Genomic DNA, 53,651 nt, shown 5'->3' with positions numbered 1-53,651 from the left:
GGAGCGGCGGATCACCAGGGCCGACGGGAACTGTTTCAGGCGCTCGCGGCGGGAGCCGGCCACGCGCAGGGCGTCGTCCAGGACGAGGTCCACCGCCGCTCGGGCCATCGCCGGGCGGTCCGAGGCGATCGTGGTCAGCGGCGGGTCCGTGAGGGCCGCCTCCTTCACGTCGTCGAAGCCCGCGACGGCCAGCTCCCCCGGCACGTCGATCCGCAGCTCGCGGGCCGCGCGGAGCACACCGATGGCCTGGTCGTCCGTGGCGCAGAAGATCGCCGGCGGCCGGTCGGGGCCGGACAGCACCTCCAGGGCCACCCGGTAGGCGTCGTACCGGTTGTAGGGCGCCTCGAAGAGCCGGCCCTCCACCGAGCGGCCGGACTCCAGCATGGCCCGGCGCCAGCCCTCGACGTGGTCGGCCACCGGGTCGCCGACCGACGGGGTGTTCTCGACCCCGCCGATGCAGGCGACGTACGCGTGACCGTGCTCCAGCAGGTGCCGGGTCGCCATCTGGGCGCCGCCGATGTCGTCCGTGATGACCGCGACGTCGTCGATCGCCTCCGGACGCTCGTGCAGCAGGACCACCCGCGCGTCCCACGCCTCGATCTCGGACGCAGCCCGTTCGCTCATGCCCTGGCTGACCAGGATCAGGCCCGAGACCCGCATGCCGAGGAACGCCCGCAGGTAGTGGACCTCGCGCTCGTCGCGGTAGTCGGAATTGCCGACGAGCACCATCTTCCCGCGCTCGGCGGCGGCCTGCTCGACCGCGTGCGCCATTTCCGCGAAGAACGGCTGCCGGGCATCGGGGACGATCATGCCTATGAGGTCGGTGCGCCGCGAGGCCATCGCCTGGGCGACCCGGTCCGGGCGGTAGCCCAGCTCCTTGATCGCGGCGAGTACACGCTCGCGCGTGGCCGGGGCGACCGGCCGGGGTCCGTTGTTGATGACGTAGCTCACGACGGCGGTAGAGGTACCCGCAAGTCGCGCCACGTCATCCCGCGTCACCTTGGCCACGCGCGGCAGTCTACGCGGGGTGACCTGCCTGTGGGCAGGGCGTCTGCGGAGTGGATGCTCACAGATCCTTCCGCCGACCGGGTGACGCCCGCACGGACCGGTGCCCAGCCCCGCGCGGCGGCCGCCCGGGCAGCCTGAACCGCGCCCCGTGAAGCTTGCGCCGCACCCCCGTGCACCCCGCGGCGCAGGCCCGTGGAACCCGCGGCGCAGCCTAGGCGGTGGCCGTCGCGGCGGCCTGGGCCGCCGCCTTCGCCGCCGCCTGCGCCGCGGCCTCGGCAGCCGCCCGCTCCACCTTCTCCGGCGTGACGAAGCGGTAGCCGACGTTGCGCACCGTACCGATCAGCGACTCGTGCTCGGGGCCGAGCTTCGCGCGCAGCCGCCGTACGTGGACGTCGACCGTCCGGGTGCCCCCGAAGTAGTCGTAGCCCCAGACCTCCTGCAGCAGCTGGGCCCGGGTGAAGACCCGGCCCGGGTGCTGCGCGAGGTACTTGAGCAGCTCGAACTCCTTGAAGGTCAGGTCAAGGACCCGGCCCTTCAGCTTCGCCGAGTAGGTCGCCTCGTCCACGGACAGGTCACCGTTGCGGATCTCCATGGGGGAGTCGTCCGAGCCGAGCTGCTGGCGGCCGGTGGCCAGCCGCAGCCGCGCCTCGACCTCGGCGGGGCCGGCCGTGTCCAGGAGCACGTCGTCGATGCCCCAGTCGGCGGTGACGGCCGCGAGGCCGCCCTCGGTGACGACCAGGATCAGCGGGCAGCCCGGACCGGTGGAGCGCAGCAGCTGGCACAGCGAACGCACCTGCGGGAGGTCGCGGCGGCCGTCCACGAGGATGACGTCGGCGCCCGGGGTGTCGACGAGGGCCGGACCCTCGGCGGGCGCCACCCGGACGTTGTGCAGCAGGAGGCCGAGCGCGGGCAGCACCTCGGTGGACGGCTGCAGGGCGTTGGTCAGCAGCAGGAGAGAGCTCATGTCCGCCCACCTGCCCGGTTCGGACGGTTCTGCACGGATCGCTGGTCCATCACGTCGGTTCCTCCTCGGTCCCGTCGAGGACGTGCGCGGTACTGCTTCGTACGGTGACGCGGGTGCCTTCGGCGGTGTCCGTCCGGGCCCCGCGCCCTGGAGCCCCGGCGGACACAGCCGTTCCGGCTTTTCTCGGTTCGTTCAACGTGCTGAAAGCACAAAAGGACCCGGGGGCAACATTGCCCGGATCCTCTCGCCAGCAGAATAGCCCACGGCTCCCGGCCCGGCAGGGGTCTGCGCCGGTCCGCTTCTGTGGTTCCCGCCACGCCCCTGACCTGGGGGCACGTTCGGTGGTGGCTGGGGTGTTTGCCGGTGTTTGCCCGGGTGTCACCGGATCGGCGGCCCGCCGGGCGGGGCGGCGGGGCCCCGGGGGCGCACCCGGGGGCGCGCCGAGGCACACCGGTGCGGGGCGCGGAGGCGTCATCATGGAGGCCGACGGTGGAGAGCCGACGGTGGAGAGCCGACGATAGGAGTCGCAGTGGCAACCGGAACCATCCGCTACTGGGCGGCGGCCAAGGCCGCGGCCGAGACGGCGGAGGAGCCGTACTCGGCGCGCACGCTGGCCGAGGCGCTCGACGCCGTGCGGGAACGCCACCCCGGGGAACTGACCCGGGTCCTGCTGCGCTGCTCCTTCCTGGTGAACGACGAACCCGTGGGCAAGCGCCCGCACGACGCCGTCCTGCTGACCGAAGGGGGCACCGTCGAGGTGCTCCCGCCGTTCGCGGGCGGGTGAGCGGGAGCCGATGAGCACGCCTGAGGAACAGCAGCGGTACGAGCAGGACCGGCAGCGGTACGAGCAGGACCGGCAGCGGTACGAGCAGCAGCAGTACGACCAGCAGCGGTACGACCAGCAGCAGTACGGGATGCGGCAGCAGCACGAGCAGGACCAGCAGCAGCCGCCGTCGCCGCACGAGCAGCAGCAGGGCGGGTCCCCGCAGCAGTACCAGGACCCGTACGGTACGCAGACCTGGCAGTCCGACACCTGGGACACCGGGTACCAGCCGGTGCACGCGCCGCTGGGCGCGGTGCCCGGGCAGCCCGTCGCCCCCGAGGGCTGGTTCCGCGACGAGGACCCGGCGCCCGCCCCGGCCCGGAACTGGTCCGATCCCGCTCCCGTCCAGGACTGGTCCGCGCCCGCCCCGGCCGCCCAGGAGTGGTCCGCCCCGGCTCCGGCCGAGGACTGGTCCCATCCGGCTCCGGCCGCCGAGCAGACCGCCTATCTGCCGCCGTACCCGGGCCACGCCTCCGGCCCCGAATCCGGTCCCGCGCCGCAGTCGGCCGCGCCGGAGGGCTGGTTCCGCGAGGAGGGCGCGGAACCCGCTCCCGCGCCGGGCTGGGCCGAGACCACCGCCTACCTCCCGCCCCAGGCGGCGGAGCCCCCGGCCGAGCAGACCGCGTACCTGCCGCCGGTCTCGGCGGCGGAGCCCCCGGCCGAGCAGACCGCGTACCTGCCGCCCGTCGCGGCCGCGGAGCCCGTGTCGCCGCTGCCCGCCGGTGAGGCGCCGGAGTACTCGCCGCCCACGCTCGGCGGCAACACCCTGCGCGCCGTCGACCCGGCGCAGGCCCGTGCCGAGGGCCGGTCGCCGATCATCGACCCGGGTCCGCAGCCGGCCATACTGACCGCCGTCCTCGGAAGTCTGCTGGCCGGGGCCGCCGCGCTCGGCCAGTACGCCCTGCTCCTGCCGCTGGTCCTCCTCCAGGGGCTCACCGCGGCCGGCTGGTTCCGCCTCAACGGCATGTGGCCCGCCCGCCAGGGCATCGCGCTGGCCTTCGCCGGAGCCCTCGTCGCCGACGCGGCGGTGCTCGCGGTGGACGGGGCGAACGGTCCCGGGGCGATCATCGGCACCCTCGGGGCCTGGGTGCTGCTGACCCTCGTCCTCCAGCTGCGCAGCCACGCGGACCCCGACGAGCGGATGTACGGCCTGATGGCCTCGGTGGCCTCGGCCGCCCTCGCCATCGTCTGCGCCGGATACCTGGCCGCGGACACCGCCGCCGTCACCGTCGGCGCCGCGGCCGTCGCGGTGGCCGTCTTCGCCCGCGCCCTGCCGCTGCCCGCCGCACCCTCCGTCGGCGTCTCGCTGGCCGCCGCCGCCGGAGCCGGCATCGCCGTCGGCCCGCTGTCGGGAACCGGGGTGGGCGGCGGAGCGCTGCTCGGCCTCGTCGCCGGGGTGTGCGCGCTGGTCGGGCTGCGCGTGGCGGCGTACGACTACCCGTCGAAGTTCGTCCACATGACGGCCGGCGTCGCGCTGCCGCTGGCGGTCGCGGCCCCCGCCGTCTACCTGATCGGTCGGGTGGTGGGCTGATCTCCGTCCGACGGGGCGCATGGTCCACTAGAACGCACGTACCGACAAGTAGGGGGAGGGCACGTGCGTTTCCTGCGCGCCGTCGTGATCATCGGAGTGGTTCTGGGGGCCCTGTTCACAGGGGCCGACCGGTGGGCCGTGACCTATGCGGAGAACCGGCTGGCCGACCGGATCCAGGCCCGGCAGGGGCTGGCCGGCTCCGCGGAGGTGGAGATCGACGGGTTCCCGTTCCTGACCCAGGCGCTGAGCCATGAGCTGGACCGCGTCGACCTGCGGCTCCGGGGCGTCGACGTGAGCGCGGAGGGCCGCAAGACGCGATTGTCCGAGCTGGACGCCACCTTCCGCGGCGTGAAGCTGAACGGGGACTACAGCGGCGGCACCGCCGCACGGGCCGAGGGCACCGGCCTGATCACGTACGCCGACCTCACCGCCGCCTCGCAGACCGGTGCGACCCTGTCCTACGGCGGGGCGCCGAACAAGGTGCGGGTGAGCGCGGCGGTGGAGGTCCTCGGCAGGTCGCTGAGCCACAGCGTGGTGTCGACGATCACCCTCGAGGACGCGAAGGACGGCAAGGGCGGCAAGATCGTCCGGGTGCGGGCCGACGAGGTGCCGGGCGAGGGGATCCCCGGCGTCGAGGAGCGGGTCCGCAAGAGGACCGACTTCGAGCGCGACCTCGACGGCGGGCTGCCCTCGGGCCTGCACCTGTCCGCCCTGACGTCGGACGAGACCGGGGTGCACCTCACGCTGGGCGGTACGGACGTGGCGCTAACCGGATCGTGAGACGGCAGGGTCCGATCCGCAGAAGAACGGGCCCCGCGGGGTCTGCGGAGGGGGCCGCGGCGGGCGTCGGCGCGGTTGTCATCCCAGCATTCGGACGATCCTGTCTCGGAATATGACACACCGGTGACAGGGCGGCCAGTTCGTCCCTACGATCCATGGCTATGAAGCATCAGCAGGCGGACCTCACGAAGCGGCGGGCAGTAGACCTGTGTCGCGTCGCCGCCATGCTCTGTCGATCCATGTGACGTGTGAGCGCATCCGCTCCACCAGCGCCGGACGACGGCCCTTCCCGCGTGACCGCACCTGCCTCCGGATCCCCTGACGCCCCGCGCGCCGGACCGGATCCGCGAAAGCACCCGGACGTACGCACGCCCCGCACCACCCGGCAGCACAGCAGTCCGCAGCCGGCCGGTGCGCAGCCCAGCCAGCACCGCCCGCACCCCGCACAGCCCCGCCGCACACTGCCCCGGAGGAGAACACCATGAGCCGCAGCGACGTCCTCGTAGACGCCGACTGGGTCGAGGCCCACCTGAACGACGCCAACGTCGTCATCGTCGAGGTGGACGAGGACACGTCCGCCTACGACAAGAACCACATCACCAACGCCGTCCGGATCGACTGGAAGAGCGACCTCCAGGACCCGGTCCGCCGCGACTTCGTGGACCAGGAGGGCTTCGAGAAGCTCCTCTCCGCCAAGGGCATCTCCAACGACGACACCGTCGTCCTCTACGGCGGCAACAACAACTGGTTCGCCTCCTACGCCTTCTGGTACTTCAAGCTCTACGGCCACCAGGACGTCCGCCTGCTCGACGGCGGCCGCAAGAAGTGGGAGCTCGACTCCCGCGACCTGGTCGACGGCAAGGACGTCCCGAACCGCCCGGCCACCCAGTACAAGGCCAAGCCGCAGGACACCTCGATCCGCGCCTTCCGCGACGACGTCGTGGCCGCGATCGGCTCCCTGAACCTGGTCGACGTGCGGTCGCCCGACGAGTTCTCCGGCAAGCTGCTCGCCCCGGCGCACCTCCCGCAGGAGCAGTCGCAGCGCCCCGGCCACGTGCCGAGCGCCCGCAACATCCCGTGGTCGAAGAACGCCAACGACGACGGCACCTTCAAGTCGGACGAGGAGCTCAAGGCCCTCTACGAGGCCGAGGGCGTCGACCTGTCGAAGGACACCATCGCCTACTGCCGCATCGGCGAGCGCTCCGCGCTCACGTGGCTGGTGCTCCACCAGATCCTCGGTCAGAAGAACGTCAAGAACTACGACGGCTCGTGGACCGAGTACGGCTCCCTGGTCGGCGTGCCGATCGAGCTCGGCGCCAACAAGTAACCCTGCCGGGCATGCAGGGCCTCGTCGGCCCGTAGTCGTCAGAACCTCTCTCTAGGACAGGACAGAGAACATGTGTGGAGCACAGATCGGCGGGCCCGACCTCGCGACGCTCAAGCCCGGTGAGACCGCGATCCAGGGTCAGATCACCCAGGGCGGCGAGCCGGTGTCCGGCTACGTCCGCCTGCTGGACTCGACCGGCGAGTTCACCGCCGAGGTCCCGACCTCGGCGACCGGCCAGTTCCGCTTCTACGCGGCCACCGGCTCCTGGACGCTGCGCGCGCTCGTCCCGGGCGGCACGGCGGACCGCAAGGTCGTCGTCGCCGAGTCCGGCGGCGTGACGGACGTGGCGATCGCGGTCTGAGGACCGCATCCTTGATCGCCTGATCGATCGGCCGAAGGGCCGCACCCCAGGGGTTGGACGCCACTGGAACGGGGTGCGGCCCTTCGTGCCGTTCCGCTCCTACCCTGGAGTCATGTACGCCCGACGCCGCCGCGTCTACTTCCTGCTCATGGGCGGATGCCTGGTCCTGTTCGTCTCCGCCTGGTCCTTCGTGCGCCTGTGGTCGGTGGAGGCCGCGGTGGCGATGTGTGTCGTGGCCATGGTCATCCCGCCGGTCGCCGCGATGATCGCGAACCGGCGCGGCCCGGACGACCGGTGGTGGGACGACCCCTCGGGTGATCCCAAGTCGGACGAGTGGTGGGACGAACTGGACGGGAAGCGGCGTCCCGAGGACTGACACCCGGCGAGATAAGAATGTAATAAGCATTCATACAACTGCTCTCCTCCGGCACGGGTCATGGGTACGCGCGGGTAATCAGCCTGCGCCTCCTGTCCTGTGGGGGGACTCCCTTGGAACACGAACAGACCAGCCGTGAGCAGCGGAAAGAGGAGGAGACCGACCCGCATCCGGACACCCCGGACCTCCCGCCCACCGCCGCCGAGCCGCCGGCCGCCGTCCTGCCACCGGCCGCCGAGCCGCCGGCCGCGACCGCACCGCGCCGCCGCCGGGGCCGCACGACCTTCCTGATCGCGGGTGCGGCCGTCCTCGGCGTGCTCGCCGGGACGATCACCGGCTACGCGGTCCAGTACCACCGGGCCCCTACCCCGCTTCCGCCGCTGGCGCAGCGGAGCGTGGCCGTGCAGCCACCCGTCGCGGCGAATGACGCGACCACCCGTCGTTCCGTCAACGCCAACCGCTGGGACAAGGCGGAGGAGGACCTCGCCAAGAAGCTGCTGGAGGCCCCGGGCGGCGCGAAGGACGGCTACTCCGGTTACCAGTCGCTGGATGTGTTCGCGGCGTACTACTACGAGTCCCCCGACCGCGGTTTCGACTCCATCGCCCAGGACGTGCGGCGGATCGCCGCGGCGGGCTGGCGGCAGGGCGAGCACGACTTCATCGAGATCCGGCTGCTCCAGTTCCAGGACCAGCACTCGGCCCAGAAATACCAGGAGGGCCAGTCCTCGTACCAGGACCAGGAGAAGCACGCGGGCAACGACGGCTTCGCGCTGCCCGGCGTACCCGACGGCTACGGCCGCGCCTGGCTCTACAAGCCGAAGACGAAGGCGGGGTACCACCCGCTGCGCCAGGCCCGGGCCATCCTCCGGCGCGGAGACATCGTCGTGGACGTCGAGCTCACGAACAACCGGGGTGACGTCTCCCAGGGCGAGATCACCGATCTGGCCAAGCGACAGATGGAGCGGCTGTGACCGAGCAGGAGAACGACGCCGTGACCGGTCCGGCGTCGGAGCAGGACGCACCGGCCTCCACGCGCCCGTCGCGCAGGGTGAACCGCAGGACGCTCGCCCTGGTCGCGGGCGGGCTCGGCCTGGCCGTCCTCGCGGGCGGCGGCTCCTGGGCCGCCGGCAGGATCGACCAGGCCGACCGGACCTCCCCGACGCGCTACTGGGTACCGGACGGCCCCCGGTCGACCGCCTCGGCGACCCCGGTGCCGACCGTGCCGCCCAACGAGCTGACGGGCAAGCTGCTGCCGGTCCCGGCAAGCTATGAACTGGGTCCCGACCTGGAGGACGAGGGCAACGACTTCTACGTGTCGGGCGAGCGCGCGGTCCAGGCCGTGAAGGACTCCCGGACAGGGCTGTCCGCCGCCGAGCGCGCCGAGCGGGACAAGGCCGTGGCCGAGCTGAAGCTCAAGGGTGTGGCCGGTCGCAGCTACACCCTCTCGTACGCCGGCCCGATCATCGAGATCGAGCTCACGCAGGCGGACCCGCAGGCACTCGTCAAGTTCGCGGACCTCAACAAGAAGCTCCTCGACGTCCTCGTGGCGCTGGGCGAGAAGAAGAAGAAGGAGGCGCCCGCCGTCGAAGGGTTCCCCCAGGCCAAGTGCGTCCTTCTGGACATCGTCGAGGAACGGCCTGACGCGCAGAAGCCCGAGACGATCGAATCCCTCGACTGCGTGGCCGTCGAGGGCGACGTGCTGGTCACCTTCCGTTCGTACGGCCCCAGGCCCCGGTTCGATGTGAAGACGGCCATCGATCTGTTCACGAAGCAGCTGAACCACCTGAAGTCCCCCGGGGAGTCCGTGTGACCGAGCAGAACACCACCGACGCCGCACCCGCTGAGGGACCGGACCTCGTGGCCGAGCCGGTGCCCGAGCCGGTGCCGACCGCGCCGAAGGACCGACGGAAGCTCTTCGCCGCGCTGCGGTGGACCGCCGCCGTCCTCGTCTTCGCCGCCGTCGGCGCGGGCACCGCCTACGGGGTCGTCCAGCCCGAGCGGACCAAGATCCCAGGGCTGTCCACGCTGTCCGATGGCCGCTGGACCTACCCGGAGCTGGCCAAGCCCGAGCTGCCGGCCGGAGCCCCGCTGCCCGGCGCCACCGACAACCCGGACGGCACGCACTACGCCGCCCTGAGCGGCCTGCTGCTCCCCGCCCCCGAGGGATCCCGGCCCGACGACACCGTCAAGGCGGACAAGGACGGGAAGGTCGAGCCGGACGCCTTCCTGGAGGAGTACGCCCCCGACGACCGGCCGAAGCTGAAGGAGGGCTTCGAGTGGGAGGGGCTGCGCCAGATCACCGGCCGGTCCTGGACCATGCCCGACGGCACGCGGACCCGCGTCTACCTGCTGCGCTTCCACTCCTCGAGCTTCGTGGACACCTTCCGCGGCTGCGGCATCGACACCCGGCTGACCGGCGCCGACTCGCTCTCGATCGACATGTCGTGGAGCAAGGCCAAGACGGAGCAGTCCGGCAACGTCGGGACCGGCGGCTTCGCCGGATCGGGAACCCTCAGCTCCAGCGAGTTCAGCCTCTACGAGGAGGCCAAGCCCTTCGGGGACGAGCAGTTCCGCTTCGGCTGCCTGCAGCTGGGTGACGTCCAGGGAGTGGTCATCCAGTCCCGCAAGGGTGGGCTGCCGGTCATTCCCTTCCACCAGACGGTGATCCTCCAGAGCCAGCTGCTGAGCTGAGGCCCGTCCGGCCCACCTCGCAGAGTGCGCCGGTCCCCGGCCCAGTAGGCTTGGGGACCGGCCGTACCCTCCTCGGACTCTCGTCCGGGGGGGACCCCCAAACGAATCCTCCGAGGAGCACCCCGTGCTTGAGGCAGTCTTCACCTCCCTGCTGGTCCTGGTCTGCGTCGGCGTCCTCGCCTTCACCGTCCTGGCCGTCAAGAAGCTGTACCAGGGTCAGCGCTGAGCATCCGCCCAGCCGACCGCCCCGGAACCCCTCCCACAGATCGCCTGAGCAGCCATCCATGATCCAGATCCCGTCCGACCTGAACCCGGGCCTCGTCCCCCTCGCCTTCCTCCTCGGCACCTGGGAGGGCGCGGGCGTCTTCGACTTCCCGGGTGAGGAAAAGTGCAACTTCGGCCAGGAGGTCGTCTTCAGCCACGACGGCCGGGACTTCCTGGAGTACACCTCCCGCACCTGGGTCCTCGACGCCGAGGGCAACAAGGTGCGGCCGCTGGAGTCCGAATCGGGTTACTGGCGCATCGACCAGGACCGCAAGGTCGAGATCGTCATGGTCCGCGACCAGGGCGTCGTCGAGGTCTGGTACGGCGAGCTCGCCGATCAGAAGCCGCAGATCGACCTGGCCACCGACGCCGTCGCGCGCACCGGCGCCTCCGGCCCGTACAGCGGCGGCAAGCGGCTCTACGGCTACGTGAAGAGCGACCTGATGTGGGTGGGGGAGAAGGCCACTCCCGAGGTGGAGCTGCGCCCGTACATGTCGGCCCAGCTGAAGAAGGTCGTCACCCCCGAGGAAGTCGCCGAGATGGCGCGCAACCTCCCGGACATGCCGGACGACGGCATCGCCTTCTTCCGCTGACGCACGGCGCGGGCGGACCGGAAGGGGACCAAGGGGCTCGCCCCGCGGTCCCCTTCCGCGCATACACTGGCCGGGTGGTGAGCACCGAGAGGGCCGACAGCGCCGGACGCGCCGACGGCGTGGACTGGAAGACCGACCTGCGGCAGCGCGGATACCGCCTGACACCGCAGCGCCAGCTGGTGCTGGAAGCGGTCGACGCCCTGGAGCACGCCAGCCCGGACGAGATCCTCGCGGAAGTGCGCAAAACCGCCTCCGGCGTGAACATCTCCACCGTCTACCGCACGCTGGAGCTGCTGGAGGAGCTGAAGCTCGTCTCGCACGCGCACCTCGGCCACGGCGCGCCCACCTACCACCTGGCCGACCGGCACCACCACATCCACCTGGTCTGCCGGGACTGCGGCGAGGTCATCGAGGCCGATGTGGACATCGCCTCCGAGTTCACCGCCAAGCTCCGCGGGACCTTCGGCTTCGAGACCGACATGAAGCACTTCGCGATCTTCGGACTGTGCCGGAAGTGCGCGGCCGAGCACCGTGCGGGGCAGGCGTAGCCGGGTCGTACGCTTGGTGCCATGACCAGCAGCCCCTTGCTCCACCTCCCCGGCGCCGTGCAGGCCGAAGGCCGCGACGAGGGCGTCGCCGCCCACTACGGCGAGCTGTACGGCGAACAGCGCGCCCTCGCGGACGGCCGCGGCTTCGTCGACCTCTCGCACCGCGGCGTCGTCACCGTCACCGGCCCGGAGCGGCTGAGCTGGCTGCACCTGCTGCTCACCCAGCACCTGACCGAACTGCCGTCCGGGCGGGCCACCGAGGCGCTGATCCTCTCCGCGAACGGCCACATCGAGCACGCGCTCTACCTCGTCGACGACGGCGAGACGACGTGGGCGCACGTGGAGCCCGGCACCCAGGGGGAGTTGATCGCCTACCTGGAGTCCATGAAGTTCTTCTACCGCGTCGACGTCGCCGACCGCACCGAGGAGTTCGCGGTGGTGCACCTGCCGGCCGGCTCCATCGCCGAGCTCGCCGGGGAGCACGTCGTGCGGGAGACCGCGCACGGCCGGGACGTCTTCCTGCCCCGCCCCGAGCTGGAGGCGTTCGCCGCCGCCCACGGCCCCGCCGCCGGGCTCCTCGCCTACGAGGCCCTGCGCGTCGAGGCGCACCGGCCGCGGCTCGGCCTGGAGACCGACCACCGCACCATCCCGCACGAGCTGGGCTGGATCGGGACCGCCGTCCACCTCCAGAAGGGCTGCTACCGCGGCCAGGAGACGGTGGCCCGCGTCCACAACCTGGGCAAGCCCCCGCGCCGTCTGGTCTTCCTGCACCTGGACGGCTCCGAGGTGCTGCTCCCGGCGCACGGCGCGCCCGTACGGCTCGCCGCCGACGGCGCCGAGGGCCGCCAGCTGGGCTTCGTGACCACCGCCGTCCGCCACCACGAGCTGGGCCCGATCGCCCTCGCGCTGGTCAAGCGGAACGTTCCTGTCGACGCCCCGCTGCTGGTCGGGGACACGGCCGCCGCGCAGGAGGTCGTCGTAGCGCCCTGAACGTCCGGGCGGCGGACCCCGACCGGACGGCGACGCGGTGAGCCCTTCCGGTCACAGCGCTAGACGTCGATGACGATCGTGAACGGGCCGTGGTTGGTCAGCGACACCCGCATGTCCGCGCCGAAGCGGCCCGTCTCCACCGTCGCGCCCAGCGCCCGCAGCTGCGCCACGACCTCGTCGACCAGCGGCTCCGCCACCGGGCCGGGCGCGGCCGCGTTCCACGTGGGCCGGCGGCCCTTGCGGGCGTCCCCGTACAGCGTGAACTGCGAGATCACCAGCAGCGGGGCGGCCACGTCGCTGCAGGACTTCTCCGCCTCCAGGATCCGCACCGACCACAGCTTGCGGGCCAGCAGGGCCGCCTTCTCCGGCGTGTCGTCGTGGGTCACCCCCACCAGCACGCACAGTCCCTCGCCGACGATCTCGCCCACGGTCTCGCCGTCCACGACGACCCTCGCGCCGTCCACCCTCTGCACCACAGCTCGCATACCACCTGTGTACCAGGCGTGCACCCGTCCGGGGCCGATCGGGTGGAGTAGGACTGCGTCCGGCCCTCCGGGAGTGGCACCATGCACGCAGGCGGTGCGGGTGCGCCGCACCGGCCGAGGGGACGGATTCGTTCGTATGAATACTTCTGGTACCTCCGTACCTGCTTCACCCACCGCCACGCCCGCTGCCGCGGTACGGCCGCCCGCGCAGCGGACCGCCGACGGCCCGGCCCCGGCCGGTGCGCCGACCAGCGCCCTCGGGCTGCCGGAACTGCGTGCCCTGCGCCGTGACGCCCAGCGCGACGAGGCCGATCTGAGTTACGTGCGCCGCATGCTCCAGGGCCGCATCGACATCCTGCGGGCCGAGCTGGCCCGGCGTACCGACCCCGAGGCGCGGGTGGTCGACCGGCTCTCCGAGATCCTCACCGACGCCCCCTCCAGCCGCAGCGCCTCCGCCCGGCACGTCACGCTCGGCACCCCGCACAGCGAGGAGTACCGGCTGCTGGCGGCGGAGATGCTGGCCGACGTGGAGCTCTCCGACCTCGGCGCGCGCACGGACGGTGAGCTCTACGACGGGATGGGCCGGCTCGTGCGCTACGAGCAGCAGGTCTCGCGGCGCCGCCAGCAGCTGCAGCGCACGGTGGACGACTGCAGCGCGGAGATCACCCGCCGGTACCGGGAGGGCGAGGCGCAGGTGGACGACCTGCTGGTCTGAGGCACGCCCCGCACGGGGCCCGCGGAAATCCGGGCGACGCGGGCCGGCCGGGCCGTTAGCGTGGCCTGTCATGAGTGCTGATGTGCGGCCGATCGCCGCGTCCGAACTCGCCGACTGGCTGCGGACCCTGCAGGCGGGCTTCCTGACCCCCGCCCGGGTGACGGAGTCGGACGTCGCCCTACGCGCCAAGTACAGCGACTTTGCCCGGCTCCTGGGCGCCTTCGACACCCGCACCGGCCGCTGTGTGGCGACCTTCCGCTCCTTCGAGCAGCGGCTGACCGTACCGGGCGGGGCCGCCGTCCTCTCCAGTGCGGTCTCCAACGTCGCCGTACTGCCCACGCACCGCCGCCAGGGCCTGCTGACCCGGATGATGGCCGCCGAGCTCGCTGCCGCCCGTGCGCGGGGGGACGTGCTGTCCACGCTGATAGCCGCCGAGTACCCGATCTACGGCCGGTACGGCTACGGGCCCGCCGCCTCGTTCGCGGAATGGGAGATCGACGTACCGCGCACCGGACTGGACCGTCGCCGGTCGGGTCCCGCGGACGGCGGCCGGATCGACCTGGTGGACGTGGCCGAGGTGCGGGACGTGGGGCCGGAACTGCACGAGCGGCTGCGCGCGAGGACGCCGGGGGTGGTGGACCGGGACGAGCGCTGGTGGCGGATGGCGACCGGCCTGGAGGAGATGTCGTACCGGCCGTACCGGGAGAGGTTCCACGCCGTGTACCGGACGGCGGCGGGCGAGGTGGCCGGGCTGGCCGTCTACACGGCCGACGACCACTGGACGGACGCGAAGGTCCCGCTGAACACGGTGCAGGTCAAGGACCTGATCGCGGTCACGCCCGAGGCGGAGCGGGCGCTGTGGCACTTCCTGTGCTCCATCGACTGGGTGGTGAAGGTCCGCACCGGCGGCCGGGCCCCCGACGACCTGGTCACCCGGTTCCTGCCCGACCCGCGGTCCGCCCGGCCGCTGAGTTCGGCCGACTACCTGTGGGTGCGGCTGCTGGACGTGGAACGGGCGCTGGGCGCACGGACGTACGCCGTGCCCGGGGTGCTCGTCCTGGAGGTCACGGACGCGGCGGGGCTCGCGGACGGCCGCTACCGGCTGGACGCGGGGACCGGCGCCTGCGAGCGCACCGCGGAACCGGCGGACCTGCGGCTGGACGTGTCCGCCCTGGGTTCGCTCTACCTCGGCGACGAGTCGGCGGTGCGGCTGGGCGCGCTGGGGCGGGTCGACGAACTGCGGCCGGGCGCGCTGGCGCTGGCCGACGCGGTGTTCCGTACGGCGCGCCGGCCGTGGTGCCCGGACGAGTTCTGAAGGTCCGGCGGAACGACGCCCGGCGCCGGCCGAGCGGTGAGCGCCGCATGATGGCGCATGACGGAGACGACCGAGGACTGATGTGTGTGACGACCCTGGTGGAGCGACTGCGAGCGGCGGGCTGCGTCTTCGCGGAGGAGGAGGCGGGCCTGTTGCGCGCCGCCGCGCGGGACGACGGCCACCTGGCGGAGCTGCTGGACCGCCGGGTCGGCGGTGAGCCGCTGGAACACGTGGTGGGCTGGGCCGACTTCTGCGGGCTGCGCGTGGAGGTCGGCGCGGGGGCCTTCGTGCCGCGCAGGCGGAGCGAGTTCCTGGTGGAGCGGGCGGTGGCACTGGCCCCGCCCGGCGCCGTGGTGCTCGACCTGTGCTGCGGGGTCGGCGCCCTGGGCGCCGCCGTCGCGTCGCGGGCGTCGGGCGGGGTGGAACTGCACGCGGCGGACATCGACCCGGTGGCGCTCGCCTACGCGCGGCGCAACGTGGCCCCGTACGGGGGCAGCGTCTGGGAGGGCGACCTGTACGCCCCGCTGCCGGCCTCGCTGCGGGGCCGGGTGGACGTGCTGGTGGTGAACGCCCCGTACGTCCCGACGGAGGAGATCGGCTGCATGCCCTCGGAGGCCCGGGAGCACGAGCCGCTGGTCTCCCTGGACGGTGGTGCGGACGGACTGGACGTCCACCGCCGGGTCGCGGCGGGCGCCCTGCCGTGGCTGGCCCCGGGCGGCCACCTGCTGATCGAGACGAGCTCCCGCCAGTGCCCGGTGACCGCAGCGGCGCTGGCGGCGGCGGGGCTGCGGACCCGTGCGGCCACCTCGGAGGAGCTGTACGCGACGGTGGTGATCGCGGCGCGCTGAGCGCCGCCCGGCCGGTCTACCGCCGGCGGGGCTGGGTGATGCGGAGCATGTTGCCCGCCGGGTCGCGGAACGCGCAGTCGCGTACGCCGTAGGGCTGGTCGACCGGCTCCTGCAGCACTTCGCCGCCGGCCGACCGGACCCGTTCGAAGGTGGCGTCGCAGTCGTCGGTGGAGAAGATGACGCCGCGCAGCATGCCCTTCGCCATCAGCTCCGCCATGGCCTGCCGGTCGGCGGGCGAGGCGCCCGGGTCGGCGAGCGGCGGTTCGAGGACGATCTCCACGTCGGGCTGCGCGGGGGAGCCGACGGTCACCCAGCGCATCCCCTCGTATCCGACGTCGTTGCGGACTTCCAGGCCGAGGGCGTCGCGGTAGAAGGCGAGCGCCTTGTCGTGGTCGTCGACGGCGATGAAGCACTGCGAGAGCTTGATGTCCATGTCCCGACGCTACGAGACGGCGGCCGATCGCGCGCCTGCTGCGGCCGGATCCGCCGGCGCGCGGACCGGCCGGGTGAGGACCTTGGCGACGCAGGCCGGGATCACGGCGCCGGCTTCGTGGCGGCGGGCCCGGTAGGCGCTCGGGCTCTCGCCGACCAGCTCGGTGAAGCGCGAGCTGAACGAACCGAGCGAGGTGCACCCGACGGCGAAGCAGACGTCGGTCACGCTCATGTCCCCGCGGCGCAGCAGCGCCTTCGCCCTCTCGATGCGCCGGGTCATCAGGTACGCGTACGGGGTTTCGCCGAACGCGGCGCGGAAGCTGCGGGAGAAGTGCCCGGACGACATGAGCGCGACCTGGGCCAGCGCCGGGACGTCCAACGGCAGCGCGTAGTCGCGGTCCATCACGTCACGGGCGCGGCGCAGCCGTACCAGATCCTCCAGGGTCACGGATCCAGCATGGCACGCCCCTGTGACAGCCGGACCCGCGTGGGAGATGGAGCAAGCATGTGCTTGCAATAGTTAGCAGAGTCGGGCAGGATCGGGGCATGGCATCGCTCAGCGTCGGAAACCTCGGCGAATACCTCCGTGAGCAGCGCCGGCAGGCCCAGCTCTCGCTGCGGCAGCTGGCCGACGCGGCGGGGGTGTCGAACCCGTACCTGAGCCAGATCGAGCGCGGGCTGCGCAAGCCGAGCGCGGACATCCTCCAGCAGCTGGCCAAGGCGCTGCGGATCTCCGCGGAGACGCTGTACGTGCAGGCTGGGATCCTCGACGAGCGGGACCGGGACGAGGTGGAGACGCGGGCCGTCATCCTCGCCGACCCGTCCATCAACGAGCGGCAGAAGCAGGTGCTGCTCCAGATCTACGAGTCGTTCCGCAAGGAGAACGCGCTCGACGCGCCGAACGTGCCGGACGACGCGCCCGGCACGCCCGACGTGATCGCCGCGTCTGACGTGACCGATGCGATCCACGTGACCGGCGCGCCCGACGTGCCGGATGTGCCCGGCGGCGCGACGCCGCCGGACAAGATGCCGCCGAAGACGAACCGAACGTGATCCGGGAGGACCGCACATGGCCATCGCCGATGACCTGAAGAAGACCCTCACCGACCCCACTCCCCTCTACTTCGCCGCCGGAACGGCCGATCTGGCCGTGCAGCAGGCCAGGAAGGTGCCGGGGCTCATCGAGCAGCTGCGCGCCGAGGCCCCCGCGCGCATCGACGCCGTGAAGAACACCGATCCCAAGGCCGTCCAGGAGAAGGCCGCCGCGGCGGCCCGGGAGGCGCAGGAGGCGGTCACCGCCAAGGTCGCCGAGGTGTTCGGCGCGATCGACCCGAAGAAGATCGGCGAGACCGCGCAGGATCTGGCGCTGCGCGGCGTCGGCGTGGCCGCGGAGTACGCGGTGCGTGCCAAGGAGACCTACGACAAGGTCGCCGAGCACGGCGAGCAGGCCGTCCGCGCCTGGCGGGGCGAGGTCTCCGACGAGATCGTCGAGATCGCCGTGGCCGTCGAGCCGGAGCCCGAGGCCGTGCGGACCGAGGCGGTCGGCGCGGAGGCGGGCGACGCCGGGGAGAAGCCCGGGGCGCGCAAGACCACCGGCCGCAGGAGCACGGCCAAGAAGGCCGCCGTTCCCGCGGGCGACGAGAGCTGAGTGCGGGAGCCGGGCCTGCCGTGCCCGGCCCGCATGACCGGCGGCGGGCCGGGCACCTACGGGGTGTCCGGCCCGTTGTCATTCGTGAGGGGCGGCCGTGCCGGTAGCGTGGAACCGGGCGGCATCCCCGTCGGGGTGCGAAGCAGAAGCGTGAGAAGGCGGTCGAAGCGATGTTGATGGACGGGTTCGATCAAGGCGTGATCCCCCTGCTGGGGCTCGCCATGCTGGTGCTCGCCGTCGTGGCCTTCGTATTCGCGCTGCTGGCGCGTGAAGACGCGTACCGGGCGGCCGGCAAGCAGACCAAGACGTTCTGGCTCGTCATCCTCGGCATCACCGTCCTCGTGGACTTCTTCCTGGGGATGCTGTTCCTGCAGATCGCCGGTCTGGTCGCCACCATCGTGTTCTTCGTCGACGTGCGCCCCGCGCTCAAGCAGGTCTCGGGCGGCGGGCGGCGGAGCGGCGGCAGCAGCAGCGACGGACCGTACGGGCCGTACAACGGCGGAAGGTAACCCTCCGCGCCCGCTCCCGGCTGCCCGCCACCGGCGGACCGGAGGTCAGGACGCCTCGCGGAGCGGAGGTCAGGACGCGCCGCGGACCGTCGGTCAGGACGCGCCGCGGGAGAGCAGGACCACCGCCACGTCGTCCGTGAGCTCGCCGCCGTTGAGGCGGCGGGCCTCGGTGACGGAGGCCTCGATCAGGTTCTCGCCCGTCAGGCCCGCGTCGAGGTGGCGGTTGATCATCTCGACCATGCCGTCCTGCCCGAGGCGTTCCCGGCCCTCCCCGATCCGGCCCTCGATCAGCCCGTCGGTGTAGAGCATCAGGCTCCAGGTGCCGCCGAGCTCGACCTGGCGGCGCGGCCAGCGGGCCTTGGGCAGCAGGCCGAGCGCCGGCCCGCTGTTCTCGTACGGGAGCAGGCGCGCGGGGCGGCCCGGCCGGGAGATCAGCGGTGCCGGGTGGCCGGCCAGGCACAGTCCGGCGCGGCGCCCGTCGGGGGAGATGTCCACCGTGCACAGCGTCGCGAAGATCTCCTCGCAGGGCCGTTCCACTTCCAGGACCTGCTGGAGGGTGGCCAGCAGGTCGTCGCCGCACAGGCCGGCCAGGGTCAGGGCGCGCCAGGCGATGCGGAGCTCGACGCCGAGGGCCGCCTCGTCCGGGCCGTGGCCGCAGACGTCGCCGATCATGGCGTGGACGGTCCCGTCGGGGGTGCGGACGGTGTCGTAGAAGTCGCCGCCGAGCAGGGCCCGGCTGCGGCCGGGGCGGTAGCGGGCGGCGAAGCGGAGGTCCGAACCGTCCAGGAGGGGGTTGGGAAGCAGCCCGCGTTCCAGACGGGCGTTCTCCTGGGCGCGCAGTTTCGATTCTGCAAGCTTGTACTGGGCGATGTCGGCGCGCTTTCTCTCCACCGCGTAGCGGATGGCCCGGCTCAGCAGCCGGCCGTCGAGCTCGTCCCGGAAGAGGAAATCCTGGGCGCCGACCCGCACGGCCTCGGCGGCGCGCTCGGCGTCCTCTTCGGCGGTGAGCACGAGGACGGCGTGGCGTGGCGCGATGCGCAGGACGTGGCGGAGGTTGGCCAGTTGGTCCGCGCCGGCGTCGGCGCCGGTGGCGGCCGGGCCGGTGGTGGCGGCCGTCGTGCGGGGGCCGGTGTCCGGCAGGGCCAGGTCGAGCAGGATGCAGTGCACGTCGGGCGTGAGCAGCCGCGCGGCCTCGGTGAGGTTGCGTGCGGTGCGGAGGCGGATGCGGTGGCCGTCCGTGTCGAGGATCTCGGGGACGGTGAGACCCCCGGCGGGGTCGTCCTCGATGACCAGGAGGGTCAGCGGCGTCGTGTGGGTGGTCGCCTGGGGGACCGCCTGCGGCGTCGCCCGCGCCGGGGGCGGGGCGGCGGCGGTCAGGACGGCCTGACCGTTCTCCGGGGCCGAGGTGTCCCTCTGCCGCGGTACGGGTACGGGCATCGTCTCCGGTTCCTTCCCTCCCCCCGAGGGTGCGCTCGTGCGCCGACCCTAGCGGCCCGGCCCGGCGGGCGGAATGCCGTCCCGGGCCAGGGCCTCCGTCATATGCCGTTATCGCGGGGGAAAATCGGCCTCACTGGATGACAACGGAATGAGAAACCTCACGCGGGCCCGAGTTCCGTCCCGCTCACCGAGACGTCCGAATGCCCCGTCCGGTTGCCCCGAACCGTTCCCCTCCTGTGCGGCGCGCCTTCCCGGCACCCGGAACCGGGCCGGCTGCCGCGTGCCGGGGGGCTCGCCCCCCCTGTGGCGGGGGCCCGGCCCACCCGCCACGGGCTCACCGGCCAACGGGCCCGGCCGGTCGGCGGGTGCCGTTACGCGTCCGGGCGGACCACCGCCTTGATCGGCATGGAGCCCGCGCCCGCCATCGTGATGTTCCGGCCCGGGCGCGGGGCGTGCACCATCGCGCCGTCGCCGACGTACATCCCGACATGGCTCGCGTCGTCGAAGTAGATGATCAGGTCGCCCGGACGCATGTCCTTCACCGCGACCTTCGGCAGCAGCCGCAGCTGCTCCTGCGAGGTGCGCGGGATCGGCCTGCCCGCCGCCAGCCACGCCTGGGAGGTCAGGCCCGAGCAGTCGAACGCGGCCGGACCCACCGCGCCCCAGCGGTAGGGCTTGCCCACCTGGGCGGTGGCGTACTGCACGGCCCGCCGGCCGGCGTCCGTCGCCACGCCCTTGACGTCCTTCATCGCGCCCGTGGACAGCCACGCCGTCTGCGCCTTGTACTGGGCTTCCTGCTCCAGCTGGATCAGCCGGGCCTTCTCCTCGGCCTCCAGCTTGTTCTCCAGCTCCTCCGCCGCCTTGATCTTCTCCTCGATCTTCTTCTTCGCGCTCTCCTGCTTGACCCGGTTGGCCTCCAGCAACTCCCACTGGGCGCTCGCGTCCCGCGCGTACCGCTTCAAGTCGTCCTGGGTCCGGTCCAGTTCGGTCAGCAGGTCCGAGGCGGCCTTCTCAGCCTGGCGCAGCCGGTTCGCCCCGTCGAGGAACTGGTTCGGGTCCTCGCTCAGCGCCAGCTTCGCGCCGGGCGGCAGTCCGCCCGAGCGGTACTGGGCGCGGGCGGCGGCGCCCGCCCGGCTCTTCAGGGCGGAGATCCGCTCCTGGCCGGCGACGACCAGGTTGGCGATCTCGACGATCTTGTCCGACTGGGCCTTGGCCTCGGCCTCGGCCTGGTAGTAGGCGTCCGTGGCGGCGCCCGCCTGCCGGTACAGCTCCTCGATGTCCTTGCGGACCTGCTCCAGCGACTTCACACCCGGCTGCGGTGGCGCAGGAGCCGCCGGAGCACCGGGAGTTGCCGGTGCCGCGGGAACGACCGGCGCCGCGTACGCGATGCCCGCCGCCATCCCCGGCGCCGTCAGTATCGCCATCGCGCACAGCATCACGAGCCCACTCGCGCCCCGCCGCCGTCGCCGTTCGGCCCCCATGGTCCCCCCAGGCACCCGGAGTCAGACCCGCAGCATCCAGCATCAGATCTGACTATTCATCAGTAACTTGTCCTTGCTTCCGGGATGGTGCCACGAAGCGGTGGATTGCGACACCCTTGTGGATGGCCCGCCGATCTTGTCCGCCCGGACGGAGGCCGCCCACCCGCCGCCGTCCCTCCGCCCCGCCCTACCTCACCCCCTCGGGCGCAACGCCTCCCAGCGCACCGTGAGTTCCCCCTGCCGCCACCGCGCCGGCCCGTCCGCCAGCGGCCAGTCGCCGGACAGCGCCCGCGCCGTCCGGATCCAGCGCTGCCGCGCCCCGTAGGAGGCGTACGGGGCCGCCGCCGCCCACGCCCGGTCGGCATCGCGCAGGAACGCGTGCACCGGCTCACCCGGGACGTTGCGGTGGATCAGCGCCTTCGGCAGCCGCTCCGCGAGGTCCGAGGGGCGCTCCAGGGAGCCCAGCCGGGTCGCGAAGGTCACCGTGCGCGCCCCCTCGGGCCCCAGCGCCACCCACACGTGCCGCCGCCCGATCTCGTCGCAGGTCCCCTCCACCAGCAGCCCGTCGGGGGCCAGCCGGGCGCACAGCCGCTCCCACACCGCCGCGACCTGCTCCTCGTCGTACTGGCGCAGGACGTTCGCCGCCCGGATCAGCGCCGGGCGGACCCCGTCCTCCAACGGCACCTCGAACCCGCCGTGCCGGAAGCTCAGCCCGTCCCGCTCGTACGGCTTCGCGCCCGCCACCCGCGCCGGCTCGATCTCGATGCCGACGACCCGCACCCGCGGAGCCGCCTCGCGCAGCCGCGCCAGCAGTTCGACGGCCGTCCAGGGCGCGGCCCCGTAGCCGAGGTCCACCGCCACCGGCGCCTGCGCGCGGCGCAGCGCCGGCCCGTGGGTGGCGGCGATCCAGCGGTCCATCCGGCGCAACCGGTTCGGATTCGTCGTCCCGCGCGTCACCGAACCCACAGGTCGGCCGGGGGCGCGGCGCGGGTTGGCAGGGGTGCGGGGGGCCATGGGGCGAGGGTAAGCGGAGCGCCCCCACCGGAGGAAAACCGGACGAGAGCCGGCGCGGAACCGGAGGAGAGCCGGCGCGGAACCGGAGGAGAGCCGGCGCGGAACCGGAGGAGGGAGGGGGTGAGAGGGGAGGAGGCGCCGAGAAAAAGACAGGGAAATCCGGCCACCCCGGAATGCGGGGGACCGCCGTCCGGGTTGCACTCCATGCAGGGCGCCCGGCGCGCCCCTGTCGGCATGCCCGGCAGCCGTCCGATCGGCGTCCCCCCGCCGTCCGTCCCCGTGTCGTCGAGCGAGAGGAACTGCTCCCTTGAGTCAGTACGTGTCCCGCCTCGGCGGCAGCCTCACCGGCCGCCTCGCCGCCGCCCGCGCCGTCACCCGGCACGAGCCGCCGCGACGGCGCCTGCCGGCCGTCGGCCACCACCGCAAGCCGCGCCGCGTGGCCATGCTCAGCGTCCACACCTCGCCACTGCACCAGCCGGGCACCGGGGACGCCGGCGGCATGAACGTGTACATCGTGGAGCTGGCCAAGCGCCTCGCCGCGATCAACATCGAGGTCGAGATCTTCACCCGGGCCACCGCCGGCGGCCTGCCGCCCGTGGTCGAGCTGGCCCCCGGGGTGCTCGTACGGCACGTGGACGCGGGCCCGTACGAAGGACTCGCCAAGGAGGAGCTCCCGGCCCAGCTGTGCGCCTTCACGCACGGCGTCATGCAGGCCTGGGCCGGCCACCGCCCCGGCTACTACGACCTGGTCCACTCCCACTACTGGCTCTCCGGCCACGTCGGCTGGCTCGCCGCCGAGCGCTGGCGCGTCCCGCTCGTCCACGCCATGCACACCATGGCGAAGGTCAAGAACGCCGCGCTGGCCGAGGGCGACACGCCCGAGCCCGCCGCCCGCGTCATCGGCGAGACCCAGATCGTCTCCGCCGCGGACCGGCTCATCGCGAACACCGCCGAGGAGGCCGGTGAACTCGTCCGCCACTACGAGGCCGATCCCGGCAAGGTCGCCGTCGTCCACCCCGGCGTGAACCTCGACCGCTTCACCGTCGGTGACGGCCGGGCCGCCGCCCGCGCCCGCCTCGGCCTGCCGCAGGACGCGGTCATCCCCCTCTTCGCCGGGCGGATCCAGCCCCTGAAGGCCCCGGACATCCTGCTGCGCGCCGTCGCCGAGCTCGTCGACCGGGACCCCTCGCTGCGCGCCCGGCTGTTCGTCCCCGTCGTCGGCGGGCCCAGCGGCAGCGGTCTGGCGAAGCCGGAGGGCCTGCAGAAGCTCGCCGCGAAGCTCGGCATCGCCGACCTGGTGCACTTCCACCCGCCGGTGGGGCAGGACCGCCTCGCCGACTGGTTCCGCGCGGCGTCCGTGCTGGTCGTGCCCTCCTACAACGAGTCCTTCGGGCTCGTCGCCATAGAGGCGCAGGCCACCGGCACTCCGGTGCTCGCCGCCGAGGTCGGCGGACTGCCCGTCGCCGTCAACGACGGGGTCACCGGCATTCTCGTTCCCGGCCACGATCCGGTGGACTACGCCCGTGAGCTGCGGCGTTTCGTGGACGATCCCTGGCTCGCGGACCGGATGGGCGCCGAGGCGGCGCGGCACGCGCAGTTCTTCGGCTGGGACACGGCGGCCGCCGGCACGGCCGACGTGTACACGGCGGCGATGCATGATCACCGCCGTCGCGTACGCTCGCACCATGGCTGACACCGCCGAGATCATCGAGGCCACGCTCACCGGCGCGGAGCTGAGCTGGGAGAGCCCGGAGCCGGGCTCGTACGTCGTCCAGCTCCCCGGCACGCGCAAGCTGAGCACCACCTGCTCGCTCCGGGTGGGCCGGCATTCGCTGTCGGTCAATGCCTTCGTGATCCGCCACCCCGACGAGAACGAGGCCGGCGTCCACCGCTGGCTGCTGGAGCGCAACCTCAAGCTGTACGGGCTCGGTTACGCGGTGGACCGCCTCGGCGACGTCTACCTCACCGGCCGCCTACCGCTCGCGGTGGTGACCCCGGAGGAGCTGGACCGGTTGCTCGGCACCGTCCTGGAGGCGGCGGACGGCGCCTTCAACACCTTGCTGGAGCTGGGTTTCGCCGGGGCGATCCGCCGCGAGTACGAGTGGCGCGTCTCCCGCGGCGAACCGACTCACAACCTGGATGCGTTCAAGCACCTGACGCGGCCGTCGGCCTGACCTCGGCGGCCGGTTCGGCCGGTGCGGCCGGTGCGGGGACCGCGAGTCCGGGCGGGGCAGCGGGGACCGCGAGTCCGGGCGGGGCCACGGCTTCGACCCGGGCCGTACCGGTGCCGGGCGGCAGGGCGCGCATCAGGAGCCAGTACCCGAGCGCGGCGACGGTCCCCAGGAGCGCCGTCGCCCCCCACAACCAGCCCGCGCCGAACCGGTCGATCACCCCGCCCGCCAGCAGCGGCGCGATCAGCGAGGCCACCGCCCAGGACAAGGTGTACATCCCCTGGTAGCGGCCGCGTCCGTGCAGCGGCGAGAGCCGCGCGACCAGGCCCATCTGCGTCGGCGAGTTGATGATCTCGCCGAGCGTCCACACGCACACGCTCAGGGCCAGCAGCCCGATCGAGCCGCCGAAGGCCGTCAGCCCGAAGCCGTACCCCGCCAGCAGCGCCGAGACCACGAGCAGTTTCTGCGGGTCGCGGTGCTCGATGAAGCGAGTGACCGGGATCTGCAGCACCACGATCATCACGCCGTTCACGGCGACGACCAGCCCGTAGTCCGCGGTGGAGAAACCCGCCGAGCCCATCGCCAGCGGCAGTCCGAACGACCCCTGCATGAAGATCAGCGAGATCAGGAACGACAGCCCGACCACCGCCATGAACCGCCCGTCCCGCAGCACGGTGCCGAGGCCCGGCTCCGGCTCCTGGGCCGCCGAGGCCGCGCCGCCCTTCTCGGGCCGCGACTCGGGCAGCTTCACGAACACGAGCACCGCGCACGCCAGCGTCAGCGCCGCCTCGCCCAGGAACCCGGCCAGGTAGCTGTACTCGGCGACGAAACCGGCGACCACCGCGGAGATCGCGAAGCCGAGGTTGATGGCCCAGTAGTTCAGCGCGAAGGCCCGGACCTGGTCCTCGGAGCGGACGATGTCGGCCAGCATCGCCTGCACGGCGGGCCTCGAGGCGTTGGAGGCCATGCCGACCAGCAGCGCGACGGCCGCGATCGCCGCCGGGTGCTCCATGAAGCCGAGCAGCGCCACGGACAGGGCGGTCGCGACGTTCGCGGCCATCAGCGTGGGCCGGCGCCCGAGCCGGTCGGTCATCACCCCGGCGACGAGCGAGGATGCGACCCCGCCGAGCCCGTGCAGGGCGACCACGAGCCCCGCGAAGGAGGCCGAGTAGCCCCGGTCCACCGTCAGGTACAAGGTCATGAAGGTGGCGACGAAGGCCCCGAGCCGGTTCACCAGGGTGCTCGTCCACAGCCACCAGAACGCGGGCGGCAGACCCGACACGCTCTCCCGGGCGGCCCGTCTCAAACTGGCAGCGGACATAAGGGATCCCCCCGGCGGTGTAAGCGTCTCCTCGGCTCTCCGCACGTTACGAGTGGCGGCGTTCGCGGCGCCACTCGATTGACGCCCGGCGTCAATCGGCGGCCGCGGACACCGCGCGCGAGCGCGCCCGGCCGTCCATTAGGCTCGTACGCATGGCCGACGCACCGTACAAGCTGATCCTCCTCCGCCACGGCGAGAGCGAGTGGAACGCGAAGAACCTGTTCACCGGCTGGGTGGACGTCAATCTGAACGAGAAGGGCGAGAAGGAGGCGGTCCGCGGCGGTGAGCTGCTCAAGGACGCCGGCCTGCTCCCCGACGTGGTCCACACGTCCCTCCAGAAGCGCGCGATCCGCACCGCGCAGCTCGCCCTGGAGTCCGCCGACCGCCACTGGATCCCCGTCCACCGCTCGTGGCGCCTGAACGAGCGCCACTACGGCGCCCTCCAGGGCAAGGACAAGGCCCAGACCCTCGCCGAGTTCGGCGAGGAGCAGTTCATGCTCTGGCGCCGCTCGTACGACACCCCGCCGCCGGCCCTCGAGGACGGCACGGAGTTCTCCCAGTCCGAGGACCCGCGCTACGCGACGATCCCGCCGGAGCTGCGCCCGCGCACGGAGTGCCTGAAGGACGTCGTCGTCCGCATGCTCCCGTACTGGTACGACGGCATCGTCCCGGACCTGCTCACCGGCCGCACCGTCCTGGTCGCCGCGCACGGCAACTCCCTGCGCGCCCTGGTCAAGCACCTGGACGGCATCTCGGACGCGGACATCGCGGGCCTGAACATCCCGACCGGCATCCCGCTCGCCTACGAGCTCGACGCCGACTTCAAGCCCCTCAAGCCGGGCGGCACCTACCTCGACCCGGACGCGGCGGCGGCCGCCATCGAGGCGGTCAAGAACCAGGGCAAGAAGAAGTAGCCCCTCCGCACGCCGAAGCCCCCTCCCGCCGATCTCCGGCAGGAGGGGGCTTTCGTTTCCCCGCTTCGCGCCGCGCGGCCTTCGCGGAGGCGGTCACGGCGTGCCGGTGCGCGAGGGGCCCGTCGCGCCGGTCGGTGGGGACGGGGCCCTCCCGGGCAGGGCGGGCGCGGTCAGCCGCCGCACTGGCACGGCGCGCCGGACTGGCATCCGCAGCCGCAGCCCGAGCCGCAGCCGCACGCTGCCAGCAGCGGGAGGCGCAGCGGCTCCGGGCGGGGCGGCTGCTCCTGTTCCGGTGTGATGGGGACGGGGGAATCGGCCATGGTTCCTCCTCGCGCAGGCGGCGTACGGGCGCCGTACGACGGACCGCCTCCGCCTCATTCATGCCCAGCCGCCCGGGCGCGTCAACGGCGCACGGGGGCTCGCGCCCTCGAATCAGATGCCCTCGACCTGGGTCGGCGGCTGGAGCTCGTCCGCGTGCTCGCCCGTCACCAGGTACACCACGCGCTTGGCCACCGACACCGCGTGGTCCGCGAAGCGCTCGTAGTAGCGGCCGAGCAGCGTCACGTCCACCGCCGTCTCGATGCCGTGCTTCCAGCGGTCGTCCATCAGGTGCTGGAAGAGCGTGCGGTGCAGCTGGTCCATCTCGTCGTCGTCCTGCTCCAGCTGGAGCGCCAGGTCGACGTCCTTGGTGATGATGACCTCGGCGGCCTTCGCCATCAGGCGCTGCGCCAGCTGCCCCATCTCCAGGATCGTGGCGTGCAGGTCGCGCGGGACGGCGGTGTCCGGGAAGCGCAGTCGCGCGAGCTTGGCCACGTGCTGCGCCAGGTCGCCGCTGCGCTCCAGGTCGGCGCTCATCCGCAGCGAGGTCACGACGATGCGCAGATCGGTGGCGACCGGCTGCTGCCGGGCCAGCAGGGCGATCGCGCGCGCCTCCAGGTCGTGCTGGAGGTCGTCGACCTTCTGGTCCGCGGCGATGACGCTCTCGGCGAGCTTCAGATCGGCGTCGAGCATGGACGTCGTGGCCCGCCCGATCGCGGAACCGACCAGCCGGGCCATCTCGACCAGGCCCTCGCCGATCGAGTCCAGTTCCTCGTGGTACGCGTCACGCATGTCTGGTGTCCCTCTCTTGACCTACAGCACACTGCCGGGGGCCGGCCGGGGCGGCCGCTGGCCCCACGGTGCCACGGTGACCCGCAAACACGTCCGACTCCGGCACCGCAAATGAATCAACCCCGTCCCCGGGGTGAACTCTGGGCGACGAGTGTTCGAGCAGGCGCCCGAACGGCTGGGGAAGTGTCGTCGTGCCTGCTTAACCTGGATGCATGGACGTGAACGCGGCGGTCGCCGCAGCTGCAGCGATCGCCGGGCTGTGCACCGGTGTGATCGCGATGCTGGCGTTCCGCTGGAGCGAGCGCGACCACGCCCGCCCCACCCGGAGCTCCATGCGCCCCGACATCAACGCGGTGCTCCCGCCCGGCGTGGACACCGTCCTGTCGGTGCTCCGCTCCTCCGCCGTCGTCCTGGACGAGGGCGACGCGGTGGTCAAGGCCAGCTCGGCGGCGTACGCCCTCGGGCTGGTCCGCGGCGGGAAGCTGGCCGTGGAGCCCATGCTCCACATGGCCCGCGACACCCGCCGCGACGGCGAGATACGCCAGGTTGAGCTGGACCTGCCCCGGCGCGGCACCGGTCGCGGCGAGGCCCTCGCCGTCTCCGCGCGCGTCGCGCCGCTCGGCTCCCGGCTGGTGCTCCTGCTGGTCGAGGACCTCACCGAGGCCCGCCGCATCGAGGCCGTCCGCCGCGACTTCGTCGCCAACGTCTCCCACGAGCTGAAGACCCCGGTCGGAGCGATCTCCCTGCTCTCCGAGGCCGTCATGGACGCCGCAGACGACCCCGAGGCGGTCAGCCGCTTCGCCGGCCGCATGCAGATCGAGGCCACCCGCCTGATCAACCTCGTCCAGGAGCTCATCGACCTCTCCCGGGTGCAGAACGACGACCCGCTCGAGGACGCCGAGCCCGTCCGCGTGGACACGCTGGTCGCGGAGGCCATCGACCGCTGCCGCCACACGGCCTCCTCCAAGCAGATCACGATGGCCCCGGCCGGCACCGCCGACCTGCGCGTCTGGGGCAACCGCGGACAGCTCGCGGCGGCCCTGGGAAACCTGGTCGAGAACGCCGTCAACTACAGTCCGGCCCGCACCCGCGTCGGCATAGCCGGGCGCAGGGTCGCGGCGCCCGGAGGGGACGTGATCGAGATCGCCGTGACCGACCAGGGCATCGGCATCCCGGAGAAGGACCGCGAGCGCATCTTCGAGCGCTTCTACCGCGTGGACCCGGCCCGCTCCCGCGCCACGGGGGGCACCGGCCTCGGCCTCGCCATCGTGAAGCACGTGGCCGCCTCGCACGGCGGGGACGTGTCGGTGTGGAGCTCGGAGGGCCAGGGGTCCACGTTCACCCTGCGCCTGCCCGAAGCGGCCCCGCCGGCCCCGGCGACGGCCCCCGCGCCCGCCCCACCCCTGACTCAACCCGCAACAGCCATCCCTGCCCCGGAGGTCCTTCCGTGACCCGAGTGCTCGTCGTCGAGGATGAGGAATCCTTCAGCGACGCCCTGTCCTACATGCTCCGCAAGGAGGGCTTCGAGGTCGCGGTCGCCGCGACCGGGCCCGACGGGCTGGACGAGTTCGAGCGCAACGGCGCCGACCTCGTCCTCCTCGACCTCATGCTCCCGGGGCTGCCCGGAACCGAGGTCTGCCGGCAGCTGCGGGGCCGCTCCAACGTTCCCGTGATCATGGTGACGGCCAAGGACAGCGAGATCGACAAGGTCGTCGGGCTGGAGATAGGAGCGGACGACTACGTCACGAAGCCCTTCTCCTCGCGGGAGCTGGTCGCCCGGATCCGCGCGGTCCTGCGCCGCCGCGGCGAGCCGGAGGAGGTCACCCCGGCGGCCCTGGAGGCGGGCCCCGTACGGATGGACGTCGACCGCCACGTGGTCACCGTCGCCGGCGGGAAGGTGGACCTCCCGCTGAAGGAGTTCGACCTGCTGGAGATGCTGCTGCGCAACGCGGGCCGCGTACTGACCCGCATGCAGCTCATCGACCGGGTCTGGGGGGCGGACTACGTCGGCGACACCAAGACCCTGGACGTCCACGTCAAGCGGCTGCGCGCCAAGATCGAACCCGATCCGGGAGCGCCGCGCTACCTGGTGACGGTGCGCGGGCTGGGCTACAAGTTCGAGCCGTAGACCGTAGACCGCAGGTCGCAGACGTGGGCGGCCTGCCGACGCCGATGCGGAAGGGCCCCGGTCGCGATGGCGACCGGGGCCCTTCCCGTGCGTGCCTTGCGGCGCGCTCCGTGCTCAGTGGCCCGCGCTGTGCGAGGCCGAACCCGACGGGGTGCCCGCGGCGGAGCCGGACGGCGCGCCCGCGGGGGAGCCGGAGGGGCTGCCGGACGGGGAGCCGGACGGGGTGCCGGAGGGGCTGCCCGACGGGGTGGCGCTCGCGCCCGGGGCCGCGGTCGGCCCGTAGCCCGCGTACATGCCGGTGGCCGGGACCACGAACGCCTGCAGCTCGACGTCGCCCGTGCTGCTCAGCTGGAAGACGACCTCCTGGACGTCGCCGTCCTTGGCGGCCTCGGCGCCGTTCTCGATCGTGGCGGAGGGGTTGCCCTTGCCGCCCAGCACCACGGAGCCGCCGGCCGGCACGACGATCTTGCCGGTGCCGGTGGCCGCCTTCAGTACGACCTTGGCCTTGCCACCCGGGAGGGTGATGCCGTCAAGCGTCTGCTCCTTGGTGCCCGCGTTGAAGACCGTCGCGGAGACGGCGGCCGGGCCCTTCTTGTCCTGGACGCCCTGGCTGATCACCAGTGCGTTCTGGATCTTGATGTCGCCCTTGGTGACGGCGGCGTTGTCCGGCTTGACCTGGAGGGTCTCCGCGTGGTTGCCCGCACCGCAGGCGGCCAGCGAGACGATCGAGAACACGACGGCGGTGGCGGCGAGGGCGCCGCGTCGAAGGCTGCGGCTCACGGCGGCGGCAACTCCTAGGACGTTCGGAACGGAAGGGTGGGCTCCCTTGGGGCGGCCGAGGTGAAGCCGCTCTCAGGGGGTGTCAGCGGGCCTTAGGTTACCGAGCCGTCGCCCCGCCCCCGCACCCGACCCTCCGCACTGCGGCGGCCACCCTGCCGGGGTCCGCGCCATTCCCGCGCTCCCGTATTGCGCCGTGCCGATCACCGCCGGGATCTCCCTGCCGTCCGCGAGGCGATCATGCGGCGCCCGCGGATCGCGTGTCCGGCGTCCGGTGATCAATTGCGGATTCCGCCGGACCCGGACGGATGATCAATTCGGATGGGGCCGAAACCCCTCCGGTCGCGGTGCCCGCCAGTCGAACGGAGTAGTTCGGTTTGGCGACTCGTAGACCGGCAAAACGGGATCTAGCTCACACTGACGGGGGTGTCGGGCAGGTGTAGCGTGACCCCTTTGCCCGGTCCGTACAGCGCCCCCGACCTGCGAATACCCTCTTCCGGAAGCCCTCCGCAGCACGTTCGTGTCGCTGTTGTCAAGCCCTGAGATGTGCTCTGACCTGCGAAAACGCCATTCATAACAGTCAGTTCTCGTGTTACCCTGGATAGCCACGGAAGGGGTACCTGTCACATGACGTTCAAGGTTGGCGACACCGTGGTCTATCCCCATCACGGGGCCGCGCTGATCGAGGCCATTGAGACTCGTCAGATCAAAGGCGTGGACAAGACCTACTTGGTGCTCAAGGTCGCCCAGGGCGACCTGACGGTTCGTGTGCCTGCGGACAATGCGGAGTTCGTCGGTGTTCGCGACGTAGTCGGCCAGGACGGGCTGGACCGGGTCTTCGAGGTGCTTCGCGCACCGTACGCAGAAGAGCCGACGAACTGGTCCCGGCGCTACAAGGCAAATCTGGAGAAGCTCGCTTCTGGCGATGTCATCAAGGTCGCCGAAGTGGTGCGTGACCTGTGGCGTCGTGAGCGTGAGCGCGGGCTTTCAGCGGGTGAGAAGCGCATGCTCGCGAAGGCGCGCCAGATTCTCGTGAGCGAACTCGCGCTCGCCGAGAACACGAACGAGGACAAGGCCGAGGCCCTCCTCGACGAGGTCCTCGCGTCCTGACGCGAGAACCCGTACATCAAACAGTGTTCATCAGAACAGTGTGTACACAGTTGTGCCGCGGTGCCCGCTGACAAGGCCTCTCCTTCGCGAGGGGCCTGTTGCCGGGCGCTGCGGCATGTCTGTACCCATACCCTTTTGATCACTTCACTGGCGTGCCAGGTCCGGGCAGCCTGCTCGACCGGTCGTCACGGAAGGGGCGAGGGCGTCGCACCCGGCACCCTCCAGGCCATACCCATGTCGGCCGAAGTCACAAACCTGGCTCGGAGCTAGCTACTGATGTCTGACCCAACGCGCCCCCACCGCACCGCCGCGGTGATCCCGGCCGCCGGCCGCGGGCTACGCCTCGGCCCCGGTGCCCCCAAGGCCCTGCGGGCCCTCGGCGGGATCCCGATGCTCGTCCACGCCGTGCGCGCCATGGCCCGCTCCCGGGCGGTCTCCCTCGTCGTCGTCGTCGCTCCGCCGGACGGCGCCGACGGCGTGCGCCACCTGCTGGACGAACACGCCCTGCCCGACCGCACCGAGATCGTGGTCGTGCCCGGCGGCGAGACCCGCCAGGAGTCCGTACGCGCCGGCCTCGACGCCCTGCCGCAGGACGTCACCGCCGTCCTCATCCACGACGCGGCCCGCCCGCTGGTGCCCGTCGACACCGTGGACTCCGTCGTCGAGGCCGTCCGCGACGGCGCCCCGGCGGTGGTGCCCGCCCTGCCGCTGGCCGACACCGTCAAGGAGGTCGAGCCGGGCGCACCGGGCGAGCCCGAGCCCGTCGTCGCCACCCCGGAGCGGGCCCGGCTGCGCGCCGTGCAGACCCCCCAGGGCTTCGACCTCGCCACCCTGGTGCGCGCGCACCAGGAGATCGCCGTGTCCGGCGAGGGAGCCACCGACGACGCGGGGATGGTCGAGCGCCTCGGCGTCACCGTCGTCGTCGTCCCCGGCCACGAAGAGGCCTTCAAGGTCACCCGCCCGCTCGACCTGGTCCTCGCCGAGGCCGTACTCGCCCGCAGGAGGGCCACCGATGCCTACTGACCCCGCGCCGGCCCGGCCCGCCGCCCCCCTCATGCCGCTCGTCGGCATCGGCACCGACGTGCACGCCTTCGAGGCCGGCCGCGAGTTGTGGTGCGCCGGACTGCTGTGGGAGGGGGAGGACGGCCTCGCCGGGCATTCCGACGGCGACGTCGCCGCGCACGCCGCCTGCGACGCCCTGTTCTCCGCCGCGGGCATCGGCGACCTCGGCGCGCACTTCGGCACCTCCCGCCCCGAGTGGTCCGGAGCCGCCGGCGTCACCCTCCTGGCGGAGGCCGCGCGCATCGTCCGCGCCGAGGGCTTCGAGATCGGCAACATCGCCATCCAGGTGATCGGTGTGCGCCCGAAGATCGGCAAGCGGCGCGAAGAGGCGCAGAAGGCGCTCGCCGCCGCCGCGGGCGCCCCCGTCTCCGTCTCCGGGACCACCACCGACGGACTGGGCCTCACCGGCCGCGCCGAAGGGCTCGCGGCCATCGCGACCGCCCTCGTCCACCGGGCGGGAACCGCGTAGAGCGACGTACGAAGGCACTTCTTCCGCAACAAAGAGGCCCCGCGTCCCCAAAGGGCGCGGGGCACTGCTACGGGCGCACTACCCTGGATGCCGTGACTATTCGCCTGTACGACACCAGCGCCCGGCAGATCCGTGACTTCTCCCCGCTCAGCGCGGGCTGCGTCTCGATCTACCTCTGCGGCGCCACGGTGCAGGCGGCCCCGCACATCGGGCACATCCGGTCGGGCCTCAACTTCGACATGATGCGCCGCTGGTTCGAGTACCGGGGCTACGAGGTCACCTTCGTCCGCAACGTCACCGACATCGACGACAAGATCATCGCGAAGTCGGCCGAGCAGCGCCGCCCCTGGTGGTCCATCGGCTACGAGAACGAGCGGGCCTTCAACGACGGCTACCGCGCCCTCGGATGCCTCCCGCCCACCTACGAGCCCCGCGCCACCGGCCACGTCACCGAGATGGTCGAGATGATGCGCGGCCTCATCGAGCGCGGCCACGCCTACGAGTCCGAGGGCAACGTCTACTTCGACGTGAAGTCCTTCCCCGGCTACCTCTTGCTGTCCCGCCAGGAGCTCGACAACATCCGCCAGCCGGAGTCCACCGGCGAGACCGGCAAGCGCGACCCCCGCGACTTCGCCATGTGGAAGTCCGTCAAGCCCGGCGAGCCGTCCTGGGAGACCCCGTGGGGCCGCGGCCGCCCCGGCTGGCACCTGGAGTGCTCCGCCATGGCGCACAAGTACCTCGGCGAGGCCTTCGACATCCACGGCGGCGGCCTGGACCTGATCTTCCCGCACCACGAGAACGAGATCGCCCAGGCCAAGGCCTTCGGTGACGCGTTCGCGAACTACTGGGTCCACAACGCCTGGGTCACCATGTCCGGCGAGAAGATGTCCAAGTCCCTCGGGAACTCGGTCCTCGTCTCCGAGATGGTCAAGCAGTGGCGCCCGATCGTCCTGCGCTACTACCTCGGCACCCCGCACTACCGGTCGATGATCGAGTACAGCGAGGAGGCGCTGCGCGAGGCCGAGTCCGCGTTCGCGCGGATCGAGGGCTTCTACCAGCGCGTGCTCGAGAAGGCCGGCAAGCCCGTCGAGCCCGCCCCGGAGGTGCCGCCCGCCTTCGCCGAGGCCATGGACGACGACCTCGGGGTCCCGCAGGCGCTCGCCATCGTCCACACCACCGTCCGCCAGGGCAACAGCGCACTGGCCGCCGACGACAAGGACGCGGCCATCGCGCGCCTGTCGGAGGTCCGCGCCATGCTGGGCGTCCTCGGCCTGGACCCGCTCGACCCGCACTGGGCGGGCGAGAGCGACCGCGGCGAGGACCTGCACGGCGCCGTCGACACCCTCGTACGCCTCGTCCTGGAGCAGCGCGAGTCCGCCCGGGCCCGCAAGGACTGGGCGACCGCCGACGCCATCCGCGACCAGCTCCAGCAGTCCGGACTGGTGATCGAGGACAGTCCGGCGGGTCCGCGCTGGACGCTCGGCCCCCGCTGAGCCCGGGCAGTCGAGCCTGGTGTGCCACCCGGCGTTCCGGGCGGCACACTCTTCATACGTACATACCGCAGCATCAACGAAAACAGGTAGAAGTCATGGCCGGGAACAGCCAGCGCAGGAACCGCCGCACGTCCAACAAGAAGGGTGCGACGGTCGGCAGCGGTGGCCAGCGGCGCAGGGGCCTGGAAGGCAAGGGCCCCACGCCCAAGGCCGAGGACCGCAAGGGCCACAAGGCGCACCGCGTCTCCAACGCCATGACCCGGCAGGCGGCCAAGCGCCGTCCCGCCCCGCGCCGCGGCGGCCCCAAGGGCACCAGCGAGATGGTCGTCGGCCGCAACCCGGTCTTCGAGGCGCTGCGGGACGGCGTGCCCGCCACCACCCTGTACGTCCAGCAGTTCATCGACAACGACGAGCGCGTCCGCGAGGCCCTCCAGCTCGCCGGCGAGCGCGGCAACATCAACCTGATGGAAGCCCCGCGCCCGGAGCTCGACCGCATGACGAACGGGCTCAACCACCAGGGCCTGGTCCTGCAGGTCCCGCCGTACGAGTACGCGCACCCCGAGGACCTCACCGCAGCCGCGTACGACAACGGCGACGACCCGCTGATCGTCGCCCTCGACGGGGTCACCGACCCGCGCAACCTCGGCGCGATCGTCCGCTCCGTCTCCGCCTTCGGCGGCCACGGCGTGGTCATCCCCGAGCGCCGCGCCGCCGGCATGACCGCCGGCGCCTGGAAGACCTCCGCCGGCACCGCCGCCCGCACCCCGGTCTCCCGCGTCACCAACCTGACCCGCGCCCTGCAGGACTTCAAGAAGGCCGGCATCGCGATCGTCGGCCTCGCCGCCGAGGGCGAGCACACCGTCAGCGACCTGGACGCCCTCGGCGGCCCCGTCGTCATCGTCGTCGGCTCCGAGGGCAAGGGTCTGGGCCGTCTCGTGGGCGAGAACTGCGACTACCTCGTCCGCATCCCGATGCCGGGCGGCGCCGAGTCCCTCAACGCCGGTGTGGCGGCCGGTGTGGTGCTCTACGAGGCCGCCCGCCGCCGCGCGGACCGCGGCCGCGTCTGAGCCGCTTGATCCACTTGGCCCACGCCCGGTGACCCGTGAGGCTGTCACCCCGCCCGTTTCGGGCGGGGTGGCTTGATCTTGACGGGTCTCGGACAGATCCCTGCTGTCAAGGCAGTGTCCTAAACAGTGGTCACTCGGTTAGATGAGTGTGGACACCAGAACGTCAGGGTTCGACGACCAGCCCGCGCTGAGCATGGTCAAGGTGCCGTGCGACCCCGCACAGGTCATCGTCAACCACGCCAGCTTCCGCGTGCGGCTCGCACCGAGCCCGAGCGCGCGTTCCAAGCCCGCGAACGCCCCCGGCCGCGCCCCCGTCCTCGGCGGCGCCGCGGTCGCAGCGGCCGGGGTCACCCGCCGCAGAGCCCCCGTCGTCTGGAGCGGCAAGGCCGCCCCCGGCGACGGGGCCGCGATGGGCGGACTCCTCCAGGCCGTCCGCGAGGCCGGCCGCGGCGGCGACGGGTACGACGGCGGCGCCACCCAGGTCATCCCGCGCATCGACCTGGCCCAGGACCTCGCCGCGGACCCTCTCACCACCCCCACCGTCATCGGGCAGCGCACCTACGGCGATCCCGACGAGACCCGCCCGCTCGCGGCCGTACGGGACCTGTCACACGCCCCCGCCCCCGCCCACGGCGGCGGAGCCGGAGCACCCGACACCGAGACCCGGCGCCAACCCCCCGCCGACACCCGCGCCCAGGCCTCCTACTACCCCGGCCGCCGCATGAACCTCGGCGTCGTCCTGCTCCCGCTGCGCGTCTTCCTCGGCTTCATCTCCATCTACGCCGGCATGGGCAAGCTGTGCGACCCCGTCTACTTCGACGGCGGCGAGCGCGGCTCCATGGTCACCTGGCTGCGCACCCTGCACCCGTGGGCCCTGGCCGAACCACTGCGCGACTTCGCCCTCGCCCACCCCGTCGGCGCGGGCCTGAGCGTGGCCTTCCTCCAGGTCATCGTCGGCGTCCTGACCGTCTTCGGGCTCTGGCAGCGGTTCGCCGCCTGCTTCGGGGCGCTGCTCTCCGCCGCCCTGCTGATGACGGTCAGCTGGAAGACCGTCCCCGCCTACGACGCACCCGACATCATCTACCTCGCCGCGTGGAGCCCGCTGATCATCGCCGGCGCCCCCGTCTACTCCCTCGACGGACGCCTCGCCGGCGAGGCGTGGCGCACCCTCGGACCGCGCTCCGAGGTCTGGCAGCTGCGCCGGCGGGTCCTGCGCCGCGGAGCCCTCATGGCGAGCGTCATCTGCGGGCTCACCCTGCTCATCGGCTCCCTCCTCGGCGGGGCCGTCCGCTCCACCACCGTCGTCACCGTCCCCGGGCCCGGCCAGCCCCCGAGCAACTACCTGCCCGGCCGCCCCCTCCCGCAGGAGCCCGCGCGCCAGCAGCAGACACAGGCCCCGCAGCAGCCGGCCAGGACCGCGCAGCCCTCGCCCAGTGCCTCCGAACCGGCCACGAAGCCCAGCAGGGGAGCGACCGGCGCGCCCGCCCGCGAGACCGCCGGCACCGGCTCCCAGTCGCCCAGCGCCACCAAGGGCGCCACCGGGCGGCAGACCCCCCGCAGCACCCCGCGCCAGTCCGCGTCGCAGAAGCCCCCGGCCACCTCGGGGACCACCGGCGGCGGCAGCACCACCCCGACCCGGCAGCCCGGTCTGGTCGGGGGCCTCCTCGGCTGAGATCCGGCCGGACGCGACCGTCCGGCACCGGCGGAACACAGGGGCCCGGCACACACGGTGTGCCGGGCCCCTCCGCGCGTCCCGAGCGCGCGAAGCATCGTAGGAAACCGCAGGAAAGGGGGAACGCGGGCGGGCCGAAGGGCTCGTGGGCGGGCCGAAGGGTTCACGGGCGGGCCGAAGGGCTCAGGAGGGCCTCTGCGCCGCCAACTCCCGTGCCGCCTCGGTCAGGTCCTTCGCCGTGTCGATCGCCCGCCAGTAGGCCCCCTGCGGCAGCGGGAAGCCCGCCAGCCGCCGCTCCCGGGCCAGCCGCGGGAAGGTGGTGCGCTCGTGGTCGCCCAAGTCGGGCAGCAGAGCCGCGAATTCGGGTCCGAAGACGTACACGCCCGCATTGACCGGATACGGCGACGGGGGAGCCTCGACGAAGTCCAGCACCTGCCCGAGCCCGTTCGTCTCCACCACCCCCCAGGGGATGCGCGGGCGGGCCAGCGCCAGCGTCGCCACCGCGCCCCGCTCCGCGTGGAAGGCGGCCATCTCCCGCAGCGAGAAGCGCGTCCAGATGTCACCGTTCGTCGCGTACCAGGCCCGGTCGGGGTGCGGCAGGTGGCGTGCCGCGTACTTCAGGCCCCCGCCCCGCCCCAGCGGTTCCTCCTCCACCACCGTCGTCACCCGCAGTGGCAACCGCGCGTGCTCCAACCACTCCTGGAGCACGTCCGCGAGGTGCCCGCACGAGACCACGGCGTCCGTCACCCCCTCCGCCGCCAGCCACGCCAGCTGGTGCCCGATGATCGGCACCCCGGTGCCCGGGATCTCCACCATCGGCTTGGGGCGGTCGTCCGTGTACGGACGCAGCCGCGAGCCCTGGCCGCCCGCCAGGACGACGGCCTGGGCGGGGGCGGCGGGGAACGCGGCTGCGGGAGGGTGCGGGTCGGATCGGGGGGTGTCGGTCATGCGGGCCAGACTAGGGACGCGGCGCGCCTCAGCCCATGGAGGCGACGCCGGAGGCGTAGGAGGTGTCGCACACCGGGCGGGCGAAGGACTGCGCCTTCGTCGGGCCGTAGGCGTCGACGGCGGCCCGGCCCAGCGCGCGCGCGATGCCCACGCAGTGCGCCGCCAGCGAAGGCCGCTTGTCCACCTCCTGCTGGAGGTGCGTCAGGACGTCACCCGGCTCCTTGCCCTGCTGGATCTCGCCGACGAGCGTGTCGCGCAGGACCTCGTGCGGCGCGGGGCGCGGCTTGGCGGGGACGGAGACGTCCTCGGCGGAGGCGGTCAGGATCTGGGACGAAGAGGTGTCCGCCCAGGGGACCATGGTGACCGCGAGGGTCCCGGACAGGACCAGGACGACGGGCAGGACCAGGGCGAGGGAACGGCCGATACGGCGGGCAGTGTGGGTCACGAGGGCGAGAGTAGCGCTCGGTGAAGATTTGGCGACATTTAGTCACCCTGTCGGGGGATGGTTCGACGTGGTTTTTCGAATACGGGGTTGACGGTCGGGGCTGAATGGACCGGTCTGACGGGGTTCCTGCGCGGTGCCGCGGTCTTGCGTGCGGGGAGCGGCGGGCACGGGAAAGGGGCGCCCCCGCGGGGACGCCCCTCCAACACCCTGCCGCGACCGGTCAGTCGGATCGGTCGGATCAGACGGATCGGTCAGATCGGTCAGATCGGTCGGTCGGATCAGCCGGAGAGCCGCGCGCCGGTGGACGTCGAGAACACGTGGATCTCGTCGGCCCGGGGCACGACGTGCAGGCTGGAGCCCTTCTCGGGCACCTGGCGGCCGTTGACGCGGACCACGAGGTCCTGCGCGCCGGCGGCCTTGTCGGTGGAACCGTAGACGTAGCCGTCGGCGCCGAGTTCCTCGACCACGTTCACGGTGATCGTCAGGCCGCCGGTGTCACCGACGTCGAAGTGCTCGGGGCGCACGCCCACCGTGACGGTGCGGTCGCCCGCGTCGGCCGCGGCCGCCAGCGCCTCGCGCGACACCGGCACGACGCTGTCGCCGAACTTCACGCCGCCGTCGGTGATCGGGACCTCGACCAGGTTCATCGCCGGGGAGCCGATGAAGCCCGCGACGAAGAGGTTCGCCGGGCGGTCGTACATGTTGCGCGGGGTGTCGACCTGCTGCAGCAGCCCGTCCTTCAGCACGGCCACGCGGTCACCCATGGTCATGGCCTCGACCTGGTCGTGGGTGACGTAGACGGTGGTGATGCCGAGGTCGCGCTGGAGCGCGGCGATCTGCGTACGGGTGGAGACGCGCAGCTTGGCGTCGAGGTTCGACAGCGGCTCGTCCATGAGGAACACCTGCGGCTTGCGCACGATGGCCCGGCCCATGGCGACGCGCTGGCGCTGGCCGCCGGAGAGCGCCTTCGGCTTGCGGTCGAGGTACTGGGTCAGGTCCAGCATCTTCGCCGCGTCCTCCACCTTCCGGCGGATGGTGGCCTTGTCCTCACCGGCGATCTTGAGCGCGAAGCCCATGTTGTCGGCGACGGACATGTGCGGGTAGAGCGCGTAGTTCTGGAACACCATCGCGATGTCCCGGTCCTTGGGCGGCAGGTGCGTGACGTCGCGGTCACCGATGCGGATGGCGCCGCCGTTGACGTCCTCCAGGCCGGCGAGCATGCGCAGCGAGGTGGACTTGCCGCAGCCGGAGGGCCCGACGAGGACGAGGAACTCGCCGTCCTCGATCTCCAGCTCCAGCTGGTCGACGGCGGGCTTGTCGCCGCCGGGGTACAGACGGGTCGCCTTGTCGAAAGTGACAGAAGCCATGGGTGGTGAATCCCTTCTACCGGCAGGAACGTGCCGGACGATCCGAGTGGAAGGTCTAGTCCAGTGCCCTGGACTCCGCTCGACGCTACCCGGCCGCCCGCTTCCTGTCAGCACCCGCGGGGCATCGATTCGCAACGTGATGGCTTCGGTATTCGCCCGCTGTGTAGAGTGAAGCCGCTCCGTGCCACCCGTTCCGGCACGCGGCGCGCGCCTCCTTAGCTCAGTCCGGCCAGAGCAACGCACTTGTAATGCGTAGGTCGTCGGTTCGAATCCGACAGGGGGCCCAGCGGAAAGCCCAGCTCGGGTGATGCCCGAGCTGGGCTTTCGTGTTTCACCGGATGGTGCGGCGGCGTCGGGCGCCGTCGTCACAGCCGCTAAAATCCGCGGCATGGGGGAGTTCGCGAGCAGGGGCCGCACGGTGCTGTGCAAGTGGTGCAACCGGCAGATCCCGCAGACACGGCGCTGGTTTCCGCGGCAGTACTGCAACCGCCGGCACAAGTGGAAGCACCGGATCACCGAAACCTTCGGCAGCATCCTCGACAGCGCCTAGCCGGGGGTGGGGTCAGTGGCGGCCCGAGATGCGGTTCGCCAGGCGGGCCAGGGGGGTTGTCGTCGCGGTGTGGGTGGCCGTCTCCTGGCGGTCCGCCCGGCGGTAGGCGGCGTAGAGGGCCTGGACGCCCAGCCAGCGGAAGGGTTCCGGCTCCCAGCGGCGTACGCGGTGGTCGACCCAGGGCAGCGCGGTCAGCTCCGTCGTGTCGCCGAGGACCAGGTCGCGCAGGGTGCGCCCGGCGAGGTTGGAGGTGGCGACGCCCGAGCCGACGTAGCCGCCCGCCCAGCCGAGGCCGGTGGCGGCGTCCAGGGTGACCGTGGCGCACCAGTCGCGCGGTACGCCGAGCACGCCTGACCAGGCGTGGGTGATCTCCGTACCGGTCAGGGCGGGGAAGAAGGAGAAGAGCAGGTCGCGCAGGGAGTCGACGGTGGCCGGCTGCGTGCGGCCGTCGTGGTCCGTGCGGGAGCCGAAGCGGTACGGGACCCCGCGGCCGCCGATCGCGATGCGGCCGTCGGCGGTGCGCTGGGCGTACATGTAGGCGTGGGCCATGTCGCCCAGGAGCGTCGCGTCCGACCAGCCGAGCCGCTCCCAGGTCGACTCCGGGATCGGGGCCGTCACGATCATCGAGGAGTTCATCGGGAGCCAGGCGCGCTTGTGCCCCTTCAGGGCGGCGGTGAAGCCCTCGGTGCAGCGCAGGACGTACGGAGCGCGGACGGTGCCGTACGGGGTGACGGCCTTGCGCGGGGCGATCTCGGTGACGGGGGTGGACTCGTGGATGACGACGCCGAGGCGTTCGCAGGCCGCGGCCAGGCCCCGGGCGAGCTTGAGGGGGTGGATGCGGGCGCCGTGCGGGCTCCAGCTGGAGCCGACGGCGTCGGCGATGTCGACCCGGGCGCGGGTGGCGGTGGCGTCGTGGAGCTCGCGGTCGGTCTCGCCGAAGGCGAGTTCGGTGGCGTGGAACGCCTTCAGCCGGGTGAGCTGGGCGGGGGTGCGGGCGACTTCGAGTACGCCGCCGCGGTGGATGTCGGCGTCGATGCCCTCCTTGGCCGCCACGTCGACGACCTCGGTGACCGTGGCGTTCATGGCCTGTTGGAGGCGCTGGGCGGCCTGGTGGCCGTGGAGGGTCGCGTAGCGGTCGCGGCCGGCGATGCCGTTGTAGAGCCAGCCGCCGTTGCGGCCGGAGGCCCCGTAGCCGCAGAACTTCTGCTCCAGGACGGTGACGCGCAGGTCGGGGGCGGCGGTCTTGAGGTAGTAGGCGGTCCACAGGCCGGTGTAGCCGCCGCCCACGATGACGACGTCGGCCGTGGCGTCGGCGGTGAGGGGGGCGCGCGGTGGGGCGGTGGAGGCGGTGCGGTCGGTCGCGTACCAGAAGGAGATGCCGCCGTTGATCGTCATGGGGAGTTGGTACACCCCGTCCGGTCGGGGAGTCCAGGGACGGGATGTCGGGCTTCGGTGCGCGATCGCGGGCCGGATGGCCGGTGCGGGAGGGGTGGCGGGGCGCGTAGGGTCGGCGCGTGGTGGACATCTGGGAGATTCCGGACGGGCTGGTCCAGGCGCAGATCAGGTGGAACGGCGAGGAGGGGCGGCAGTTCCTCGAGGGCCTGCCCGCGCGGGCGGCCCGGTTCCTGGAGCGGTGGGAGCTGCGGCGCACGGGCCCGCTGATGCACGGGGTGACGGCGCTGGTGCTGCCGGTGGTGCGGGCCGACGGGACGGCTGCGGCGCTGAAGCTCCAGCGGGTGGACGAGGAGAGCGCGGGGGAGCCGGACGCGCTGCGCGCCTGGGACGGGCGGGGCGCCGTGCGGCTGCTGGAGCACGACGCGCGGACGGGCACGCTGCTGCTGGAACGGCTGGACGGGGCGCGTCCGTTGTCGGCGGTCCTGGAACGCGATGCGCACCGGGCGGTCCGGGTGATCGGCGACCTGCTGGCGCGTCTGACGGCGGCGCCGGCCCCGGCCGGGCTGCGCGGGCTCGGCGCGGTGGCGGCCGCCCTGCTGGAGGACGTACCGCGGGCGCTGGGGCGGTTGCCCGACGGGCGGGAGCGGCGGCTGCTCGGGGACTGCGCGGCGGCGCTGGCGGAGGTCGCGGGGGAGCCGGGGGACCGGCTGCTGCACTGGGACCTGCACTACGACAACGTGCTGGCGGGGGAGCGGGAGCCGTGGCTGGCGATCGACCCGAAGCCGCTGGCGGGCGATCCGGGGTTCGAGCTGCTGCCGGCGATCGTGAACGGCTTCCGTGCGGGGGACGTGCGGTGGCGCTTCGACCTGCTGACGGAGGCGGCGGGGCTGGACGGGGACCGGGAGCGGGCGCGGGCGTGGACGCTGGGGCGGGTGGCGCAGAACTGCCTGTGGGACGTCGAGGACGGGCAGGAGCGGCTGGACGCGCAGCAGTTGACGGTGGCCGAGGTGCTGCTCGGGCGGTGACCGCCGCGGCGCCCCGGCCTAGGCTGCGGACATGATCCGTAGCGCATGTGTCACCGACGTCCCCGCCCTCCACGCGATGATCCGCGAGCTCGCGGATTACGAGAAGGTGCCGCACGAGGCACGGGCCACCGAGGAGCAGCTGCGGGAGGCGCTGTTCGGGGCCCGGCCGGCGGTGTTCGCGCACGTCGCGCAGGCGCAGGACGGGGAGGTCGTCGGTTTCGCCGTGTGGTTCCTCTCCTTCTCGACGTGGCGCGGGGTGCACGGGATCCACCTGGAGGACCTCTACGTACGGCCCGGTGTCCGCGGCGACGGGCACGGCAAGGCGCTGCTGCGGGAGTTGGCGCGGATCTGCGTGGAGCGAGGCTACGAGCGGCTGGAGTGGTCGGTGCTGGACTGGAACGCGCCGGCGATCGCCTTCTACGAGGCGCTGGGCGCGCGGCCGCAGGAGGAGTGGTCGGTCTACCGGCTGACGGACGGGCCGCTGGCGGCGCTGGGTTCGGCCTGAGGTCCGGACGGCCGGTCCTCGGATCTGCCGGACAGGGCCTCCGCCGGGGATGGGGCGGTTGCGGGCTGGGCGGTCACGGGTCGGGCGGGTTACGGGTCGGGCGGGTTACGGGTCGGGCGGCCGTGGGTCGGGCGGCCGTGGGTCGGGCGGTCACGGTTCCAGGACGACCTTGCCGGTGGTGGCGCGGGACTCCAGCGCCCGGTGGGCGGCGGCGGCCTCGGCGAGCGGGAAGCGGGTCAGGGCCGGCCGCAGGCGCCCGGCGGCCGCTTCGGCGAGGGCGCGGGTTTCCAGGACGCGGAGGGAGTCGGGGGCGCCGACGGCCTGGAGCATGGCCGGGCCGAGGATCTCGCGGGTGGTGACGGAGCGGTCGGTGAGGGCGGCGCGTTCGGCTGCGGTGAGCGCGAGGGGGCCGGCGGACCAACCGAAGACGAGGTGCCGGGCGCCGGGGGCGAGCAGGCCGAGGGCGGTGCGGGCCGGGTCGCCGCCGACGGAGTCGAACAGGACGGTGGCGCCGCCCGGGTGCGCGGCGCGTACGGCGTCGGCCCAGCCGGGGGCGGTGTAGTCGAGGGCGAGGTGGGCGCCGTTGGCGGCGGCGAGGGCGGTCTTGGCGGGACCGCCGGCCAGGGCGACGACCGTGGCGCCGGCCTGCACGGCGTACTGCACGAGCAGGGTGCCGATGCCGCCGGCGGCGGCGGGCACGAGGGCCACGGAGCCGGGGCCGAGCTCGGCGAACTGGAGGATCCCGAGGGTGGTCCGGCCGGTGCCGATCATGGCGACGGCGCGGGCGGGGTCGAGGCCGGGCGGCAGGGCGTGCAGGCGGCCCGCGTCGGCGACGGCGTACTCGGCGTAGCCGCCGGGGGCGAAGCCGAGGTGGGTGACGACGGGCCGGCCGAGCCAGGAGGGGTCGGTGCCGGGGCCGAGGGCGTCGACGGTGCCGGCGACCTCGCGGCCGGGGATGGTGGGCAGCTCGGGGAGGGGGGCGGGCGGACCCTGGACGCCTTCGCGCAGGCGGGTGTCGAGGAGGTGCACCCCGGCGGCGGCCACGGCGATGCGGACCTGGCCGGGGGCGGGCACGGGGGTGGGGGCGCTCTCGTACGTGAGGTTCTCGGCCGGACCGAAGGCGTGGAGGCGGACGGCGTGCATGGTGGCGGCGGTCATGGGATCAGCCTCGGACCTCAAGGGCGGTTGAGGTCAAGGGCGGTTGGGGTCGAGGCGGTTGGGGTCGGGGGCGGTTGGAGTGGGGGTGGTCGGGTCAGGGGTGGTGGGGGCAGGGGTTGTCAGTGGGGTGGGCCACGATGGGGCCATGGCGCGCAAAGGGCAGGGGCAGGGGCAGCGGGAGACGGTGAAGGCGGCACGGCGGCCGGAGGTGCGGCTGCCGGAGGCGGTGGCGTGGGAGGGCGGTGAGCTGGAACCGGACGGGGACTACGACGGGCTGGAGTTCGCGGACCTGGACCTGACGGGGCAGGACGGGGCCGGTTCCCGTTTCATGGACTGCGCGGTGCGTCGCTGCGCGCTGGACGGGACGCGGCTGGGGAAGGCGCGGATCCTGGACTCGGTGCTGGACGGGATCCGGGGAGTGGGGACCGACCTGGCCGAGGCCTCGCTGCGGGACGTGGAGCTGGTCGATGCCCGGCTGGGCGGCGTGCGGATGCACGGGGCCGTGCTGGAGCGGGTGGTGGTCCGCGGGGGCAAGATCGACTACTGGAACCTGCGGGAGGCGCGGCTGAAGGACGTGGTCTTCGAGGGGTGCGTGCTGGTGGAGCCGGACTTCGCGGGGGCGGTCCTGGAGCGGGTGGAGTTCCGGGACTGCGTGGTCCGCGCTGCGGACTTCGGCGGGGTGCGGATGTCCGACGTGGACTTCCGCGCCGTGGCGGAGCTGACGCTCGCCCGGGGGATGGCGGGGCTGGCGGGGGCGGTGATCAGCCCGGCGCAACTCCTGGACCTGGCCCCGGCGATGGCCGCGCAGCTGGGGGTCCGGGTGGTGTAGGGCCGGGGCGGGCCGGCCGGGGCGGCCGAGCCGGCGGGCTGGGGGTGCGGGCCGGGCGGGCCGAGGTGCCGGGCTGGGGGGCTGGGGGGCCGGGGAGGCTGAGGAGGCCGGGCGGCGGGTTGGGGTGCCGAGGATGCGGGCCCGGGGGGCCGGCCGGGCTGGGTGCCGGGCCGGGGGTGTTGAGGAGGCCGGGCGGGGCCGGGCCGGGGATGCCGGGGCGGGCGGGCTGGGGTGCCGGGCCCGGGGCCGGGGAGGCGGAGGTTGAGGAGGCCGGGCGGGGGGCCCGAGGTGCCGGGCGGTGCCGGGGTGGCTGAGGTGCCGAGCCGGCCGGGCTGGGTGCCGGGCCGGGGGTGCTGAGGAGGCCGGGCGGGGCCGGGCCGGGGATGCCGGGGCGGGCGGGCTGGGTGCCGGGGGTGGCGGGCCAGGCTGGGCGGTGCTCGGGTGGCGGGGTGGGGGTGACGTGGGGGTGGGCGCCGTGGGGGTTGCTGAGGCTGCGGTGGTGGGGCCGGCGGGTCGTCGTGGCTCTGGGCGCCCTGGCGAGTTCGGTACGCGTCGCAGGGGGACCGGTCAGGCCGGGACGCGGGGGTAGCGGGACTGCAGGGTCCAGATGATCGGGTTGTCGCCCAGGGCCTCGTGCATGTCGACCAGGTCCGCGATCAGGTCGTGCAGGAAGTCCCGGGCCTCCCGGCGCAGCAGGCGGTGGCTGAAGGTCAGCGGGTCCTCGTCCCCCGGCATCCAGTCGGCCTCGACGTCGACCCAGCCGAAGCGCCGCTCGAAGAGCATGCGGTCCGTGGACTCGGTGAAGTCGATCTCCGCGTACTGCCGGTGCGCGGAGCGGTTGCCGCGCGGGTCCTGGTCGAGCTGCTCGACGATGTCGCACAGCGCCCAGGCGAAGTCCAGTACCGGCACCCATCCCCAGGCTGTGGACACTTCCCGGTCCTTGTCGGTGTCCGCGAGGTAGACGTCGCCGCAGAACAGGTCGTGGCGCAGGGTGTGGACGTCCGCCGAGCGGTAGTCGGTCTGCGGGGGGTCGGGGAAGCGCCGGGAGAGGGAGTAGCCGATGTCGAGCACGTACCCGATGGTGTCACGGGTCCGCCGCCGCCCCCACCACGGCGGAACCGGGGCCGGAGGCGGTCGGGGGCGAGGGCGAGGCGGATGCAGGGGCGGATGCGGCGGCCGGTCAGGACGGCAGGAGGCGCTGCTCCTTGGCGACCGACACGGCGCCGGCGCGGGTGTCGACGCCGAGCTTGTCGTAGATCCGGCCCAGGTGGGTCTTGACGGTGGCCTCGCTGATGAACAGCGCGCGGGCGATGTCGCGGTTGCCGAGCCCCCGCGCCAGCTGACCCAGGATGTCCAGCTCGCGGTCGGTCAGGGTGGGCCGGGCCCCCCGCATGTGGGCCATCACGCGGCTGGCCACCGGCGGGGAGAGGGTGGTGCGGCCCTGCGCCGCCGAGTGGATCGCGGCGAAGAGCTCCTCGGGGCGTTCCGCCTTCAGGAGGTAGCCGGTCGCGCCCGCGCCGATGGCCCGGGTGATGTCCGCGTCGGTGTCGTACGTGGTGAGGACGAGCACGTGCGGCGGGTCGGGGAGGGCCGCGATGCGGCGGGTGGCCTCGACGCCGTCGATGCCCTCGCCCAGCTGGAGGTCCATCAGGACGACGTCGGGGCGGAGCTTGGCGGCCAGGGCGACGGCCTCCTCGCCGCTGCCCGCCTCGCCGAGGACCTCGATGTCGGGCTCGCTGCCCAGCAGGGCCAGGAGTCCGGCGCGCACCACCACGTGGTCGTCGCAGAGCAGGATCGTCGTCATGGGGCCGGCTCCAGGGGAATGGCGGCGGAGAGGACGGTGCCCTCGCCGGGGGCGGATTCGATGGTCAGGGTGCCGCCGAGCTGGCGGACGCGGGCCCGTATGGCGGGCAGGCCGTGGCCGCGTCCGGCGGCTGCGGACGCGGCTGCGCCTGCTGACGCGGTGACGGCGCCGGCGCCGGGCCGGGGCTCGGTGAAGCCGTGGCCGTCGTCGGCGATGTCCAGGACGACCTGGTCTCCGAGGAAGCTCAGGGTGAGCGCGGCCGTACGGGCGCCGGCGTGCTCGCGGACGTTGGCCAGCGCCCCCTGCGCGATGCGCAGCAGGGCCGACTGGACGCGGTCGGGGAGCGGGGCCGGGGCGCCTTCGAGGTGGAAGCGGACCTCGACGTCGGGGCCGGCGTCCAGGGCGCGCAGCGCGTCGGCGAGGCCGGCGCCGTCGGCGAGCTCGGCCGGGGCCAGGTCGTGGACGAGCCGGCGCGCCTCGGCGAGGCCGCGGGCGGCGATGCCGGTGGCGGTACGGACGTGCGCGCGGGCCGTCCCGGGATCGGTCTCCCAGGTGCGGTCGGCGGCCTGGAGCAGCATCTGCTGGCTGGAGAGGTTCTGCGCGAGGGTGTCGTGGATCTCCATGGACAGCCGCTGGCGCTCGGCGAGGGTGCCGGCGCGGCGTTCTGTGGCGGCCAGTTCCCGGCGGGTGCGGATCAGGTCGTCGATCAGCGCGCGCTGGGCCTGCGTCTGGCGCTCCATGTGGACGAAGACGGCGGTGGCGAGCGCGGCCACGGCGGGCGGGGCGAGGAGCAGGTTGGGGTCGAAGGCCCCGGCCAGTTGCAGCTGGGCGATCACGACGAAGACGGTGAGGAGGGCGACGAGGACGATGGCGGCGCGGGGCGGGAGGGTGCGCAGGGCGGTGAAGAAGAGCGGTACGGCGCACCAGGCGAAGCTCGGCGCGAGGACGACCAGCACCACCCAGGTGGTGACGACCAGGCCCAGCCAGAGCAGTCGACCGGGGGGTTGGGGGGCGGGACCGGTCCCCGGGCCGGGGCCGGGTGGGTGGGGGGTTCCGCCGAGGGCGGGGCCGAGGACGTAGAGCAGGGCCAGGGCGATGCTGAGCGTGATGACCCAGGGCGTGCGGGGTTCGCCGGGGTGGCGGAGGAGGAAGCGGGCCACCGAGGCGCCGAGCAGGAGGAAGAACGCGGTGTGCGCGACCGTGGCCAGGGTGCGGGTGTCTCGGTTCCGCGGGGGGTGGCTCACGGGGGCTCCTGGGTCGGGGGCGTGGGTCCATTGTCGACCGGTTTGGCCTGCCGGCGGGGCCGGAGGGGTTCGGCGGGCCTGGGCGGGGCCGGGCGGGGTTCGGTTCGGCTGGGGCGGGCTTCGTGGGGTCGGTCGGTGTGGGGGGTTCGGGGCTCCGCCCCCGGGCCCCGCGCCTCAAACGCCGGCGGGGCTGGATGGGGTTCGGTGGGGCGGAAGGGGGCGGAAAGGGGGGTCGGATGGGGGCTCGGCGGAGCCGAAGGGGGCCGGAGGGGGCCGAAGGGGGCCGAAGGGGGCCGGAGGGGGCCGGAGGGTCGGGTTGGCGGGGGCGGGTGGTCCGCGGGGCGTTTGAGCAGCCAATACCGTCGTCGCGACGTGCCGCATCGGCCGATCGGATGACCCCCGGGTCAGCCGGTGGGGTGGACGGGGCGAGCCGGTACGGGGACGGGGTCGTGGGGGGAGCGGGGACAGGCTTGGAGCAGGGCCGGAAAGAGCCCGGCCGGGCGGGTTCGCCGTCCGGTCCGGAGCTCCGCACCGCCCCCCCGAGCCGTCGTCGCGTCACCGTCCTCAGGAGCAGAGATGAACACCCGCACCCGCGTTCTCACCGGTACCGCCCTCGCCGTCGCCCTCGGCGCCGGAGCCTTCGGTGCCGTCAGCGCCAGTGCCACGCCCGCCCCCGAGTCCGCTCCCGCCGCCGTCGCCGCGAAGAAGGACGACAAGGCCGACAAGGCCGACTTCACCACCTCCACCCACCTCACCGTCGACGCCGCCACCCGCGCCGCCCAGGCCGCGCTGCACGCTGCCCGGGCCGAGAACCAGAAGGTGACGGTCGCGGTCGTGGACCGCAACGGCAACACCATCGTCACCCTGCGCGGCGACGGCGCGGGCCCGCAGTCATACGAGTCGGCGCAGCGCAAGGCCTACACCGCCGTCTCCTGGAACGCCCCGACCTCGGTGCTCGCGGGCCGCCTCGCCCAGACCCCGAACCTGAAGGACATCCCCGGCACCCTGTTCCTCGGCGGCGGCGCCCCCGTCCAGGCCGACGGCGCCCCGGTCGCCGGCATCGGCGTGGCCGGCGCTCCGAGCGGCGAGCTGGACGAGAAGTTCGCCAAGGCCGGGGTCGACGCGCTCGCCAAGTAGCCCCCGGGACCGCCCCCGACTCCGAACCGGCCGCGGTGCCGGCCCGCCTAGGATCGGGTGCGTGGACCACCGTGCGCTCTCCCGCCTCGCCGCCCCCGCCGTCGCCGCCCTGCTCGCCCTCACCACGGGGTGTACGGGCGGCGCCGTGCAGGGGCGGCCGGGCGCGTCGGGGCTGCGCGATCCGTACTTCCCCAAGGCGGGCAACGGCGGCTACCAGGTCGAGCACTACGGACTGGACCTCGACTACGACCCGGCCGGCGGAAGGCTCAGGGGCACGGCGGTGATCACCGCGCGCGCCGAGCAGGGGCTCAGCTCCTTCAACCTCGACCTCAGCGGCCTGAAGGTGGAGGCCGTCACCGTCCAGGGGGAGCGGGCCCGCCACAACCGGACCGGCACCGAGCTGACCGTCCGCCCCGCCGAGGACCTGGAGAAGGGCGAGGTCTTCCGTACGGAGATCGCGTACTCCGGCCGGCCGAAGCCGCTCGAGGACGCGGACGGGTCGAGGGAGGGCTGGATCACCACCGCGGACGGCGCCGTGGGCGTGGGCGAGCCGGTCGGTTCGATGACCTGGTTCCCCGGCAACCACCACCCCAGCGACAAGGCCGCGTACGACATCACGATCACGGTGCCGGCGGGCTACGAGGCCGTGTCGAACGGGGAGTTGAAGGCGCGGACCCCGCAGGCCGGCGGGAGCACCTCCTTCGCCTGGCACAGCCCGGAGCCGATGGCGAGCTACCTGGCGACCGCCGTCGTCGGCAGGTACCGGGTGGCGACCGCGCGGACGCCGTCCGGGGTGGCCCTGTACAACGCGGTCACGCCCGCCGAGGCGGAGGGGGGCGCGGGGCACCTCGCCCGGCTGCCGGAGATGGTGGAGTGGGGTGCGGGACGCTTCGGCCCCTACCCCTTCGGCACCGCGGGGGCGATCGTGCTGCCCGCCGGGACCCTCGAGTACGCGCTGGAGACGCAGACCAAGCCGGTCTTCCCCGGTGCGCCGGGCAGCGAGGAGCTGGTCCTGCACGAGCTCGCCCACCAGTGGTTCGGCAACTCGGTGTCGCCGAAGTCCTGGAAGGACATGTGGCTCAACGAGGGCTTCGCCACGTACGCGGAGTGGCTGTGGACCGAGGACCACGGAGGGACCACGGCGCAGCAGGAGTTCGACGCGTTCCTGGCCGGCGACACGGAGGTCGACGAGGCCGCCGACTCCGACTGGGACGCCTTCCCGCCCGCCGACCCGCCCGGCCCCGAGCACATCTCGGGGAACCCGGTGTACTACCGCGGTGCGATGGTGCTGCACCGGATCCGGCAGGAGGTCGGCGACGAGCGGTTCTTCGCCCTGCTGCGGGGGTGGGCCGCCGAGCACCGGCACGGGAACGCGAGTACGGCCGACTTCACGGCGTTCGCGCAGGAGCGGACCGGGCACGACCTGCGGAAGGTCTGGGACGTGTGGCTCTACGGGAAGGCCCGCCCCCGCTAGGCCCGCCCCCGCCGGGCCCGCCCCCGCCAGGTCAGCCCCCGGCCCCGCGCGGCCCTCCGCCCCCGCTCAAGCCCCTTCGGGCGCCAGGGCCTTGCGCAGCACCGTGCACGGGCGGCCGCGTTCGCGGTCCTCGGCCGTGCGCAGGGTCCGGTAGCCCTGGGCCTGCCAGAACGCCAGCGCCCCGGGGTTGTTCTCCAGCACCGCGAGGCGCAGCCCCGTGCGGCCCGCGGCGCGGAAGCGGTCCTCGACCAGGGCGGCCACGGCGCGGCCGTAGCCCTCGCGGTGCGCGGTGGCGTCGATGAGCAGCAGCCCGATCCACGGGTCCGGGTCGCCGGCGGCCGGGTCGGGGTGGTGGGCCAGGGTGGTGGCCAGGCCGACGAGCCGGCCGGCGGAGCGGGCCAGGAGGACCTCGGCGCCGTCATGGGCGAGTTCGTCGGCGAGGGCGGCCGCGACCTGTTCGACCGTGATGCGGTCGGGGGCGGGGAAATCGCCACTGAGCTCGAAGAACGCGTGGTTCGTCGCGTACAGGGCGGCGATCTCGGTGAGGACCGGACCGGGCAGGGCGCCGTCCACGGGGACGAGCGGTTGAAGGATCACCTGTCGAACGGTAGCGAAGCCCCCTCCCCGGACGGCCGGGAGGGGGCTTCGCCGCAAGACCGGCGGTCTCGGACCTTCGTCAGACGTTGACGCCGAAGTCCTGCGCGATACCGGTGAGGCCCGAGGCGTAGCCCTGGCCGACCGCGCGGAACTTCCACTCGGCGCCGCTGCGGTACAGCTCGCCGAAGACCATCGCGGTCTCGGTCGCCGCGTCCTCGGAGAGGTCGTAGCGCGCGATCTCGGCGCCGCCGGCCTGGTTCACGACGCGGATGTACGCGTTGCGGACCTGGCCGAAGTTCTGGCTGCGGGCCTCGGCGTCGTAGATGGAGACCGGGAAGACGATCTTGTCCACGTCGGCGGGGAGGCCGGCGAGGTTGACGTTGATGGCCTCGTCGTCGCCCGCGCCCTCGCCGGTGCGGTTGTCACCGGTGTGGACGATGGTCTGGTCCGGGGTGGACTTGTTGTTGAAGAAGACGAAGTGGCCGTCCGAGACGACCTTGCCCGTCTGGTTGACCGCGATGGCCGAGGCGTCGAGGTCGAAGTCGACGCCGGTGGTCGTACGGACGTCCCAGCCGAGACCGACCGTGACGGCAGCGAGGCCCGGGGCCTCCTTCGTGAGCGAGACGTTGCCGCCCTTGGACAGGCTGACAGCCATGGGAATGTCCCTTTCCTCATCCGACATGCACGTACGGCGGTCAAGTTACCGCTCATCCCTCTAACGCACCGAGAGGGCCGCCGGGTTCCCGCGGACATTCACACCCCCGTAATGCGGGTGACGCGGGGCCGGTGGGCGCGGATCATAGGGGGCATGCCTGGTCCCCATGTCATCCGCGGTTCGGTCGTGCTCCCCGAGGGCGAGCTCACCTGGCGCTTCTCGCGGTCCTCGGGGCCCGGCGGCCAGCACGTGAACACCTCCGACTCCCGCGTGGAGCTGCTCTTCGACCTGGCGGCGACCGACGCGCTGCCCGAGGTGTGGAAGGCGCGGGCGCTGGAGCGGCTCGCCGGGCGGCTGGTGGACGGCGTGGTGACCGTACGGGCCTCCGAGCACCGCTCGCAGTTCCGCAACCGGGAGATGGCGCTGGTCCGGCTGGCCTCGCTGCTGGCCGAGGCGACGGCGCCGCCGCCGAAGCCGCGCCGGGCGACGAAGATCCCGCGGGGGATCAACGAGCGGCGGCTGCGCGAGAAGAAGGCGCGGGGCGAGACCAAGCGCGGGCGCACCGGCCGCGACTGGTAGCCCCGGCGCGCGGCCCTCAGGTGCCCAGGTGCCGGTAGCGGCCGCGGAAGTAGGTCAGCGGCCGGCCGTCGGGGGAGGGCAGGGCGGCGGTGAGGACGCGGCCGATCACCAGGGTGTGGTCGCCCGCCTCGACGCGCTGCTCCGTACGGCATTCCAGGGTGGCCAGGGCGCCGCTCAGCAGCGGGGCCCCGGAGGTCTCGCCGCGGACGACGGGCAGGTCGGCGAAGAGCAGCCGGTCGCTGATCCGGCCCTTCATGGCGAACCGGCCGGCGATCTGCAGCTGGTGGTCGGCGAGGAGCGAGACCCCCCACAGCGGCTGTTCCGCCAGCAGGTCGTCCATTCGGGAGCCCTCGCGCAGGCTCACCAGCACCAGGGGCGGGTCCAGGGACACCGACATGAACGCGGTGGCCGTCATTCCGACGTCCTCGCCGCGCGGGCCGTCCGCCGTCAGGGGGGTCTCGTGCGCGGTGATCAGGCACACGCCCGCCGCCAGCCGGGACATGGC

General features: G+C 73.1%; 60 protein-coding genes and 1 tRNA gene (2 of these 61 only partly in view). 38 read left to right on the top strand and 23 right to left on the bottom strand.

Annotated features, from left to right (window positions below; translation table 11 throughout):
* Both AC07FY_RS14535 and AC07FY_RS14530 read right to left on the bottom strand, forming a co-directional pair.
* Positions 1–1,008, bottom strand: the 5' portion of a protein-coding gene (locus AC07FY_RS14535) for a LacI family DNA-binding transcriptional regulator (protein ID WP_069921253.1). It extends 15 nt beyond the left edge of the window; the window shows 1,008 of its 1,023 coding nt (coding positions 1–1,008); the start codon lies at positions 1,006–1,008; its stop codon lies off the left edge, out of view.
* A 211-nt stretch (positions 1,009–1,219) separates the two neighbouring features.
* Positions 1,220–1,972, bottom strand: coding sequence for a response regulator transcription factor (locus AC07FY_RS14530; RefSeq protein WP_479005361.1), 753 nt, complete (start codon positions 1,970–1,972; stop codon positions 1,220–1,222).
* Positions 1,973–2,501: 529 nt separating this feature from the next.
* Here AC07FY_RS14530 and AC07FY_RS14525 point away from each other — a divergent pair.
* From AC07FY_RS14525 to ygfZ, 13 genes are all read left to right on the top strand, one after another.
* Positions 2,502–2,756 carry a MoaD/ThiS family protein gene (locus tag AC07FY_RS14525; RefSeq protein WP_190187233.1) on the top strand — a complete coding sequence of 85 codons (255 nt, stop codon included), beginning with the start codon at positions 2,502–2,504 and terminating at the stop codon, positions 2,754–2,756.
* A 10-nt stretch (positions 2,757–2,766) separates the two neighbouring features.
* Positions 2,767–4,326: a hypothetical protein gene (locus AC07FY_RS14520; RefSeq protein ID WP_479005358.1), complete on the top strand. Its 1,560-nt coding sequence runs from the start codon at positions 2,767–2,769 to the stop codon at positions 4,324–4,326.
* A 63-nt stretch (positions 4,327–4,389) separates the two neighbouring features.
* Entirely contained in the window at positions 4,390–5,106 is a 717-nt protein-coding gene (locus tag AC07FY_RS14515; RefSeq protein ID WP_479005355.1) for an LmeA family phospholipid-binding protein, read from the top strand.
* A gap of 155 nt (positions 5,107–5,261) precedes the next feature.
* Positions 5,262–5,351 carry an Ms5788A family Cys-rich leader peptide gene (locus tag AC07FY_RS14510; protein ID WP_350875872.1) on the top strand — a complete coding sequence of 30 codons (90 nt, stop codon included), beginning with the start codon at positions 5,262–5,264 and terminating at the stop codon, positions 5,349–5,351.
* A gap of 236 nt (positions 5,352–5,587) precedes the next feature.
* A complete protein-coding gene (locus tag AC07FY_RS14505; protein WP_479005352.1) occupies positions 5,588–6,433 on the top strand; it encodes a sulfurtransferase in 846 nt (281 codons plus the stop codon).
* A 70-nt stretch (positions 6,434–6,503) separates the two neighbouring features.
* On the top strand, positions 6,504–6,794 hold the full coding sequence (locus AC07FY_RS14500) for a DUF1416 domain-containing protein (protein WP_479005349.1): 291 nt from the start codon (positions 6,504–6,506) through the stop codon (positions 6,792–6,794).
* A gap of 112 nt (positions 6,795–6,906) precedes the next feature.
* Complete coding sequence (locus AC07FY_RS14495) at positions 6,907–7,170, top strand: DUF3099 domain-containing protein (RefSeq protein ID WP_479005346.1); 264 nt, start codon at positions 6,907–6,909, stop codon at positions 7,168–7,170.
* A gap of 113 nt (positions 7,171–7,283) precedes the next feature.
* Entirely contained in the window at positions 7,284–8,141 is an 858-nt protein-coding gene (locus tag AC07FY_RS14490) for a hypothetical protein (protein ID WP_479005343.1), read from the top strand.
* Positions 8,138–8,980 (top strand): hypothetical protein, encoded by an 843-nt coding sequence (locus tag AC07FY_RS14485; RefSeq protein ID WP_479005341.1) that lies wholly within the window; start codon positions 8,138–8,140, stop codon positions 8,978–8,980. Before AC07FY_RS14490 ends, AC07FY_RS14485 begins: the two co-directional genes overlap by 4 nt.
* Complete coding sequence (locus AC07FY_RS14480; protein WP_479005338.1) at positions 8,977–9,861, top strand: hypothetical protein; 885 nt, start codon at positions 8,977–8,979, stop codon at positions 9,859–9,861. The genes AC07FY_RS14485 and AC07FY_RS14480 overlap by 4 nt, the downstream gene beginning before the upstream one ends.
* Positions 9,862–10,145: 284 nt before the next feature.
* Positions 10,146–10,718, top strand: coding sequence for a heme-binding beta-barrel domain-containing protein (locus AC07FY_RS14475; protein ID WP_479005336.1), 573 nt, complete (start codon positions 10,146–10,148; stop codon positions 10,716–10,718).
* 77 nt (positions 10,719–10,795) lie between these two features.
* Positions 10,796–11,266 (top strand): Fur family transcriptional regulator, encoded by a 471-nt coding sequence (locus AC07FY_RS14470; RefSeq protein ID WP_479005333.1) that lies wholly within the window; start codon positions 10,796–10,798, stop codon positions 11,264–11,266.
* A 21-nt stretch (positions 11,267–11,287) separates the two neighbouring features.
* Complete coding sequence (ygfZ, locus tag AC07FY_RS14465) at positions 11,288–12,256, top strand: CAF17-like 4Fe-4S cluster assembly/insertion protein YgfZ (protein WP_479005330.1); 969 nt, start codon at positions 11,288–11,290, stop codon at positions 12,254–12,256.
* A 59-nt stretch (positions 12,257–12,315) separates the two neighbouring features.
* Here the strand turns inward: ygfZ and dtd are convergent, their stop codons facing one another.
* Positions 12,316–12,741, bottom strand: coding sequence for a D-aminoacyl-tRNA deacylase (gene dtd / locus AC07FY_RS14460; protein ID WP_479005327.1), 426 nt, complete (start codon positions 12,739–12,741; stop codon positions 12,316–12,318).
* A 136-nt stretch (positions 12,742–12,877) separates the two neighbouring features.
* Between dtd and AC07FY_RS14455 the strand changes: the two genes are divergently transcribed.
* From AC07FY_RS14455 to AC07FY_RS14445, 3 genes are all read left to right on the top strand, one after another.
* Positions 12,878–13,456 carry an RsiG family protein gene (locus tag AC07FY_RS14455; RefSeq protein WP_479005324.1) on the top strand — a complete coding sequence of 193 codons (579 nt, stop codon included), beginning with the start codon at positions 12,878–12,880 and terminating at the stop codon, positions 13,454–13,456.
* A gap of 70 nt (positions 13,457–13,526) precedes the next feature.
* On the top strand, positions 13,527–14,771 hold the full coding sequence (locus AC07FY_RS14450) for a GNAT family N-acetyltransferase (protein ID WP_479005321.1): 1,245 nt from the start codon (positions 13,527–13,529) through the stop codon (positions 14,769–14,771).
* An 80-nt stretch (positions 14,772–14,851) separates the two neighbouring features.
* On the top strand, positions 14,852–15,619 hold the full coding sequence (locus AC07FY_RS14445) for a putative protein N(5)-glutamine methyltransferase (RefSeq protein ID WP_479005319.1): 768 nt from the start codon (positions 14,852–14,854) through the stop codon (positions 15,617–15,619).
* A gap of 16 nt (positions 15,620–15,635) precedes the next feature.
* Here AC07FY_RS14445 and AC07FY_RS14440 read toward each other — a convergent pair whose 3' ends face one another.
* Together AC07FY_RS14440 and AC07FY_RS14435 are read right to left on the bottom strand one after the other, a co-directional pair.
* Entirely contained in the window at positions 15,636–16,052 is a 417-nt protein-coding gene (locus AC07FY_RS14440; protein WP_479005317.1) for a VOC family protein, read from the bottom strand.
* A gap of 9 nt (positions 16,053–16,061) precedes the next feature.
* Complete coding sequence (locus tag AC07FY_RS14435; protein ID WP_479005314.1) at positions 16,062–16,499, bottom strand: helix-turn-helix transcriptional regulator; 438 nt, start codon at positions 16,497–16,499, stop codon at positions 16,062–16,064.
* Between the two features lie 98 nt (positions 16,500–16,597).
* On the opposite strand from AC07FY_RS14435, the gene AC07FY_RS14430 reads away from it, so the two are divergent.
* The 3 genes from AC07FY_RS14430 (at position 16,598) to AC07FY_RS14420 (ending at position 18,208) form a co-directional block, all read left to right on the top strand.
* Positions 16,598–17,104 carry a helix-turn-helix domain-containing protein gene (locus AC07FY_RS14430; protein ID WP_479005311.1) on the top strand — a complete coding sequence of 169 codons (507 nt, stop codon included), beginning with the start codon at positions 16,598–16,600 and terminating at the stop codon, positions 17,102–17,104.
* A 16-nt stretch (positions 17,105–17,120) separates the two neighbouring features.
* Complete coding sequence (locus AC07FY_RS14425) at positions 17,121–17,699, top strand: hypothetical protein (protein ID WP_479005308.1); 579 nt, start codon at positions 17,121–17,123, stop codon at positions 17,697–17,699.
* A gap of 170 nt (positions 17,700–17,869) precedes the next feature.
* On the top strand, positions 17,870–18,208 hold the full coding sequence (locus AC07FY_RS14420; RefSeq protein WP_479005305.1) for a DUF2516 family protein: 339 nt from the start codon (positions 17,870–17,872) through the stop codon (positions 18,206–18,208).
* Positions 18,209–18,301: 93 nt separating this feature from the next.
* Here the strand turns inward: AC07FY_RS14420 and AC07FY_RS14415 are convergent, their stop codons facing one another.
* The 3 genes from AC07FY_RS14415 to AC07FY_RS14405 all read right to left on the bottom strand — a co-directional run bounded on the left by AC07FY_RS14415 (position 18,302) and on the right by AC07FY_RS14405 (position 22,140).
* The gene (locus AC07FY_RS14415) at positions 18,302–19,645 is read right to left on the bottom strand and encodes a PP2C family protein-serine/threonine phosphatase (RefSeq protein ID WP_479005302.1); all 1,344 of its coding nucleotides are present in this window, start codon (positions 19,643–19,645) and stop codon (positions 18,302–18,304) included.
* A gap of 371 nt (positions 19,646–20,016) precedes the next feature.
* Positions 20,017–21,069, bottom strand: coding sequence for a C40 family peptidase (locus tag AC07FY_RS14410; RefSeq protein ID WP_479005299.1), 1,053 nt, complete (start codon positions 21,067–21,069; stop codon positions 20,017–20,019).
* Positions 21,070–21,318: 249 nt separating this feature from the next.
* The gene (locus tag AC07FY_RS14405) at positions 21,319–22,140 is read right to left on the bottom strand and encodes a class I SAM-dependent methyltransferase (RefSeq protein WP_479005297.1); all 822 of its coding nucleotides are present in this window, start codon (positions 22,138–22,140) and stop codon (positions 21,319–21,321) included.
* Positions 22,141–22,447: 307 nt separating this feature from the next.
* On the opposite strand from AC07FY_RS14405, the gene mshA reads away from it, so the two are divergent.
* Both mshA and AC07FY_RS14395 read left to right on the top strand, forming a co-directional pair.
* On the top strand, positions 22,448–23,833 hold the full coding sequence (mshA, locus tag AC07FY_RS14400; RefSeq protein ID WP_479005294.1) for a D-inositol-3-phosphate glycosyltransferase: 1,386 nt from the start codon (positions 22,448–22,450) through the stop codon (positions 23,831–23,833).
* Positions 23,826–24,314, top strand: a complete 489-nt coding sequence (locus AC07FY_RS14395; RefSeq protein WP_479005291.1) for a type III secretion system chaperone family protein — start codon at positions 23,826–23,828, stop codon at positions 24,312–24,314. The genes mshA and AC07FY_RS14395 overlap by 8 nt, the downstream gene beginning before the upstream one ends.
* Here the strand turns inward: AC07FY_RS14395 and AC07FY_RS14390 are convergent.
* On the bottom strand, positions 24,286–25,632 hold the full coding sequence (locus tag AC07FY_RS14390; RefSeq protein ID WP_479005289.1) for an MDR family MFS transporter: 1,347 nt from the start codon (positions 25,630–25,632) through the stop codon (positions 24,286–24,288). The two genes, AC07FY_RS14395 and AC07FY_RS14390, sit on opposite strands and share 29 nt — an antisense overlap.
* Before the next feature lie 152 nt (positions 25,633–25,784).
* On the opposite strand from AC07FY_RS14390, the gene AC07FY_RS14385 reads away from it, so the two are divergent.
* A complete protein-coding gene (locus tag AC07FY_RS14385) occupies positions 25,785–26,546 on the top strand; it encodes a phosphoglyceromutase (RefSeq protein ID WP_479005286.1) in 762 nt (253 codons plus the stop codon).
* A 170-nt stretch (positions 26,547–26,716) separates the two neighbouring features.
* Here the strand turns inward: AC07FY_RS14385 and AC07FY_RS14380 are convergent, their stop codons facing one another.
* Together AC07FY_RS14380 and phoU are read right to left on the bottom strand one after the other, a co-directional pair.
* Entirely contained in the window at positions 26,717–26,866 is a 150-nt protein-coding gene (locus AC07FY_RS14380; RefSeq protein WP_479005283.1) for a hypothetical protein, read from the bottom strand.
* A gap of 112 nt (positions 26,867–26,978) precedes the next feature.
* Positions 26,979–27,656 (bottom strand): phosphate signaling complex protein PhoU, encoded by a 678-nt coding sequence (phoU, locus tag AC07FY_RS14375; protein WP_267754036.1) that lies wholly within the window; start codon positions 27,654–27,656, stop codon positions 26,979–26,981.
* Positions 27,657–27,868: 212 nt separating this feature from the next.
* Between phoU and phoR the strand changes: the two genes are divergently transcribed.
* Entirely contained in the window at positions 27,869–29,107 is a 1,239-nt protein-coding gene (phoR, locus tag AC07FY_RS14370; protein ID WP_479005280.1) for a two-component system sensor histidine kinase PhoR, read from the top strand.
* Between the two features lie 5 nt (positions 29,108–29,112).
* A complete protein-coding gene (gene phoP / locus AC07FY_RS14365; RefSeq protein WP_466728736.1) occupies positions 29,113–29,784 on the top strand; it encodes a two-component system response regulator PhoP in 672 nt (223 codons plus the stop codon).
* A 114-nt stretch (positions 29,785–29,898) separates the two neighbouring features.
* Here the strand turns inward: phoP and AC07FY_RS14360 are convergent, their stop codons facing one another.
* The gene (locus AC07FY_RS14360; RefSeq protein WP_479005278.1) at positions 29,899–30,564 is read right to left on the bottom strand and encodes a DUF461 domain-containing protein; all 666 of its coding nucleotides are present in this window, start codon (positions 30,562–30,564) and stop codon (positions 29,899–29,901) included.
* Between the two features lie 624 nt (positions 30,565–31,188).
* On the opposite strand from AC07FY_RS14360, the gene AC07FY_RS14355 reads away from it, so the two are divergent.
* The 6 genes from AC07FY_RS14355 to AC07FY_RS14330 all read left to right on the top strand — a co-directional run bounded on the left by AC07FY_RS14355 (position 31,189) and on the right by AC07FY_RS14330 (position 37,434).
* Positions 31,189–31,671 carry a CarD family transcriptional regulator gene (locus tag AC07FY_RS14355; protein ID WP_003953493.1) on the top strand — a complete coding sequence of 161 codons (483 nt, stop codon included), beginning with the start codon at positions 31,189–31,191 and terminating at the stop codon, positions 31,669–31,671.
* Positions 31,672–31,947: 276 nt separating this feature from the next.
* Positions 31,948–32,694, top strand: coding sequence for a 2-C-methyl-D-erythritol 4-phosphate cytidylyltransferase (gene ispD, locus AC07FY_RS14350; RefSeq protein WP_479005275.1), 747 nt, complete (start codon positions 31,948–31,950; stop codon positions 32,692–32,694).
* On the top strand, positions 32,684–33,202 hold the full coding sequence (gene ispF, locus AC07FY_RS14345) for a 2-C-methyl-D-erythritol 2,4-cyclodiphosphate synthase (RefSeq protein WP_479005272.1): 519 nt from the start codon (positions 32,684–32,686) through the stop codon (positions 33,200–33,202). Before ispD ends, ispF begins: the two co-directional genes overlap by 11 nt.
* Positions 33,203–33,294: 92 nt before the next feature.
* Positions 33,295–34,695: a cysteine--tRNA ligase gene (gene cysS, locus AC07FY_RS14340; protein WP_479005269.1), complete on the top strand. Its 1,401-nt coding sequence runs from the start codon at positions 33,295–33,297 to the stop codon at positions 34,693–34,695.
* Positions 34,696–34,790: 95 nt separating this feature from the next.
* The gene (gene rlmB / locus AC07FY_RS14335; protein ID WP_479005266.1) at positions 34,791–35,762 is read left to right on the top strand and encodes a 23S rRNA (guanosine(2251)-2'-O)-methyltransferase RlmB; all 972 of its coding nucleotides are present in this window, start codon (positions 34,791–34,793) and stop codon (positions 35,760–35,762) included.
* Between the two features lie 142 nt (positions 35,763–35,904).
* Positions 35,905–37,434: a DoxX family protein gene (locus AC07FY_RS14330; protein ID WP_479005264.1), complete on the top strand. Its 1,530-nt coding sequence runs from the start codon at positions 35,905–35,907 to the stop codon at positions 37,432–37,434.
* Positions 37,435–37,617: 183 nt separating this feature from the next.
* Here AC07FY_RS14330 and AC07FY_RS14325 read toward each other — a convergent pair whose 3' ends face one another.
* The 3 genes from AC07FY_RS14325 to AC07FY_RS14315 all read right to left on the bottom strand — a co-directional run bounded on the left by AC07FY_RS14325 (position 37,618) and on the right by AC07FY_RS14315 (position 40,194).
* Positions 37,618–38,382 carry a nucleotidyltransferase family protein gene (locus tag AC07FY_RS14325; RefSeq protein ID WP_479005261.1) on the bottom strand — a complete coding sequence of 255 codons (765 nt, stop codon included), beginning with the start codon at positions 38,380–38,382 and terminating at the stop codon, positions 37,618–37,620.
* A 28-nt stretch (positions 38,383–38,410) separates the two neighbouring features.
* A complete protein-coding gene (locus AC07FY_RS14320; protein ID WP_069921294.1) occupies positions 38,411–38,827 on the bottom strand; it encodes a hypothetical protein in 417 nt (138 codons plus the stop codon).
* Between the two features lie 278 nt (positions 38,828–39,105).
* Positions 39,106–40,194, bottom strand: a complete 1,089-nt coding sequence (locus AC07FY_RS14315; protein WP_479005258.1) for an ABC transporter ATP-binding protein — start codon at positions 40,192–40,194, stop codon at positions 39,106–39,108.
* 209 nt (positions 40,195–40,403) lie between these two features.
* Here AC07FY_RS14315 and AC07FY_RS14310 point away from each other — a divergent pair.
* Positions 40,404–40,478 (top strand) — tRNA-Thr (locus AC07FY_RS14310).
* Between the two features lie 104 nt (positions 40,479–40,582).
* Positions 40,583–40,744, top strand: a complete 162-nt coding sequence (locus AC07FY_RS14305) for a hypothetical protein (protein WP_479005255.1) — start codon at positions 40,583–40,585, stop codon at positions 40,742–40,744.
* A 12-nt stretch (positions 40,745–40,756) separates the two neighbouring features.
* On the opposite strand, the gene AC07FY_RS14300 is transcribed toward AC07FY_RS14305, so the two are convergent.
* Positions 40,757–42,139, bottom strand: a complete 1,383-nt coding sequence (locus tag AC07FY_RS14300; RefSeq protein ID WP_479005253.1) for an NAD(P)/FAD-dependent oxidoreductase — start codon at positions 42,137–42,139, stop codon at positions 40,757–40,759.
* A gap of 119 nt (positions 42,140–42,258) precedes the next feature.
* Between AC07FY_RS14300 and AC07FY_RS14295 the strand changes: the two genes are divergently transcribed.
* Complete coding sequence (locus AC07FY_RS14295) at positions 42,259–43,164, top strand: aminoglycoside phosphotransferase family protein (protein ID WP_479005250.1); 906 nt, start codon at positions 42,259–42,261, stop codon at positions 43,162–43,164.
* 31 nt (positions 43,165–43,195) lie between these two features.
* The gene (locus AC07FY_RS14290) at positions 43,196–43,669 is read left to right on the top strand and encodes an N-acetyltransferase family protein (RefSeq protein WP_479005247.1); all 474 of its coding nucleotides are present in this window, start codon (positions 43,196–43,198) and stop codon (positions 43,667–43,669) included.
* A 150-nt stretch (positions 43,670–43,819) separates the two neighbouring features.
* On the opposite strand, the gene AC07FY_RS14285 is transcribed toward AC07FY_RS14290, so the two are convergent.
* The gene (locus tag AC07FY_RS14285; protein ID WP_479005494.1) at positions 43,820–44,812 is read right to left on the bottom strand and encodes a zinc-binding dehydrogenase; all 993 of its coding nucleotides are present in this window, start codon (positions 44,810–44,812) and stop codon (positions 43,820–43,822) included.
* 160 nt (positions 44,813–44,972) lie between these two features.
* Here AC07FY_RS14285 and AC07FY_RS14280 point away from each other — a divergent pair, with 160 nt between their 5' ends.
* Entirely contained in the window at positions 44,973–45,656 is a 684-nt protein-coding gene (locus tag AC07FY_RS14280; protein WP_479005245.1) for a pentapeptide repeat-containing protein, read from the top strand.
* A gap of 567 nt (positions 45,657–46,223) precedes the next feature.
* On the opposite strand, the gene AC07FY_RS14275 is transcribed toward AC07FY_RS14280, so the two are convergent.
* From AC07FY_RS14275 to AC07FY_RS14265, 3 genes are all read right to left on the bottom strand, one after another.
* Positions 46,224–46,727, bottom strand: a complete 504-nt coding sequence (locus AC07FY_RS14275) for a hypothetical protein (protein WP_479005242.1) — start codon at positions 46,725–46,727, stop codon at positions 46,224–46,226.
* 109 nt (positions 46,728–46,836) lie between these two features.
* Positions 46,837–47,460, bottom strand: a complete 624-nt coding sequence (locus AC07FY_RS14270; protein WP_479005239.1) for a response regulator — start codon at positions 47,458–47,460, stop codon at positions 46,837–46,839.
* Positions 47,457–48,704 carry a sensor histidine kinase gene (locus tag AC07FY_RS14265; RefSeq protein WP_479005236.1) on the bottom strand — a complete coding sequence of 416 codons (1,248 nt, stop codon included), beginning with the start codon at positions 48,702–48,704 and terminating at the stop codon, positions 47,457–47,459. The genes AC07FY_RS14270 and AC07FY_RS14265 overlap by 4 nt, the downstream gene beginning before the upstream one ends.
* A 576-nt stretch (positions 48,705–49,280) precedes the next feature.
* On the opposite strand from AC07FY_RS14265, the gene AC07FY_RS14260 reads away from it, so the two are divergent.
* A complete protein-coding gene (locus AC07FY_RS14260; RefSeq protein WP_479005233.1) occupies positions 49,281–49,841 on the top strand; it encodes a GlcG/HbpS family heme-binding protein in 561 nt (186 codons plus the stop codon).
* A gap of 61 nt (positions 49,842–49,902) precedes the next feature.
* Entirely contained in the window at positions 49,903–51,315 is a 1,413-nt protein-coding gene (locus AC07FY_RS14255) for a M1 family metallopeptidase (protein ID WP_479005231.1), read from the top strand.
* 66 nt (positions 51,316–51,381) lie between these two features.
* Here AC07FY_RS14255 and AC07FY_RS14250 read toward each other — a convergent pair whose 3' ends face one another.
* Complete coding sequence (locus AC07FY_RS14250; RefSeq protein WP_479005228.1) at positions 51,382–51,912, bottom strand: N-acetyltransferase family protein; 531 nt, start codon at positions 51,910–51,912, stop codon at positions 51,382–51,384.
* A 79-nt stretch (positions 51,913–51,991) separates the two neighbouring features.
* Positions 51,992–52,567: a TerD family protein gene (locus AC07FY_RS14245; RefSeq protein WP_479005226.1), complete on the bottom strand. Its 576-nt coding sequence runs from the start codon at positions 52,565–52,567 to the stop codon at positions 51,992–51,994.
* Between the two features lie 153 nt (positions 52,568–52,720).
* Between AC07FY_RS14245 and arfB the strand changes: the two genes are divergently transcribed.
* Positions 52,721–53,146, top strand: coding sequence for an alternative ribosome rescue aminoacyl-tRNA hydrolase ArfB (gene arfB, locus AC07FY_RS14240; RefSeq protein WP_479005223.1), 426 nt, complete (start codon positions 52,721–52,723; stop codon positions 53,144–53,146).
* 16 nt (positions 53,147–53,162) lie between these two features.
* Here the strand turns inward: arfB and AC07FY_RS14235 are convergent, their stop codons facing one another.
* Positions 53,163–53,651, bottom strand: partial view of a flavin reductase family protein gene (locus AC07FY_RS14235; RefSeq protein WP_479005220.1) — the 3' portion only. Its footprint extends 81 nt past the window's final position; the window shows 489 of its 570 coding nt (coding positions 82–570); its start codon lies off the right edge, out of view; its stop codon occupies positions 53,163–53,165.

The sequence above is a fragment of the Streptomyces sp. NPDC045967 genome, from assembly GCF_056430495.1.
This window is presented reverse-complemented; position numbering and strand designations above follow the sequence as displayed.

Bases quoted from the DNA above. Each gene is read 5' to 3' on its own strand.
- AC07FY_RS14530 (WP_479005361.1), bottom strand. From the start codon at position 1,972: ATGAGCTCTCTCCTGCTGCTGACCAACGCCCTGCAGCCGTCCACCGAG.
- AC07FY_RS14520 (WP_479005358.1), top strand. From the start codon at position 2,767: ATGAGCACGCCTGAGGAACAGCAGCGGTACGAGCAGGACCGGCAGCGG.
- AC07FY_RS14510 (WP_350875872.1), top strand. From the start codon at position 5,262: ATGGCTATGAAGCATCAGCAGGCGGACCTCACGAAGCGGCGGGCAGTA.
- AC07FY_RS14505 (WP_479005352.1), top strand. From the start codon at position 5,588: ATGAGCCGCAGCGACGTCCTCGTAGACGCCGACTGGGTCGAGGCCCAC.
- AC07FY_RS14500 (WP_479005349.1), top strand. From the start codon at position 6,504: ATGTGTGGAGCACAGATCGGCGGGCCCGACCTCGCGACGCTCAAGCCC.
- AC07FY_RS14495 (WP_479005346.1), top strand. From the start codon at position 6,907: ATGTACGCCCGACGCCGCCGCGTCTACTTCCTGCTCATGGGCGGATGC.
- AC07FY_RS14475 (WP_479005336.1), top strand. From the start codon at position 10,146: ATGATCCAGATCCCGTCCGACCTGAACCCGGGCCTCGTCCCCCTCGCC.
- ygfZ (WP_479005330.1), top strand. From the start codon at position 11,288: ATGACCAGCAGCCCCTTGCTCCACCTCCCCGGCGCCGTGCAGGCCGAA.
- dtd (WP_479005327.1), bottom strand. From the start codon at position 12,741: ATGCGAGCTGTGGTGCAGAGGGTGGACGGCGCGAGGGTCGTCGTGGAC.
- AC07FY_RS14455 (WP_479005324.1), top strand. From the start codon at position 12,878: ATGAATACTTCTGGTACCTCCGTACCTGCTTCACCCACCGCCACGCCC.
- AC07FY_RS14450 (WP_479005321.1), top strand. From the start codon at position 13,527: ATGAGTGCTGATGTGCGGCCGATCGCCGCGTCCGAACTCGCCGACTGG.
- AC07FY_RS14445 (WP_479005319.1), top strand. From the start codon at position 14,852: ATGTGTGTGACGACCCTGGTGGAGCGACTGCGAGCGGCGGGCTGCGTC.
- AC07FY_RS14440 (WP_479005317.1), bottom strand. From the start codon at position 16,052: ATGGACATCAAGCTCTCGCAGTGCTTCATCGCCGTCGACGACCACGAC.
- AC07FY_RS14430 (WP_479005311.1), top strand. From the start codon at position 16,598: ATGGCATCGCTCAGCGTCGGAAACCTCGGCGAATACCTCCGTGAGCAG.
- AC07FY_RS14425 (WP_479005308.1), top strand. From the start codon at position 17,121: ATGGCCATCGCCGATGACCTGAAGAAGACCCTCACCGACCCCACTCCC.
- AC07FY_RS14420 (WP_479005305.1), top strand. From the start codon at position 17,870: ATGTTGATGGACGGGTTCGATCAAGGCGTGATCCCCCTGCTGGGGCTC.
- AC07FY_RS14415 (WP_479005302.1), bottom strand. From the start codon at position 19,645: ATGCCCGTACCCGTACCGCGGCAGAGGGACACCTCGGCCCCGGAGAAC.
- AC07FY_RS14410 (WP_479005299.1), bottom strand. From the start codon at position 21,069: ATGGCGATACTGACGGCGCCGGGGATGGCGGCGGGCATCGCGTACGCG.
- AC07FY_RS14405 (WP_479005297.1), bottom strand. From the start codon at position 22,140: ATGGCCCCCCGCACCCCTGCCAACCCGCGCCGCGCCCCCGGCCGACCT.
- AC07FY_RS14395 (WP_479005291.1), top strand. From the start codon at position 23,826: ATGGCTGACACCGCCGAGATCATCGAGGCCACGCTCACCGGCGCGGAG.
- AC07FY_RS14390 (WP_479005289.1), bottom strand. From the start codon at position 25,632: ATGTCCGCTGCCAGTTTGAGACGGGCCGCCCGGGAGAGCGTGTCGGGT.
- AC07FY_RS14385 (WP_479005286.1), top strand. From the start codon at position 25,785: ATGGCCGACGCACCGTACAAGCTGATCCTCCTCCGCCACGGCGAGAGC.
- AC07FY_RS14380 (WP_479005283.1), bottom strand. From the start codon at position 26,866: ATGGCCGATTCCCCCGTCCCCATCACACCGGAACAGGAGCAGCCGCCC.
- phoU (WP_267754036.1), bottom strand. From the start codon at position 27,656: ATGCGTGACGCGTACCACGAGGAACTGGACTCGATCGGCGAGGGCCTG.
- phoR (WP_479005280.1), top strand. From the start codon at position 27,869: ATGGACGTGAACGCGGCGGTCGCCGCAGCTGCAGCGATCGCCGGGCTG.
- AC07FY_RS14355 (WP_003953493.1), top strand. From the start codon at position 31,189: ATGACGTTCAAGGTTGGCGACACCGTGGTCTATCCCCATCACGGGGCC.
- ispD (WP_479005275.1), top strand. From the start codon at position 31,948: ATGTCTGACCCAACGCGCCCCCACCGCACCGCCGCGGTGATCCCGGCC.
- ispF (WP_479005272.1), top strand. From the start codon at position 32,684: ATGCCTACTGACCCCGCGCCGGCCCGGCCCGCCGCCCCCCTCATGCCG.
- rlmB (WP_479005266.1), top strand. From the start codon at position 34,791: ATGGCCGGGAACAGCCAGCGCAGGAACCGCCGCACGTCCAACAAGAAG.
- AC07FY_RS14330 (WP_479005264.1), top strand. From the start codon at position 35,905: ATGAGTGTGGACACCAGAACGTCAGGGTTCGACGACCAGCCCGCGCTG.
- AC07FY_RS14325 (WP_479005261.1), bottom strand. From the start codon at position 38,382: ATGACCGACACCCCCCGATCCGACCCGCACCCTCCCGCAGCCGCGTTC.
- AC07FY_RS14315 (WP_479005258.1), bottom strand. From the start codon at position 40,194: ATGGCTTCTGTCACTTTCGACAAGGCGACCCGTCTGTACCCCGGCGGC.
- AC07FY_RS14305 (WP_479005255.1), top strand. From the start codon at position 40,583: ATGGGGGAGTTCGCGAGCAGGGGCCGCACGGTGCTGTGCAAGTGGTGC.
- AC07FY_RS14300 (WP_479005253.1), bottom strand. From the start codon at position 42,139: ATGACGATCAACGGCGGCATCTCCTTCTGGTACGCGACCGACCGCACC.
- AC07FY_RS14290 (WP_479005247.1), top strand. From the start codon at position 43,196: ATGATCCGTAGCGCATGTGTCACCGACGTCCCCGCCCTCCACGCGATG.
- AC07FY_RS14285 (WP_479005494.1), bottom strand. From the start codon at position 44,812: ATGCACGCCGTCCGCCTCCACGCCTTCGGTCCGGCCGAGAACCTCACG.
- AC07FY_RS14280 (WP_479005245.1), top strand. From the start codon at position 44,973: ATGGCGCGCAAAGGGCAGGGGCAGGGGCAGCGGGAGACGGTGAAGGCG.
- AC07FY_RS14270 (WP_479005239.1), bottom strand. From the start codon at position 47,460: ATGACGACGATCCTGCTCTGCGACGACCACGTGGTGGTGCGCGCCGGA.
- AC07FY_RS14260 (WP_479005233.1), top strand. From the start codon at position 49,281: ATGAACACCCGCACCCGCGTTCTCACCGGTACCGCCCTCGCCGTCGCC.
- AC07FY_RS14245 (WP_479005226.1), bottom strand. From the start codon at position 52,567: ATGGCTGTCAGCCTGTCCAAGGGCGGCAACGTCTCGCTCACGAAGGAG.
- arfB (WP_479005223.1), top strand. From the start codon at position 52,721: ATGCCTGGTCCCCATGTCATCCGCGGTTCGGTCGTGCTCCCCGAGGGC.